The sequence below is a fragment of the Acidaminococcus sp. genome (assembly GCF_050873445.1).
Classification (GTDB): Bacteria; Bacillota; Negativicutes; order Acidaminococcales; family Acidaminococcaceae; genus Acidaminococcus.
The window spans coordinates 1-57671 of sequence record NZ_JBNMIU010000009.1 but is presented as its reverse complement, the minus strand read 5'-3'; the positions used below and the strand labels follow the sequence as shown (position 1 = coordinate 57671).

52 protein-coding genes and 1 tRNA gene (1 of these 53 running past the window's edge) are annotated in these 57671 nt (G+C 54.8%); 5 read left to right on the top strand and 48 right to left on the bottom strand.

What is annotated here, in order from left to right:
• From fusA to ACR0QW_RS02905, 12 genes are all read right to left on the bottom strand, one after another.
• On the bottom strand, nt 1–1424 hold the 5' portion of the coding sequence (gene fusA / locus ACR0QW_RS02960; RefSeq protein ID WP_432642238.1) for an elongation factor G. Its footprint begins 664 nt before the window's first position; only the first 1424 of its 2088 coding nucleotides appear in the window; the start codon lies at nt 1422–1424; the stop codon falls past the left edge of the window.
• 23 nt (nt 1425–1447) lie between these two features.
• Nucleotides 1448–1918, bottom strand: a complete 471-nt coding sequence (gene rpsG, locus ACR0QW_RS02955; RefSeq protein ID WP_071141976.1) for a 30S ribosomal protein S7 — start codon at nt 1916–1918, stop codon at nt 1448–1450.
• Between the two features lie 47 nt (nt 1919–1965).
• Complete coding sequence (gene rpsL / locus ACR0QW_RS02950) at nt 1966–2349, bottom strand: 30S ribosomal protein S12 (protein ID WP_012939266.1); 384 nt, start codon at nt 2347–2349, stop codon at nt 1966–1968.
• Nucleotides 2350–2415: 66 nt separating this feature from the next.
• On the bottom strand, nt 2416–2670 hold the full coding sequence (locus tag ACR0QW_RS02945) for a L7Ae/L30e/S12e/Gadd45 family ribosomal protein (protein WP_432642237.1): 255 nt from the start codon (nt 2668–2670) through the stop codon (nt 2416–2418).
• Between the two features lie 344 nt (nt 2671–3014).
• Nucleotides 3015–3368 carry a cupin domain-containing protein gene (locus ACR0QW_RS02940; RefSeq protein ID WP_432642236.1) on the bottom strand — a complete coding sequence of 118 codons (354 nt, stop codon included), beginning with the start codon at nt 3366–3368 and terminating at the stop codon, nt 3015–3017.
• Nucleotides 3369–3439: 71 nt separating this feature from the next.
• A complete protein-coding gene (locus ACR0QW_RS02935; RefSeq protein ID WP_432642235.1) occupies nt 3440–3910 on the bottom strand; it encodes a threonine/serine exporter family protein in 471 nt (156 codons plus the stop codon).
• 9 nt (nt 3911–3919) lie between these two features.
• On the bottom strand, nt 3920–4687 hold the full coding sequence (locus ACR0QW_RS02930) for a threonine/serine ThrE exporter family protein (protein WP_432642234.1): 768 nt from the start codon (nt 4685–4687) through the stop codon (nt 3920–3922).
• A gap of 21 nt (nt 4688–4708) precedes the next feature.
• Nucleotides 4709–5398, bottom strand: coding sequence for a uracil-DNA glycosylase (locus ACR0QW_RS02925; RefSeq protein ID WP_432642233.1), 690 nt, complete (start codon nt 5396–5398; stop codon nt 4709–4711).
• Nucleotides 5395–7359 carry an ABC-F family ATP-binding cassette domain-containing protein gene (locus ACR0QW_RS02920; RefSeq protein WP_432642232.1) on the bottom strand — a complete coding sequence of 655 codons (1965 nt, stop codon included), beginning with the start codon at nt 7357–7359 and terminating at the stop codon, nt 5395–5397. Before ACR0QW_RS02920 ends, ACR0QW_RS02925 begins: the two co-directional genes overlap by 4 nt.
• A gap of 5 nt (nt 7360–7364) precedes the next feature.
• The gene (gene galE / locus ACR0QW_RS02915) at nt 7365–8354 is read right to left on the bottom strand and encodes a UDP-glucose 4-epimerase GalE (RefSeq protein WP_432642231.1); all 990 of its coding nucleotides are present in this window, start codon (nt 8352–8354) and stop codon (nt 7365–7367) included.
• A 15-nt stretch (nt 8355–8369) separates the two neighbouring features.
• On the bottom strand, nt 8370–9734 hold the full coding sequence (locus tag ACR0QW_RS02910; RefSeq protein ID WP_432642230.1) for a phosphomannomutase: 1365 nt from the start codon (nt 9732–9734) through the stop codon (nt 8370–8372).
• Nucleotides 9735–9754: 20 nt separating this feature from the next.
• Nucleotides 9755–10747, bottom strand: coding sequence for a hypothetical protein (locus ACR0QW_RS02905; protein WP_432642229.1), 993 nt, complete (start codon nt 10745–10747; stop codon nt 9755–9757).
• 156 nt (nt 10748–10903) lie between these two features.
• Between ACR0QW_RS02905 and ACR0QW_RS02900 the strand changes: the two genes are divergently transcribed.
• Nucleotides 10904–11464 carry a hypothetical protein gene (locus tag ACR0QW_RS02900; protein ID WP_432642228.1) on the top strand — a complete coding sequence of 187 codons (561 nt, stop codon included), beginning with the start codon at nt 10904–10906 and terminating at the stop codon, nt 11462–11464.
• Nucleotides 11465–11587: 123 nt separating this feature from the next.
• Here ACR0QW_RS02900 and ACR0QW_RS02895 read toward each other — a convergent pair whose 3' ends face one another.
• The 8 genes from ACR0QW_RS02895 to ACR0QW_RS02860 all read right to left on the bottom strand — a co-directional run bounded on the left by ACR0QW_RS02895 (nt 11588) and on the right by ACR0QW_RS02860 (nt 21745).
• A complete protein-coding gene (locus tag ACR0QW_RS02895) occupies nt 11588–12997 on the bottom strand; it encodes an MFS transporter (RefSeq protein ID WP_432642227.1) in 1410 nt (469 codons plus the stop codon).
• Complete coding sequence (locus ACR0QW_RS02890) at nt 12990–13466, bottom strand: MarR family winged helix-turn-helix transcriptional regulator (RefSeq protein WP_432642226.1); 477 nt, start codon at nt 13464–13466, stop codon at nt 12990–12992. The genes ACR0QW_RS02895 and ACR0QW_RS02890 overlap by 8 nt, the downstream gene beginning before the upstream one ends.
• 110 nt (nt 13467–13576) lie before the next feature.
• Nucleotides 13577–16120, bottom strand: a complete 2544-nt coding sequence (gene clpB, locus ACR0QW_RS02885) for an ATP-dependent chaperone ClpB (protein WP_432642225.1) — start codon at nt 16118–16120, stop codon at nt 13577–13579.
• Between the two features lie 185 nt (nt 16121–16305).
• Entirely contained in the window at nt 16306–17796 is a 1491-nt protein-coding gene (locus ACR0QW_RS02880) for an inorganic triphosphatase (RefSeq protein ID WP_432642224.1), read from the bottom strand.
• 126 nt (nt 17797–17922) lie between these two features.
• Nucleotides 17923–19362, bottom strand: a complete 1440-nt coding sequence (locus ACR0QW_RS02875; protein WP_432642223.1) for a YfcC family protein — start codon at nt 19360–19362, stop codon at nt 17923–17925.
• Between the two features lie 18 nt (nt 19363–19380).
• Nucleotides 19381–20535, bottom strand: coding sequence for a M20 family metallopeptidase (locus ACR0QW_RS02870; RefSeq protein WP_432642222.1), 1155 nt, complete (start codon nt 20533–20535; stop codon nt 19381–19383).
• Between the two features lie 168 nt (nt 20536–20703).
• Nucleotides 20704–21387, bottom strand: a complete 684-nt coding sequence (locus ACR0QW_RS02865; RefSeq protein WP_432642221.1) for an LrgB family protein — start codon at nt 21385–21387, stop codon at nt 20704–20706.
• Nucleotides 21380–21745: a CidA/LrgA family protein gene (locus ACR0QW_RS02860; RefSeq protein ID WP_432642220.1), complete on the bottom strand. Its 366-nt coding sequence runs from the start codon at nt 21743–21745 to the stop codon at nt 21380–21382. The genes ACR0QW_RS02865 and ACR0QW_RS02860 overlap by 8 nt, the downstream gene beginning before the upstream one ends.
• 291 nt (nt 21746–22036) lie before the next feature.
• On the opposite strand from ACR0QW_RS02860, the gene ACR0QW_RS02855 reads away from it, so the two are divergent.
• Nucleotides 22037–23440 carry an aspartate ammonia-lyase gene (locus tag ACR0QW_RS02855; protein ID WP_432642219.1) on the top strand — a complete coding sequence of 468 codons (1404 nt, stop codon included), beginning with the start codon at nt 22037–22039 and terminating at the stop codon, nt 23438–23440.
• 78 nt (nt 23441–23518) lie between these two features.
• Here the strand turns inward: ACR0QW_RS02855 and ACR0QW_RS02850 are convergent.
• From ACR0QW_RS02850 to ACR0QW_RS02750, 21 genes are all read right to left on the bottom strand, one after another.
• Nucleotides 23519–23595, bottom strand: a tRNA-Arg gene (locus tag ACR0QW_RS02850).
• A 140-nt stretch (nt 23596–23735) separates the two neighbouring features.
• A complete protein-coding gene (locus ACR0QW_RS02845) occupies nt 23736–24344 on the bottom strand; it encodes a porin family protein (RefSeq protein ID WP_432642218.1) in 609 nt (202 codons plus the stop codon).
• A gap of 77 nt (nt 24345–24421) precedes the next feature.
• Nucleotides 24422–25762: a branched-chain amino acid transport system II carrier protein gene (gene brnQ, locus ACR0QW_RS02840; RefSeq protein ID WP_432642217.1), complete on the bottom strand. Its 1341-nt coding sequence runs from the start codon at nt 25760–25762 to the stop codon at nt 24422–24424.
• A 9-nt stretch (nt 25763–25771) separates the two neighbouring features.
• The gene (locus ACR0QW_RS02835; protein WP_432642216.1) at nt 25772–26527 is read right to left on the bottom strand and encodes an SDR family NAD(P)-dependent oxidoreductase; all 756 of its coding nucleotides are present in this window, start codon (nt 26525–26527) and stop codon (nt 25772–25774) included.
• Nucleotides 26528–26636: 109 nt separating this feature from the next.
• A complete protein-coding gene (locus ACR0QW_RS02830) occupies nt 26637–26834 on the bottom strand; it encodes a cold shock domain-containing protein (protein ID WP_009015310.1) in 198 nt (65 codons plus the stop codon).
• A gap of 245 nt (nt 26835–27079) precedes the next feature.
• Entirely contained in the window at nt 27080–29422 is a 2343-nt protein-coding gene (locus ACR0QW_RS02825; RefSeq protein WP_432642215.1) for a YadA-like family protein, read from the bottom strand.
• 269 nt (nt 29423–29691) lie between these two features.
• Nucleotides 29692–29970 (bottom strand): GIY-YIG nuclease family protein, encoded by a 279-nt coding sequence (locus ACR0QW_RS02820; RefSeq protein ID WP_432642214.1) that lies wholly within the window; start codon nt 29968–29970, stop codon nt 29692–29694.
• Nucleotides 29967–30434 carry a peptidylprolyl isomerase gene (locus tag ACR0QW_RS02815; protein WP_432642213.1) on the bottom strand — a complete coding sequence of 156 codons (468 nt, stop codon included), beginning with the start codon at nt 30432–30434 and terminating at the stop codon, nt 29967–29969. Before ACR0QW_RS02815 ends, ACR0QW_RS02820 begins: the two co-directional genes overlap by 4 nt.
• Nucleotides 30435–30445: 11 nt before the next feature.
• Nucleotides 30446–31456, bottom strand: coding sequence for a hypothetical protein (locus ACR0QW_RS02810; protein WP_432642212.1), 1011 nt, complete (start codon nt 31454–31456; stop codon nt 30446–30448).
• A gap of 89 nt (nt 31457–31545) precedes the next feature.
• Complete coding sequence (locus ACR0QW_RS02805; protein WP_432642211.1) at nt 31546–32124, bottom strand: nitroreductase family protein; 579 nt, start codon at nt 32122–32124, stop codon at nt 31546–31548.
• A 23-nt stretch (nt 32125–32147) separates the two neighbouring features.
• Nucleotides 32148–32702, bottom strand: coding sequence for a hypothetical protein (locus ACR0QW_RS02800; RefSeq protein WP_432642210.1), 555 nt, complete (start codon nt 32700–32702; stop codon nt 32148–32150).
• Between the two features lie 92 nt (nt 32703–32794).
• Nucleotides 32795–34156, bottom strand: coding sequence for a PLP-dependent aminotransferase family protein (locus ACR0QW_RS02795; RefSeq protein WP_432642209.1), 1362 nt, complete (start codon nt 34154–34156; stop codon nt 32795–32797).
• Nucleotides 34157–34270: 114 nt separating this feature from the next.
• The gene (locus tag ACR0QW_RS02790; protein WP_071142005.1) at nt 34271–34906 is read right to left on the bottom strand and encodes a V-type ATP synthase subunit D; all 636 of its coding nucleotides are present in this window, start codon (nt 34904–34906) and stop codon (nt 34271–34273) included.
• Between the two features lie 3 nt (nt 34907–34909).
• Nucleotides 34910–36301 carry a V-type ATP synthase subunit B gene (locus tag ACR0QW_RS02785; protein WP_432642208.1) on the bottom strand — a complete coding sequence of 464 codons (1392 nt, stop codon included), beginning with the start codon at nt 36299–36301 and terminating at the stop codon, nt 34910–34912.
• Nucleotides 36294–38015 carry a V-type ATP synthase subunit A gene (locus tag ACR0QW_RS02780; protein WP_432642240.1) on the bottom strand — a complete coding sequence of 574 codons (1722 nt, stop codon included), beginning with the start codon at nt 38013–38015 and terminating at the stop codon, nt 36294–36296. Before ACR0QW_RS02780 ends, ACR0QW_RS02785 begins: the two co-directional genes overlap by 8 nt.
• Nucleotides 38016–38075: 60 nt before the next feature.
• Nucleotides 38076–38402, bottom strand: a complete 327-nt coding sequence (locus ACR0QW_RS02775) for a V-type ATP synthase subunit F (RefSeq protein WP_432642207.1) — start codon at nt 38400–38402, stop codon at nt 38076–38078.
• A gap of 26 nt (nt 38403–38428) precedes the next feature.
• Nucleotides 38429–39424, bottom strand: coding sequence for a V-type ATPase subunit (locus ACR0QW_RS02770; RefSeq protein ID WP_432642206.1), 996 nt, complete (start codon nt 39422–39424; stop codon nt 38429–38431).
• 1 nt (nt 39425) lies between these two features.
• Nucleotides 39426–40034, bottom strand: coding sequence for a V-type ATP synthase subunit E (locus tag ACR0QW_RS02765; RefSeq protein WP_432642205.1), 609 nt, complete (start codon nt 40032–40034; stop codon nt 39426–39428).
• A 15-nt stretch (nt 40035–40049) separates the two neighbouring features.
• The gene (locus tag ACR0QW_RS02760) at nt 40050–40526 is read right to left on the bottom strand and encodes a V-type ATP synthase subunit K (protein ID WP_012937581.1); all 477 of its coding nucleotides are present in this window, start codon (nt 40524–40526) and stop codon (nt 40050–40052) included.
• Between the two features lie 16 nt (nt 40527–40542).
• The gene (locus tag ACR0QW_RS02755) at nt 40543–42399 is read right to left on the bottom strand and encodes a V-type ATP synthase subunit I (RefSeq protein ID WP_432642204.1); all 1857 of its coding nucleotides are present in this window, start codon (nt 42397–42399) and stop codon (nt 40543–40545) included.
• Entirely contained in the window at nt 42393–42704 is a 312-nt protein-coding gene (locus ACR0QW_RS02750) for a hypothetical protein (protein WP_432642203.1), read from the bottom strand. The genes ACR0QW_RS02755 and ACR0QW_RS02750 overlap by 7 nt, the downstream gene beginning before the upstream one ends.
• Nucleotides 42705–43035: 331 nt before the next feature.
• Between ACR0QW_RS02750 and ACR0QW_RS02745 the strand changes: the two genes are divergently transcribed.
• A complete protein-coding gene (locus tag ACR0QW_RS02745; protein WP_432642202.1) occupies nt 43036–43968 on the top strand; it encodes a LysR family transcriptional regulator in 933 nt (310 codons plus the stop codon).
• Nucleotides 43969–44092: 124 nt separating this feature from the next.
• Here ACR0QW_RS02745 and ACR0QW_RS02740 read toward each other — a convergent pair whose 3' ends face one another.
• The 5 genes from ACR0QW_RS02740 to ACR0QW_RS02720 form a co-directional block, all read right to left on the bottom strand.
• Nucleotides 44093–46393 carry a hydratase gene (locus ACR0QW_RS02740; RefSeq protein WP_432642201.1) on the bottom strand — a complete coding sequence of 767 codons (2301 nt, stop codon included), beginning with the start codon at nt 46391–46393 and terminating at the stop codon, nt 44093–44095.
• A 203-nt stretch (nt 46394–46596) separates the two neighbouring features.
• Entirely contained in the window at nt 46597–47799 is a 1203-nt protein-coding gene (locus ACR0QW_RS02735) for an isocitrate/isopropylmalate family dehydrogenase (protein ID WP_432642200.1), read from the bottom strand.
• A 149-nt stretch (nt 47800–47948) separates the two neighbouring features.
• Nucleotides 47949–49370 carry an MmgE/PrpD family protein gene (locus tag ACR0QW_RS02730; protein WP_432642199.1) on the bottom strand — a complete coding sequence of 474 codons (1422 nt, stop codon included), beginning with the start codon at nt 49368–49370 and terminating at the stop codon, nt 47949–47951.
• A 10-nt stretch (nt 49371–49380) separates the two neighbouring features.
• On the bottom strand, nt 49381–51663 hold the full coding sequence (locus ACR0QW_RS02725) for a hydratase (protein WP_432642198.1): 2283 nt from the start codon (nt 51661–51663) through the stop codon (nt 49381–49383).
• Nucleotides 51664–51682: 19 nt separating this feature from the next.
• A complete protein-coding gene (locus ACR0QW_RS02720) occupies nt 51683–52807 on the bottom strand; it encodes a 2-methylaconitate cis-trans isomerase PrpF family protein (RefSeq protein WP_432642197.1) in 1125 nt (374 codons plus the stop codon).
• A gap of 133 nt (nt 52808–52940) precedes the next feature.
• On the opposite strand from ACR0QW_RS02720, the gene ACR0QW_RS02715 reads away from it, so the two are divergent.
• On the top strand, nt 52941–53804 hold the full coding sequence (locus ACR0QW_RS02715; protein ID WP_432642196.1) for a LysR family transcriptional regulator: 864 nt from the start codon (nt 52941–52943) through the stop codon (nt 53802–53804).
• On the opposite strand, the gene ACR0QW_RS02710 is transcribed toward ACR0QW_RS02715, so the two are convergent.
• Together ACR0QW_RS02710 and ACR0QW_RS02705 are read right to left on the bottom strand one after the other, a co-directional pair.
• A complete protein-coding gene (locus ACR0QW_RS02710; RefSeq protein WP_432642195.1) occupies nt 53799–54839 on the bottom strand; it encodes a lactonase family protein in 1041 nt (346 codons plus the stop codon). The genes ACR0QW_RS02715 and ACR0QW_RS02710 overlap by 6 nt on opposite strands.
• A 15-nt stretch (nt 54840–54854) precedes the next feature.
• Nucleotides 54855–56111 (bottom strand): SLC13 family permease, encoded by a 1257-nt coding sequence (locus ACR0QW_RS02705; protein ID WP_432642194.1) that lies wholly within the window; start codon nt 56109–56111, stop codon nt 54855–54857.
• 180 nt (nt 56112–56291) lie between these two features.
• Here ACR0QW_RS02705 and ACR0QW_RS02700 point away from each other — a divergent pair, with 180 nt between their 5' ends.
• Nucleotides 56292–57533, top strand: a complete 1242-nt coding sequence (locus ACR0QW_RS02700; RefSeq protein WP_432642193.1) for an aminopeptidase — start codon at nt 56292–56294, stop codon at nt 57531–57533.
• The last annotated feature ends 138 nt before the right edge of the window (nt 57534–57671 follow it).

Sequence of the window (57671 nt, the reverse complement as noted above, 5' to 3'; positions counted from 1 at the left end):
CCCACAGTGCAGTCTACGTGGAATTCTCTCTTCAGACGGTCAACGATGATGTCCAGGTGAAGTTCGCCCATCCCGGAGATGATGGTCTGCGAGGATTCCGGATCCGTGCGGACACGGAAGGTCGGGTCTTCTTCAGCCAGCTTGCTCAGGGCAATGCCCATCTTTTCCTGGTCAGCTTTGGTCTTCGGTTCGATGGCTACGGAAATAACCGGTTCAGGGAAGACCATGGATTCCAGGATGATCGGAGCTTTTTCATCGCACAGAGTATCACCGGTGCCGGTGTCTTTCAGACCCACAGCAGCAGCAATATCGCCGGCGTATACATCATTGATTTCCGTTCTGTGGTTGGAGTGCATCCGCAGGATACGGCCGATACGTTCTCTCTTTTCCTTGTTGGCGTTGTACACATAGGAGCCAGCGCTCAGGGTACCGGAGTATACCCGGAAGAAAGCCAGACGGCCGACATAGGGGTCGGTAGCGATCTTGAAGGCCAGTGCAGCGAACGGAGCTTTATCGTCGGAAGGACGTTCTTCTTCTTCGCCGGTCTCAGGGTTGGTCCCTTTGATAGCAGGTACATCCAGAGGAGAGGGCATGTAATCGATGATGGCATCCAGCAGAGGCTGTACGCCTTTGTTCTTGTAGGAAGAACCGCAGGTCACAGGGAAGAGTTTGCATTGGCAGGTCATCTTCCGGATTGCGCTCTTGATTTCTTCTTTGGTCAGGTCTTCGCCTTCCAGGTATTTTTCCATCAGGTTGTCATCGCTTTCCACGATGGCTTCCAGCAGGATCTGACGATATTTTTGAGCCTGTTCCACATATTCTTCAGGAATCGGTTCAAACTCTTCATCTTTACCCAGTTTATCGCCGTAGATGATGGCTTGCATCTCTACCAGGTCAACCAGACCAACGAAGCTGTCTTCCGCGCCCATAGGGATCTGGATAGCAACAGCGTTGGCACCCAGACGATCCTTCATCATTTGGATTACGTTGAAGAAGTCAGCGCCCGTGGTATCCATCTTGTTGACATAAGCGATACGGGGAACATTGTATTCTTCCGCCTGACGCCATACGGTTTCGGACTGGGGTTCAACGCCGCCCTTGGCGCTGAATACAGCCACAGAGCCATCCAGGACACGCAGGGAACGTTCAACTTCTACGGTGAAGTCAACGTGGCCCGGGGTGTCGATGATGTTAATGGAATGGCCTTTCCAATGGCAAGTCGTAGCAGCGGAAGTAATCGTAATACCACGTTCTTGTTCCTGAACCATCCAGTCCATGGTGGCAGCACCATCATGAACTTCACCGATCTTGTGAGTCTTGCCGGTGTAGAACAGGATCCGTTCCGTGGTCGTAGTCTTACCGGCATCGATGTGAGCCATGATGCCGATGTTTCTAATTTTCTTTAAGGGAAACTCTCTACCCACGAATTACTCCTCCTTAAGGAATCTTACCAGCGATAGTGAGCAAACGCTCTGTTTGCTTCAGCCATCTTGTGCGTATCTTCACGTTTCTTGACAGCAGCGCCAGTGTTGTTGGCAGCGTCCATCAGTTCGCCAGCTACGCGTTCATACATGGTCTTTTCACCGCGCAGGCGGGAATAGTTGACCAGCCACCGGATACCCAGCGTGGTTTTCCGGTCAGCTCTTACTTCGACAGGGACCTGGTAGTTGGCACCGCCAACCCGGCGAGCTTTAACTTCCAGAACGGGCATTACGTTCTTCATGGCAGCATCGAACACTTCCATGGGATCCTTCCCAGTCTTGGAATGGATCAGATCGAATGCATCATATACGATACGCTCAGCAACACCTTTTTTGCCGTCGAGCATAATTTTGTTGATGAATCTGGTTAACAGTTTGGAACCATATACTGGATCCGGTAATACGTCTCTTTTGGTTACAGGACCTTTTCTCGGCATCTGTATTCCTCCTTCGTTATTTTCTCATTCTACAGCTGGCAGTCTAATTATTTCTTAGCTGCTTTCGGGCGTTTAGCGCCGTATTTGGAACGGCCTTGGTTGCGGTCAGCAACACCGGCGGTATCCAATGCACCGCGAATGATGTGATAACGAACACCAGGAAGGTCCTTGACTCTTCCGCCTCTGATCAGGACAACACTGTGTTCCTGCAGGTTATGGCCAATACCAGGGATGTAAGCAGTTACTTCAATACCATTGGTCAGACGGACACGAGCAACCTTCCGCAGAGCAGAGTTAGGTTTCTTCGGAGTGGTGGTGTACACTCTCGTGCAGACACCGCGTTTTTGCGGTGAATTTTTCAATGCTGGCGCCGTGGATTTTTGAGTAATAACTTGTCTACCTTTACGAACCAATTGGTTGATTGTAGGCATTCCGGCACCTCCTTTCTCGAGAATAAGATTTAATGATTATGAAGATCTTCCGCAAAGCAGAAGATTCTACCGGATTTGAAGCACAGCAGCAACGGATGCTCCCACGTGGATGCCGCAGGCCTTGCCAAGTTCCTGCATGGTGGGGACCGTCTCCACGACGATGCCCTTGGCTCCGCACAGGTCCCTTACGGGGCCCGTCACGTGTTCATCTGCATCCAGGGCGATCAGGACTCCAACAGCCTGATCCCGGGCGATAGCCTTCTGGGATTGCTTCACACCGACTACAACCGGCGAACCGTTTTTTACGTCTGCGAGAAACATTTGACACCTCCAAAAGACATACTACCCCTCTGTGACACTGTGGTATTGTAACATCCTTGACACCCAATGTCAAGGTTTTTCTCAATATTTTTTGTGCTTTAGCCCACATTTTATGCGCTTCTTTCATTACACAGTTCCTAGTGTTTCTTTTTGATGTAAGCAATGGCGTTTTTCCTTGTGTTTCGGGCAGCAGCACTTCGGTAAAACAGCTGAGTTTTCTCGTTTTTGGCCTCAAATTGGTCTGGCTGGCTGTATAGAAATTTATTTTTTCACAAAGAATTTACAAATTGATTCAAAAAAAATAACAGGAACCGTCCAAAGAACAGTTCCTGTTTCATGGGATCTTACCGTTTATACCCTGGAGTATTGCTGATCAAGGCGATGAACACCAGATCTTCCTTTCCCGTATTCTTCAGTCCGTGGGTGCTGCCGTCAGTACAGAAGGTCACATCACCGGCCTTTACGGTCAGTTTCCTGTTTTCATCGGTGTATTCCCCTTCACCCTTCAGCAGATAATAGGTCTCGTTGTTTCCAAGATGCTGATGGATAGGCACAGCGCAGCCCGGATGCAAGGTAATCTGGGCAAACAGATCATTGGTGCCGTTGAAATACTTGGGATCCAGCAGGATTTCCTTTTCAATGGTGCCGGTCTCAGGATTCTCCACCGTCTGCTTTTCTTTCGTTGTGAAAACTGCCATGGCAATCTCCTCCTCTGTATTCTCTATGGGTATTATAGCCAAATTCCCCTCCCATTGCAAAAGAAAGGACCTCATTTGCCGCTTTTTTTCGCCATGAGCTGGCGGCTGGTCTTGTACACCTTGGCCAGGCCGGACACCAGCAGGATCCCCATGGCAATGGCCATGGCGTCCAGGGCTGCCGACACGAATGTATGCATCCCCATGCTGTAGGAATCCAGCATGGTATAGTTCATGGCCCGGTACAGGGGCAGTCCGGGTACAAGAGGGATGACTCCGGGAATGGAGAAGATGGGCACCGGCTGTTTATACCAGCGGGCAAAAATCTCGCTGCAGATGGAAAGGGCCACCGTACCTGCAAAGTTACTGAGCATGGAGCTGAGCCCGAACCCGCTCAGCAGGATGATATAGACCCCGAAGCCCACCATGCCTACAAAGCCGGCCTTATACAGGCAGCTTTTGGGACAGTTGAACAGTTTCCCGAACGCCACTGTGGCAAAGAAGGAAAACAGGGTTTTGATGAAAATGGTCGCAGCCAGTGGCATACAAGCCTCCTACATATACAGAATGCCCAGGACAGTGGCGATCCCCACAGCCACCCCCACCACCAGGAAAATAGCTTCCCCGGCCCGGCAGGTACCGCTGAGCAGATCGCCAGCCATGAAATCACGGATCCCGTTGGTAAAGGCCATGCCAGGCAGCCAGGGCATGGCACCGCCGGCAATGGCCAGTTCCATGACCATATCCGGGCATACTTTCCGGAACAGCACCACGGTCAGACAGATGATGGCTCCGGCCATGGTAGTGGCCCAGAAGTTGCTTGGCCGAAAGGGAGAAAGGGCCTTCACAAAGGCCATGGAAAACAGGGAACCCAGGAAGGCCGCCGCAAATTCCAGCACACCGCCTCCCAGTACCACAGCGAAGAAGCCTCCGGCCAGCCCCGACCAGAAGATGTCCTCCCGGGCCGGGCGGGGTTTGCGCATGGTCTTTTCCGCAAGCATGGCCATGGTGTCCTGGAAACTCTTATTCCAGTGGGGCATCTGGAAGCTCATGGAGTTGACCTCACTGATCAGCGTCAGATCCGTGCCCCGTTCTGTCACCCGGTACATGAGGCTGGCTCCCTCCATCGTCTCCTCTCCGATCATGATCAGAGAGGGCGTGCAGAAAGAAGCAATGGTGTGCATGCCGCCCTCGTGGCAGATCCGCAGCATGGTATCCTCCACCCGGTAGGTCTCCGCCCCGCTGACCAGCAGGATCTTGCCCGCAGTCAAGGCGATTTTCAACACCTGCTCCTTGCTCATGGAAGCTAAGGTACTTTTCATGGCATACTCCTTTGCCCATTCTTATTCGCTGAACAGCCGGTCCACAGCCTCCCGGAACCGGTTGGCTCCCCCCATGGAAGGATGGGGCACCGCCGCACAGGGCACCCCGTATTTTTCCAGGGTACCAGCGCTTTTCCGCCCGATGGCGATGACTTTCATTCCAGGCAGCAGTGCCAGCAGGTCCCAGGCAAACCGGATACCTATATCCAGTTCCGGCCCGGTGGGAGTCCTGTTGGTCAAAATGCCGGAGGATTTATGGGGATGGAAGGGGAAGATATTCCACAGCACGGTCTGAAAGGGAGCCAGTCCCTGCTTGGCCAGTTCTCCCCACATGATGGTAGCCGTAGGTTCGTTGAACCCCTCTTCCCGCTGTTTCCGGTTCAGCAGCGGGCTTTCCGGATTACTAGTCCGCCGGTAGTCCCAGCCTTCGCCCAGCACCACTTCCGGGCGTACTGTGGCATGGTGGCCCAGCAGGATCCGCTCGCTGGTCATGGCCATACCGGAAAAATGACCGCCCTGGTAGCCCAGACCCTCGGCAATGAACAGGAAACGGGCACCTTTCCGCAGTTCCAGGTAGCGGCGGAGATTGGCTGACCGGATCACCGGCGCCTGGGGTCCGATATCACACTGGGGATCATAGTCTCCCCAGGGATTGAAGCAGTTCTCCCCGTGGAAGTGCTGCAATTTCTGTAAAAATTCTTCAATCGTCATTCCAAAGACTCCATCAGTTTCTCCCACTTTTCCATGAGCCCGTCCAGGATCTTCTCCTGTTCCGCATACTCATTGGCCAGGCGAGTACTGGTTGCCAGATCCTGCTGGTTGGCCGGGTCGGCGATCTGATTGCTGAGCACCTTCTGCAGTGCTTCGTACTCCCGGATCTTCAGTTCCACCTGGGGCAGCAGTTTCTGAGCCTCGCCGGGACTGTAAGGTTTCTTCTCCGGCTTTTTCTCCGCCTGTCCGGGAGCAGCCGTTTTCTTGGTTTCCGGAGCAGGCGCTGCTTGTTCTGCATTTTCAGGTTCTGCCTTCTCCCTGTTCTTTTTCGCTGCAGGTACCGCCACTGCAGCCCCAGCCTGCCGTTTCTGCCGTTCTGCCAGGTAGAAATCGTAGTTGCCCTTGTAATCAGCCACATGACCCTGTTCCACTGCCCAGATCCGTTCAGCCACCTCATTGACCAGGTACCGGTCATGGCTGACCAGCAGCACGGTGCCGTCAAAGGTTTCCAGGGCCGCTTCCACCGCCTCCTTGGCAGCGATATCCAGATGGTTGGTAGGTTCGTCCAGGAGCAGGCAGTTTGCCCCGTCCAGGACCAGTTTCAACAGTACCAGACGGGCTTTCTGGCCCCCGGACAGGGTGCCGATCACCTTGAACACATCTTCTCCATGGAACATCATGCTCCCCAAAAGGCGCCGCGTCTGCTCGTCAGTGAGCCCGTACTCCGTCAGGAAGTTCTCCATGATGGTCTGCTTCTCATCCAGCCGTTCGTAACTCTGGGAGAAGTAACCGATTTTCACCCGGTTGCCGATGCGGGCATCCCCCTTCAGGGGCGGCAGTTCCTGGAGGATGGTCTTCAGCAAGGTGGATTTGCCGCAGCCATTGGGGCCGATGATGGCCACCTTCTCACCCCGGCGCAGGGTCAGATCCACATCCTGCAGCAGTGTCGTCCCGGGGTAGCCCACATCCAGGTGTTCCAGCATAATCACCTTTTCTGCGCATTCGGTGGCATGGGGCAGGCGCAGTTCGAACTCTTCCTCCTGCACCGGTGCATCGATCCGTTCCAGCCGGTCCAGCTGGGACTGGCGTCCCCGGGCCATCTTGCTCTTGATGCCCGCTTTGAACCGGCGGATATAGGCCTCCTGCCGGGCGATGTATTCCTGCTGGGCCTCGTAGGCCCGGGTCTGGGTCAGTACCTGCACTTCCTTCTGTTCCAGGTAGCGGGAATAATTTCCCTTGAACCGATGGATGGTACCTTCTTCCATTTCCAGGATGTCATCCACCACATTGTCCAAAAATGCCCGGTCGTGAGAAATCACCAGCACACCGCCCCGGAATTCCCGCAGGTATTTTTCCAGCCATTCGCTCATGACGATGTCCAGGTGGTTGGTGGGTTCGTCCAGGATCAGCAGATCCGGAGAATTCACCAGGGCCGCCGCCAGCTGCAGCCGTGTCTTCTGCCCTCCGGACAGCTTATCTGCCCGGTTCTCCCAGGTTTCCTCCGGATAGCCCAGACCAATGAGCACCCGTTTGATATTGCTTTCGTAATGGTATCCGTCCAGATGGGCATAACGGCTCTCCGTACGGGCATACTGATCCAGGATCCCCTGGAGCTCGTCTCCCCTGGCTTTGCCGCTTGCTTCTTCCAGTTTCTGCATCTTGTCCCGCAGGTTCAGGATATCCGGGCAGGCATGCTGCATGAACTGCCAGATGGTCTCCTCCCGGAAATCATCGAAGCCCTGTTCCACATAGCCCAGTCGCAGCTCTCCGGCGAACTTCACCGTACCTCCGTCCGCAAAGTCCGGATCCAGCAGGCAACGTAGCAGGGTGGTCTTGCCGGAGCCGTTGACCCCTACCAGGCCCACTTTTTCACCCTGCCGGATGGTAAAACTTACATTTTGAAAAATATCGTGGACGCCGAAACTTTTTTTCAAGCCGTCCACGGTAACTAAAATATCCATACTGCTTATTTTTCGTATCCTTCGGGATGACCCTCATGCCACCGCCAGGCCGTAGCCACGATCTCTTCGATGTTGCTGTGGCGGGGTTCCCAATGGAGCTCCTTCTTGATTTTTTCCGAAGAAGCGATCAGTTTGGCCGGATCCCCGGCTCTTCTGGCTTCTTCCTTCACCGCAAAGCTGCGGCCGGTGACCTTTTTCACCGTTTCAATGATTTCCCGCACAGAGAAACCGTTTTCCGTCCCCAGGTTATACACCCGGCTGCTGCCGCCCTCTTTCAGGTGGTTCATGGCCAGTACATGGGCACTGGCCAGGTCTTTTACGTGGATGTAGTCCCGCAGGCAGGTGCCATCCGGGGTAGGATAATCCGTCCCGAAAATGGACACGCTGTCCCGCCGGCCCAGAGCCGCCTGGATAATCAGGGGGATCAGATGGGTCTCCGGCCGGTGGTCTTCCCCGATGTTCCCCAGCAGGGAAGCACCAGCGGCATTGAAGTAGCGCAGGGCCACATAGCGCAGGCCATAGGCCCTGCTGTAGTCTTCCATCATCCTTTCAATCATCAGCTTGGTCCGGCCGTACACATTGGTGGGACACAGGGGCATGTCTTCCGTAATGGGGACTTGTTCCGGTTCCCCATATACAGCAGCCGTGGAGGAGAACACCAGCTGGTCCACGCCGGCTTCCCGCATGGCATCCAGGAGCCCCAGGGTCCCGGCCACGTTGTTGTAGTAGTATTTTCCCGGGTTCGTCATGGATTCGCCTACCTGACTGCTGGCCGCAAAATGGAGCACCCCATCAATTTCATATTCCCCCAGCACATGTTTCAAAAAATTGAAATCATGGATATCCCCTTCGATCAGCTGTACTTTTTCCGACACCGCATCCACATGACCGGTGCTGAAGTTATCGTACACAATGGGCGTATACCCGTTGGCCGTCAGTTCTTCCACCACATGGGAGCCGATGTACCCGGCTCCCCCTGTTACCAGTACGTTCATTCCCAAAAACTCCTCCTATGCTCTTTCTCCGCCGATCAGTTCCAGCATTTCCCGGATTTTCTGCTTCAGCAGATCCCTATCGCCCCGGGTTTCGATGTTCAGACGCACCACCGGTTCCGTATTGGATTTCCGCAGGTTGAAGCGCCATTCGGTGTAGACCACGCTCAGCCCGTCCATCCGGTCCTGGATCCCGGATCTGAAAAATTTGGACAGCCGTTCCAGGATTTCGTCCGCATCCTTCACCTTCAGATTGATTTCCCCGCTGCAGGGATATTCAGCGATCCGGGCATCCACCATCTGGCTGAGTGTCATACCGGAAGTGGAAATCAGGGAGATCATCAGCAGCCAGGGAATCATCCCGCTGTCGCAGTAGGAGAAGTCACGGAAATAATGGTGGGCACTCATTTCGCCCCCGTAAATCACGTTGTTCCTCCGCATGCACTCCTTGATAAAAGCATGACCGCTCTTGCAGCGCACCGGTTCTCCGTCATAGCGGGCGATGATGTCTTCCGTATTCCAGGTCAGGCGGGGATCATACAGGATTTTGCTGCCCGGATGCTTCTTCAGGAAGTACTGGGCAAACAGGCCCACCAGATAGTACCCTTCAATGAACCGGCCGTTCTCGTCGAAGAAAAAGCAGCGGTCAAAATCCCCGTCCCAGGCAATGCCCAGATCGGCGCCCACCTTTTTCACAGCTTCAGACGTGGCTGCCCGATTGCCCGGCAGCAGCGGGTTGGGCACCCCGTTGGGAAAATTCCCGTCCGGGGTCTCGTTCAGCATGAAGAACTGACAGGGCAGATGTCTGGCCAGCTCCCGCACAATAGGACCGGCGCCGCCATTGCCCGGGTTGGCCACGATTTTCAGAGGCAGCAGGCTCTTCACATTGATATAGGAAAGCAAATGTTCCACATAACTGGGGACAATGTTGATTTCTTCATAGCCGCCCCGTTTGTCCGCTTTGGGCACCCGGGTCTCGAAATCGTCGGCCGTCACCATTTCCGCCAGCTCCTGCAGACCCGTATCCGCCGAAATAGGCCGGGCTTCCGAACGTACCAGCTTCATGCCGTTATAGTCCTTGGGATTGTGGCTGGCAGTGATCATCATACCCCCATCTGTCTTCAGATGGGCAGTGGCAAAATAAATCATTTCCGTGCCGCACTGGCCCAGATCCAGTACCTGAGCACCGGCGTCCCGCATGCCGTCCACAGCAGCCTTGCTCAGGGCCGGTCCGCTGAGGCGGATATCGTGACCCACCACCAGCTTCCTGGCTTTCAGGTACCAGACCAGAGAACGCCCCAGACGGTACGCCAGGTCTTCGTTCACTTCCTCCGGTACGATGCCCCGGATGTCATAGGCCTTAAATGCTTTTGTGCTGATCACGATACTCTCTCCTCACCCTTTTATTTTTCATCCAGCAATGCCAGATTTTCAGACGGCAGCAAATCCTGGGCCTTGCTCAGAGGAACCCGCAGGCCACTCCGGTTCAGGATGGCCATGCTGCCATTCTTTAACACGATATCGGTCCGGGCCAGTTCCCGCAGGACGAACCCGATGGCCACCAGGAAGTTCAGCCGGTCCTTTTCCTCCAGAGTAAACAGACTATAGTCGTTCTTGGTGGTAAGCAGGTGCTGCAGATACTGGATCTGTTCCCGCTGCTCGTTCTTCAGAAGTTCCATGGTCTTGCGCACATGGGCCACTACTTCCAGCAGGCGCTGCCCCCGGGCTTCCGCATCGGCCAGCAGCAGGGACTGGGTATCCGTATCCGTCTTGAAATGGACCGCCTGGTCCTTGGTCATCTTCGACCCGTCCTTATCGGAAAAATAGCCGGGCCGCAGGACCTTGGGGAAGCACATGATGGATTCCAGGACGCTCATTTCATCCAGGACCGTCACTTCCGAAGTATACAGGGGCTGATCCATGATCCTTTCCATAACCAGCTTGGCCTCATCCCGTTCCAGCTCCGACTGGCTGTAGGAACTGGCCGCCCCGCCCTGGAGGGCCAGCACCGTCAGCATGCCGGTACCTTCTGTATCCAGTTTTTTATTCTGGATCCGTTCCACCACCTGGCGGATCCGTTTCAGTTTCCGCACATCCTGGGGCAGCATATGGAGATTTTTGTGGCTCTTATACGTATAATGTCCGGGCAAATTGTCGATTTTCTCCAAAATGGCGAAGACCTTGTCATAACAGCCCCATACATGGAGTTTCAGATGGCCCAGGTTCTCCACTTCCGGAGTCAACTGTTCCAGGACCTTATAGAACTTGAACCGCTCTTCATTGTACCGTTCAATGGCATTTTTCACCATGTTCTCTGCGCTGGTAGCGCTCTTGTATAATTTCAGGCCGGCTGCACCAATCCCGGCAGCCGCCCATACAACAAGCGGTATTGGCATGACAAAAGCCTCCTTCCTGCACTGTATCTGCTATGGATACGCCTAGCTCTACAAATTATAGCCCGATTCCAGACGATAGTCAAAACGAAAACCCGTTGAAACACATCCTTTTCCGTTGTAAAATGAAAAGATAGAATGCATAGAGGAGGAACACCCATGAAAAAATTCCTGGCATTGGCCACCCTGCTGGTGACGCTGCTGGCTCTGCCCCTGACGGCGGGTGCTGCACGCAGCGGCTGGAAGAGCAATACCTTTCCTTTTAAACACTTGAAAGTCGTTTATCTGAAAAACTTGAGCCGTCAGGATGCGGACTTCCAGAAAGCCCATCCTTCCTTCGTCCGGGACGACGATGCCGTCCGCAAGACCTTCCTGACCCTGCAGCAGGATTTGAAGAAGAAAGGCGTCACCCTGTACAACAATCCGGTCATGCTGCCCGATAAACAGCTGCGCAACACCATCACCCTGCAGGTGCAGTTGAACCGTGTGGGAGCAGAACCTGCCACTCCAGGCGCTGAAGTCACCACCGACAGGAAGGGAAAAAAGCTGACCAGTGCCGGTACCTCCTATGCCAGCCTGAGTTTCCTGGCGACCAAGAACGGTGAGACCATCTACCAGCTCACCGATGACCGCACCAGCAGCGAATATTCATCCGATACCCTGCTGGCCGGTATCATCCGGGAAGCCGCCACTGAGCTGACAAAAAACGCAAAGAAATAAAGAAAAGACAGGAGCTGTGAATCATCCTTCGCAGCTCCTGTCTTTTTGCCAGCATCAGCTGGCCTCCATCGACTAGTGACGAAGGGCTAGTGACGGATGACGACACCTTTGATCAGGCCGCCCTCACCGGCGGCCCTTTTTTAATGCCCAGAATATGCAGATTCCCTGGCACAGGGCCAGCACCAGCAAAAGAATAAAGGCATGGGCCGTACCCAGACCGGTACCCGTGGACAGATCCGGTCCGGCCTGCTGACCGGCGGCTACCAGAGCCGCCGCCATGGCTGTACCCACCGCACCGGCCAGCTGCTGCAGCGTATTGCACACCGCATTGCCGTCCGGCTGGATGGCCGCCGGCAGCTGCCCCATGGCGTAAGTCAGGATATTTCCGGCGGAAAGGCCCTGCCCCACGGTAAAGATCACATAAACCAGGGTCAGTCCCAAAATCCCGACCGTTCCCAGCACCAGGTTGTACCCCACCTGGCTCAGCAGAAGACACAGGCTGCCCACAAGAAGAGGCTTCGCTGCCCCCAGCCGGTCATAGAGCCGTCCGCTCACCGGAGCCAGAGCCGCTCCCACCAGGCAGCCAGGCAGCAGGATGCATCCGGCGGAAAAGGGATCCGCCCGGAGCACCAGCTGGGCATAGTTGGGCAGCAAAAAGCCGATACCCAGGCACAGGAACTGGACCAGCAGGAGCCCCAGTACCGCTCCGTCAAAAGACACCGACCGGAACACGTCCAAGTTCAGGAGAGGTGCTTTTCCCCGCTGCAGCAGCCGGTTCTCCTGCCGCAGAAAAATCTCTACCGCCAGGAGTCCCAACGCCGCCAGCCCCAGACAGGGCAGAACCGGCAGACTGGAAGCATAGCTGCACAGCAGCAGCAGACAGGAAAAGGCCACAGCCAGACAGCCCAGCCCGAAGGAATCAAAGGCCCGGGGCCCGTAAGGCGACGACTGCCGGATGGCATAGAGCCCGGCCCCCAGGGAAAACAGCAGTCCGGGTACCAGGGCCACGAAAATCATGCGCCAGCCGAACTGGCCTACGATAAAGCCTCCCAGGGATGGCCCCACTGCCGGGGCCAGGGCGCACACCAGCATGGCTGCCCCCATCATGGTACCGATTTTATTGAGAGGAGCCTGGTCCAGCACCAAGTTGAACATAAGCGGCAGGCCGATGCCTGTACCCGCCCCCTGGAACAGCCGCCCCAGCAGAAGCATGGGAAAACTTCCGGCCACCGCATCCAATACCGTCCCGCTCAAAAACAGCAGGTTCCCGACTACAAACAGTTTCTTCAGGGGAAAGCGATGCTTCAAAAAGCTGGAAGTGGGGATCACCGTGGCCAGCACCAGCAGATAGCCAGTGGTCAGCCACTGCACCGTGGAAGTCCCCACGGAAAATTCCCGCATCAGCGTAGGAAAGGTCACGTTCATGGCCGTTTCAATCACCACGCCCGTAAAGGAAAGCAGGCCGGCCGCTACGATGGAAAGGAACAGTTTGGCATCCGCCCGGCGGACAAATTCTTTGGGTTCTTTATTCATGGTATATCTCCTTTTCTGTTTCCGCAAAGCAGTCTTCCACACGGTCCATCACCTGAGCTACCTGATGGATCACCCGGATAGCCACCTCCACATCGGCCAGTTCCAGGCCTTCCAGTTCTCCATTGAGCCACTGATGGAACTGCCGCACATACCGTTCATAGAAGGCTTCTCCAGCCTGGGTCAGAGCCACCATATAGACCCTTCGGTCCTCCGGCAGCTGGTGCAGTTTTGCATACCCCATCTCCACCAATTCGTGGATCAGCCGGGTGATGCTGGGCTGGGTAATGCCCATGGCCCGGCCCACATCACCAGTGCGCACCTGGACTTTTTTCTCAGCCAGCTGGTGGATGGTGTCCACTACCCGCACATGGCCCGATTTCATGCCCCGGGGCAGACGGGGCTGCTTTTCAACAATGCCTTTTGCTTCCTGGCAAGCCAACAGGAAGCGTTTCGTCAATGCCAGTTCCATGATCTACTCCTTTATTTACCTCAAGTAATTACCAAAGGTAAATAATACGCCGTTTTCCCGTAAAAAACAAGGGGCACCGCTTATGCGATACCCCCTGTACAGGTCACTGTTTACTTTTTCACCACATCGATGCTGCCGTCTTTCAGCACTGCTTCGATGTGATCTCCGCTCTGGATTTCGCCTCTGACGATCTTGTTGCTCACCACAGTTTCCACCGTATGGACAATCAGTCTTTTCAGCGGACGGGCACCAAAGGCAGGATCGAACCCGGCCTTGGCCAGATAGGCCACAGCTTCGTCAGTAGCAGTCAGCGTCAGTTCCTGCTGGCTGTGCAGACGATCACCCAGGTGTTTCAGGATCAGTTTGACGATATCCTTCAGCTGTTCTTCCTGCAGCGGTCTGAAGACCACGATGTCATCCACACGGTTCAGGAATTCAGGACGGAAGAATTTCATCAGCATGCTGCGGACTTCTTCTTTGCTGATGCTGCCCTTCTTCTCCATGATTTCATGGGAACCCAGGTTACTGGTCATGATAATCAGAGTGTTCTTGAAGTCCACCATCCGGCCCTGGCCATCGGTCAGACGGCCATCATCCAGCACCTGCAGAAGCACGTTGAATACATCCGGATGGGCCTTTTCGATTTCATCGAACAGGATCACGGAATACGGATGACGCCGTACTGCTTCCGTCAGCTGGCCGCCTTCTTCATACCCGACATAGCCGGGAGGCGCACCGATCAGACGAGAAACCGTATGTTTCTCCATGTATTCACTCATATCGATACGGATAATGCTCTTTTCATCATTGAACAGCACTTCGGCCAGCGTCTTGGCCAGTTCGGTCTTGCCCACACCGGTAGGCCCCAGGAAAATGAAGGAACCGATGGGCTTATTGGGATCCTTGATGCCTGCCCGAGCCCGGATCACAGCCTCACTGACAGCTTCTACAGCCTCATCCTGGCCGATAACTCTCTTGTGGAGGATTTCCGGCAGGTGAGCCAGTTTTTTCTTTTCGCCCTCCATCAGACGGTTCACAGGAATACCCGTCCAGGTGCTGACCACCTTGGCGATATCATCCTCATCCACCTCTTCCTTCAGCAGGCGCTTGTCAGACTGCTCGGCCTTCTCCAGGGCAGCTAGCTGCTTCTGCAGTTCCGGCAGTTTGCCGTACTTCAGTTCTGCCAGCTTGTTCAGATCGTAGGTCCGTTCAGCCTCTTCCATCTCTTTCTTCACATTGTCAATTTCCTTTTTCACCTGACGGACTTTGGCAATGCCGCCTTTTTCTTCCTTCCACTGAGCCATGAGTTTGTCATTCTCGGCCTTCAGCGTAGTCAGTTCTTCCTTGATTTTCTCCAGCCGAGCCAGGGAAGCCTCATCGTCTTCCTTGGACAGGGCCTGTTCCTCGATCTGCAGCTGCAGCATCCGACGGCGGCTTTCATCCAGTTCCGTAGGCATGGAGTCGATTTCCACCCGCAGACGGGCAGCTGCCTCATCCACCAGATCGATGGCCTTATCCGGCAGGAACCGGTCATTGATATACCGATTGGACAGGGTAGCAGCAGCCACCAGGGCCGAATCCTTGATCCGGACGCCATGATGCACTTCGTACCGTTCTTTCAGGCCTCTCAGGATGGAGATGGTATCCTCCACACTGGGTTCCTTCACCAGTACGGGCTGGAAACGACGTTCCAGAGCGGAATCTTTTTCAATATACTTCCGGTATTCCTTCAGGGTCGTGGCACCGATGCAGCGCAGTTCCCCTCTGGCCAGCATGGGTTTCAGGATATTCCCGGCATCCATGGAGCCTTCGGAAGCACCGGCACCCACCACCGTGTGCAGTTCATCGATGAACATGATGATCTGGCCGGCGGAATCGGATACGATTTTCAGGACTTTCTTCAACCGTTCTTCGAATTCCCCTCTATATTTGGCACCAGCCACCAGAGAAGCCAGATCCAGGGCATACAGGGTCTTATTTTTCAGAGATTCCGGCACATCACCAGCTACGATCCGGCGGGCCAGTCCTTCCACGATGGCAGTCTTGCCGACACCGGGTTCACCGATCAGCACCGGGTTGTTCTTCTTCCGGCGAGACAGGATTTCAATGGTCCGACGGATTTCATCATCACGGCCGATGACCGGATCCAGTTTGCCATCCCTGGCTTTCTGGGTCAGATCCTGGCCGAATTTCTCCAGAGTCTTGCGGTTTTCGTCCGCATCCCCATTGTTTTCGTATTTATCGATAAGACCGCGGATGGCACTACGGGTAATCCCATACTTTTTACACAAGTTCACCACTTCGGTATCCCCATCCTCACACAGGGCAGCCAGCAGATGAGAGGCCGTCACCTGGTTCTGCCCTGCAGCCTTTTCTGCCAGAGCGAACACCCGGGCCAGGCCTGTGCTCATCCCCAATTGATCCGTACCTTTCACCGAGGGCATCTGTTTGACCAGATGGTCCACTTCCCGACTGAACTGGGTCTCATCCACATTCAGGCTTTTCAGTACGAACTTGAAGAACCCATCCGGCTGACCGCACATAGCGGACAGCAGATGGACCGTAGTCAGTTCCGGGTTATAATTCATGACGGCTTGCTGCTGGGCAGCTTCCAATAAACTTCTCACTTCATCACTCAAGCGTTCTGCCTGCATAACAAACACCTCCAACTCCATTTCCCTATCAAATGGATGCAATTGTTTCGTTTCAGAGCCTGTAAACAATAAGGCCCGGGAAGCCTTTTCCACTTCCCGGGTTTTATTCTACACGTTAAAAGTCAAAAAGTCAAATGATTTTTTCGATTTTTTGACTTTTCCCTGATTTTTTCTCAAAAACAGGTTCATGCCTTGTGTTTGACCATTTCCTTATAAAAGTCTTTTCCCGCTTTCCAGGCCCGTTTCCGGCGTTTTTCCGTGCGCAGCCCCTCCTGGCCGCACAGAGCTGCCAGAGCCAGGCTCAAAGGCCGGTCATCCACCTGTTCCGCCCCTTCTTCCAGAGTTCTGGTCCGTGCGTAACTGAGGCAGTGCTTCCACCACTGATCCTCATAGACCCGGCCCCGTTTCTGCAGCCGTTTTCCGCCCAGGCCCCAAGTCAAGGCCAGCAGGCCTTCCAGTTTCTCCATTTGTTCTTTCCGGTCCCAGGGATTGGTTTTACCCCCATCGGCCAGCAGCTGTTCCTCCTGCAGCCAGACATTCCACTGACGCTGGAGCAGGGTGCCCAGATCAGCAATTCCTGCTTTTGCATGGGCCAGGGTACACAGGTACAGCAGCTGCCACAGGACCGCCCGCACTTCTTTCCCGCAGGCCTCCGCTGCTTTTCGGGCTGCAGCTGCCCACTGGTCATCCAGCCATTTCCGTCCTGGTCCCAGAGGCAGCAGTTCCTCTGGAAAAGGTTTGGACTTCCCATCGGAAAGCCCTGTCAGATAAGCCAGGGGGGCCAGCTGTTCCTGAAGTCCGGTCAGAAGTTTTTTCCCTTTTTTCCAGGTTCTCAGAGACAGGAAGTCCTGTCCCACCAGCCACAGGCCTCTCAGCTGCCGCAGTGTATACAGCATACCCTGGACATCCAATTCTTCATCCACCTGCAGTGCCAGTTTGTCCAACGCCGTTCCAGCTGCTTTCCGGGCCAGGCTGCGCCACAGGATTACCGGATCCGCGTCTTTCGTCCAGGAGGGAATGTCCGCTCTTTCTTTGGTTTTGGGCGTGTTTTTTTCCAGCAGGGCCAGTCCCCGGCTGAACTTGCTCCGTTCCTCCGGCAGCAGGGGAATCTCCAGGGACAGTCCTGCCGTAAAACGCAGAAGTTCCCGTTCCTGTCCCTTCTTCAGTTCCAGTTCGATTTCCCCGATCAGGGCTTCTTTGCCCCCGGCTTTGATAGTCCCCGTATCCACAGCCGCTTCCACCACCGTCACGGCAGAAAGCTGCAGCAGGGCTACCTTCCGGGTAAATTCCACCGTGCACAGCGGCAGCAGCTCATCTTCCTGGAGCAGGGCCTGCAGTTTCTGATCCACCTGAGGATCAAAGCCCCGAAGCACTGGCTGATCCTGTTTTAGAGGCACAGTATATTCCGCCCGCCGGGAAAATCCATTTACGGTTTCGCCCCGGCTCTTGATGGTGGCTTCAAAGGTCCTGCCGTCGGTCCGGCGGATCCGGTAGGCCATCCCCGTCCGGGACAATTTCCGATCCCGGGTATCCAGATACTGGTTCCACAGCTTCAGGGTATGCTGGCTGCCTGCCACTATTTTTTTCTTCACCAGAGGCAGCTGGAAGAACTTCTTCCGGGCTTCTTTCGTAGAAGTCAGTTTGATTTCTTTTTCCTGTCCATTGGCCATTGCCATCACGCTCCCCTATGTTATCTTTTCATTGTAGCACAGACAGGAGACAAGCAGGATTCTCCATTTGGCTATACCCCGGGAAATTCATGGAATCAAAAAAGCTGCCGCCCGCAGGCGACAGCTTTTGACTCAAAACGGTCCGATTTTGGTGATCGTAGCGTACCACATCACTACGAATGCGAAAATCCATTCCAGGCCCAGCAGCGGGAAGGCGAATTTCCACCAGCGCCGCAGCGGAATCCCGGCCACGGTCAGCACCGTCATGGTGGTGCCGCTGGCAGGGGTCACCATGTTGGTGAAAGCATCCCCCATCTGGAAGGCCAGTACCGCAGACTGCCGGGTAATTCCCACCAGGTCAGCCAGCGGCGCCATAATGGGCATGGTGATGGCAGCCTGTCCGGACCCGGACGGCACCACCATGTTGAACACATCTTGTACAATGAACATGCCGAAGCCCAGAAGGGACTGCGGGAACAGGTTCAGGCCACCGGCCAGATAATGGATGATGGTATCCAGGATCTTGCTGTCGCCCATAAGCAGCGTCACCCCTTTGCACAGGGAAACCATCATGCAGGGCATGGCCATATTCTTCACGCCGCCGATGAAGGTATTGGCGAATTCATTGATGCTCAGCCGTCCCACAATGCCGGCGAATACGGCCATCATCAGGAACAGGGCAGCCAGTTCATCCATATAGAAGCCATATTTGATGACCCCAACCAGGATGACAGCGATGGTAACCACGAAGCCGCCCATAATCACTTTCTGGCGGCCGGTCATGTACTTGTCCTTCCCTTCGTAAGCAGTCAGATCCATGTTTTCCTTAATGATCTGGTCATAATCATAGGTATAGCTTTTCTCAGGGTTCTTCTTGATCTTCCGGGCATACCACAAGGTATAGATGACGTTGATCACAATCAGAGCCGCCAGCATCACCACACGCAGCTGGATGCCGGAAAACATGGGCAGCCCGGCAATGCTCTGGGCCACGCCCACGGTAAAAGCATTGGTCACCCCGGCGCCGTACCCGCCGCTGACAGCCGCCAGGGGCATAGCCACAGCCACAATGGAGTCGAAACCCAGAGCGTAGCTCACGGCCATGATCAGAGGCACAAAGGCAATATACTCTTCACTGCACCCGGCAAAGGAGCTGAGGCAGGTCATGATGGTAAGCAGCACGGGGATCATGAGCATCTCCCGTCCCTTCACCTTGGTCACCACATGGCCCAGGGCCCCTTCGATGGCACCGGTGGCCGCCATTACGTTCAAGGCTCCGCCGATGATCATCAAAAAGCCCACGATACTGCTGGCGCTCTTCACGCCGCGAGGCACTGCCTTGAACACATCAAAGAAACCAGCCGGATGCCTGGCGATAAAGTGGAAGGTATTGGGATCCACCACCATCCGTCCGCTGGAAGCATCCTTCACCCGGTCAAACACGCCGGCCGGGACGATGTAAGTAGCGATGGCCGTTAAGATCAAGATGAAGAAAATGATGATGATCGGACTGGGTACCGATACTTTTTTGTTCACCGGCTTCTGCACGGTGTCTTGCTTTGTTTCCGTCATAACAACTCCTCTTTGCCGTTACAGGCGACAGACAGCCACTGCCAGAAGCAGTGTCCGTTCAAACATGGTTTCCACATTGGCGTATTCGTGCATCGTATGGGCGCCGTCCCCCTGGACCCCTACGGAATCCAGGATGGGGATTCCCGCCTGGGCCATGAAAGAAGCATCGGAACAGCCGCCGGGATGGGCAGCCCCAAAGGCCGGAATCCCGAAGTCCGCCGCTACCTGATTCACCAGGGTGAGCAGTTTATCGTTGCCTTCAGTCCGTTCGAACACAGGCATGAAGGCCGGGAATTCCACCTCCGTAGTGGTACCGGGTACATGGTTCTCAGCGCAGATGGCCCGGATGGTCTTCTGCAGCTTTTCCTTGTCTTCATTGTAGTCGTAGCGGCAGTCCACTTCGATGCGGCAGGTGTCGGCCACCGCATTGGAGACGGTCCCTCCGGAGATGATGTCCGTACTCACGATCCGTCCTTTTTCCAGGTCCGTCAAGGCCCGCAGGGCAATGACCTTGTGGGCCATTTCCTCGATGGCGTTGGCGGAAATGGCGTAGGCGTTTCCCACATGGCCAGCTTTGCCGTGGACGGTGATCCACACATCCATGCAGCCCTTCCGGCCCACGGTGAGACAGTTGTCCATACGGCCTGTCTCAAAGTTAAAGGCGCACAGGCAGCCTTTGGACTCTTCCACCAGCATATCGGCTACCCGGGACCCCTGGTGGGTGATCTCTTCATCCGGCACGAAAACCAGCTTCAGCGGATGCTGGTCATAACCGGCTTCCGTCAGGATCTTGGCCAGGTACACAGCCATGACGATGCCGCCCTTCATATCACAGACCCCAGGTCCATAGGCTTTGCCGTCCTTCAGGGTAAAGGCCTTCTCCGGGTAGCTGCCGTTAGGGAACACCGTATCCAGATGCCCGCTGAACAGGATGGGCTTGCCGGGACGATCTTTGCCCACCCAGGCTCGGAGCAGGGGAACGGCGCCGGTATCCAGCAGTTCCGTTTCCATCCCTTCTTTTTCAAGCCGGGCAGCCACTTTTTCCATCAAGGCCTGCATCCGTTCCTTTTCCTTGCTGCCGGCCTGGAAATCGATCAGCTCCTTCCAGAAAGCCAGCATATCCTGGCGATATTTTTCCACCAGGGCTTTCAGTTGTGCTTCTTTTTGATCCATGAATTTTCTCCTTATGATTCCATGCAAATCACGAATTATGCACTGTCATTGTATAATTATGTTTATTTTATCGAAAATCCCAGCAGATAGCAATAAAAAAGCAGGGGATGCGGAAAATATTTTCCACATCCCGTCACTCATCGCTGCCCACTGATCACGACGCATCTTTTACATAAAGAGCAAGGCCAGCCCCGTAGTGATGATCCCGCAGACGCACAGGGAAATGGAGCTCATGGCCCCCTGGATTTTGCCGATCTCCAGTGCCTTGCTGGTACCCACTGCGTGGCTGCAGGCGCCAATGGCCACCCCCTCGGCCACCGGATCCTTGATATGGAACAATTTGGCCAGATACGGAGCGATCACCGCCCCCTCGATGCCCGTAATCACCACAGCCCCGGCCGTAATGCCCGGGATGCCGCCGCCATTTTCCGAAATCCCCAGGGCGATGGCCGTAGTCACGCTCTTGGGCAGCATGGAAGCTGAAAATACCGAATTGGTCCTGAACAGATGGCACAAGGTCAGTGCCGCCACGATACTGACCAGACTGCCCATGATGCAGCCCAGCAGCACCGGCAGAAAGTTTTCCTGCAGCACCTTCCGCTGCTGATAGATATTCAGGGCCAGTACCGCCGTGGCCGGTCCCAGCAGCATGGTAATGACGGATCCTCCTACATTGAAATGCTTCAGGGGAACGCCCAGTACTGTCAGAATCAGCACAATCATCAGAGAAGAAGTAAGCACCGGGTTGCACAGCAGCCAGCCGGTCTTTTTCTGGAGTTTCACCCCCAGTACCCAGCAGACAAAGATCAGCGTCAGGCCAAAGAACGGTGTACGGGTAAAAGCGTCAGGCATGATGGGCTCCTTTCCTCCGAAAATACAGGCACAGCTGGACCGTCCAACCGGCCACGAAATAGACCAGCGGCGTAGTCACCAGGGTAATCACCAGGAACGGCACCAGATAATTTGTCAAGGTTTCCACATATTCCATAGTCCCCACTACCGCCGGCACGAAAAAAATTCCCATATTCCGGATGAAGAAACCGCCTGCATCCTTCACCTGCTCCGGCCGCAGCCATTTCCGATAGAACAGAAAAGTCAGCACCAGCAGGCTGATCACACTGTACGGCACCATGAAGGGCAGCAGGGCCGCGATCCCGATACCAATCAGACAAACGCCAAAAATCAGCGCCAATTCCATGACAATGTTCATGACTCCCCCTAAAACCTTATCTTTCTTTGAAAATCCAACAGAGACGCACAATAGTTTTAGTATATAGTATATCCTCTCGGAAAGGAAGGAGAAATGTGATAAAAATGGCATATTTTCATGGATTTAGGCAAAATTTGTCTTTAAATCCAGTTAGGTAAAATAAACAAACGTCCCGTTTCAGTCTCCGGATTGTTCGTTATTTATTGAACTTTATGCATAATTTACTATTGATTGTTCGTAAAAATGTGCTATAATACGGACCATAAAAGAAAAATTAGGAGGATTATGGCAATGAGTCAGCAAAAAGTCGAACGTTTGGAAAGCGATTCTATCGGTAAGAAATACGTCCCTGCGGACGCCTACTATGGTGTGCAAACCCTGCGCGCCTATGAAAATTTCCACATTACCGGTCAATCCACCCATCCGACGATGATCAAAAGCCTGGCCCTGATCAAAAAAGCCTGTGCGATGGCCAATCGTCGGGCTGGCACATTGCAGCCTGCCAAGGCGGACGCCATCATGGCCGCTTGTGACAAAGTACTGGCAGGTGAACATCAGGACCAGTTCATCCTGGACCCCATCCAGGGCGGCGCCGGTACCTCACTCAATATGAATGCCAACGAAGTGATTGCCAATATCGCCATCGAACTGCTGGGCGGCGAAAAAGGAGACTATACCCTGGTCCATCCCAACGATGACGTAAACCGGGGGCAGTCCACCAATGACGTAATCCCCACCGCCGGCAAACTGACAGCCCTGTTCCTGCTCCAGGACCTGTACAGGAGCCTGCAGGCCTTGAAAGAAGCCTTTGCCCAGAAAGGTGTGGAGTTCGATTCCGTGCTGAAGATGGGCCGCACCCAGCTGCAGGACGCTGTCCCCATCCGGCTGGGCCAGGAATTCAAAGCCTATGCCACTGCCCTGGAGCGTGGTTTGAGACGGATCCGGTCCGCTGCTGCTGAAATGACTTCCATCAATATGGGTGGTACTGCCATTGGCACCGGAGTGAATGCCGCCGCTTCCTACTCCCGGCATATTGCGGATGATCTTTCCCAGCTGACCGGGTTTTCCTTTACACAGGCTGCGGATCTGATTGACGCCACCCAGAACATTGACAGTTTCGCCGCTGTTTCCGGCAGCCTGAAGGACTGTGCCGTTGCCCTGTCCAAGATCTCCAACGACCTGCGTCTCATGTCCTCCGGTCCCCGGACCGGATTGGAGGAGATCAACCTTCCGGCCAGGCAGAACGGTTCTTCCATCATGCCCGGCAAGGTAAACCCGGTAATCCCGGAAGTGGTCAGCCAGGTAGCCTTCCGCATCGTGGGCAATGACACCTGCATCGCCATGGCCGTAGAAGCCGGCCAGCTGGAACTGAACGCCTTCGAGCCAGTGGTCTTCTACTCCCTGTTCCAGAGCATCGACACCCTGCGGGAAGCCGCCGATACCCTGCGCATCAACTGTGTGGAAGGCATCACCGCCAACCGGGAGCATTGTCAGCACCTGCTGAAGCTGAGCGCCGGCATCGTAACGGCATTGAGTCCCTACATCGGCTACGCCAAAGCTGCCAAGCTGGCCAAAGAATCCCTGGCCAAGAACATCCCCGTGGTGAAGCTGGCCCGGCAGCGCCATTACCTGTCCGACAAACAGCTTGAATCTGTGCTGGATCCGTACAAGATGACCACGCCTGCAGTACGATAAAGATACCAGCTGATGCAACAAAAAAATAAAAGAACTGTGGAGAATTCATTTTCTTCACAGTTCTTTTTCATTCCCATATGGTGCGATTGGCGCGAGTCGAACGCGCGACCCTCTGCTTAGGAGGCAGATGCTCTATCCAACTGAGCTACAACCGCATAACAAAGTTATTATAACAACTCTGGCAGCTGTGAGCAAGAGGGGATTCTTCAAAGCTTTTGCGGCGTATCCCCTCCGGGAAGCCACTGACGGCTGACACAAAAGGGCACTGCAAGAATTCCACAGTGCCCTTTTCGATTTAGAATTTGTAGGAAACCCCCACGTTCACTTCGTGAGTCTTGGCATCGATATCGCCCTTGAAATCTTTGTACTTGCTGTCGTTGTAGGATACGTTGGCTTCCCAGTTGTCCGTGAAAGCATACCCTACGCCCAGTTCGTACTGGGTGATGTTGTTGCCGGTACCGAACTTGGCCCAGCCGGTAGTCTTTTCCGTGATGGGCAGCCGGCCAATGGCCCCCACCTGATACCCGCTGTTATTGTCATGGTACCCATGCTGTTTGATCCGGTTCCGCACATATCCGCCATAACCGTACAGGTACGGGTTGAACTGGTAGATCAGGCTTACCTGATGGGACTGCACGGAAGCATCTTCGTTGCCTTCGTGGGCAGAATACTGATAATCCAGGCCCAGGTTATCGGCAATCCCTACGGTGCCGCCCACCCGATACCGGGAATCACCATCATAATTGGTGGTATGCCCACCCTGTTTCCATTTCAGAGAAGTGCCCACTGTGACGTTGGCATCGATCTTTGCAGCGCCAGGAGCAATCTTGGCCAGGGGAGAAGCACAGGCCACGGTCAAAGGCAGCAGGCTCAGCACTGCAGTGGCCATCATCATTTTTTTCATGGGAAATCCCTCCTTCAATGGATTCGAATACTCATCATCTATTCATTATACACGTTTTCATCAATTTTCGCAAAATTTCATGCTTTTTGCCCCGAAAACTTCACAACTGCCACTGCTGCCACCAGGGCTGCCAGCGTCGGCAGCAGCCAGCTCATGCCTAGGCTGAACAGGGGCAGCTGGCGGTAAAGCCCAAGCAGGCCCTGGACAGCTCCCAGGCTCTGTACCCCTTTGGGCAGGGCGCTGAGCATATCACCGAAAGCCGCAATCCCGGCCAGCAGCATGGGCCACCGGTACAGCCGCCGGTCTTTTCCGAACAGGGCACAGGCAAAGGAGCTCAGGATCAAAGTGATGGCCATGGGATACAGGAACATCAGGATGGGCACTGCCAGCACGATGATCTGGGTCAGACCTACATTGCCGATCAGGAAGGATACTCCGGCAAAGACCACGCAGTAAGGTTTATACTCCAGGCTGCCGGGAAACAGTCCCAGGAACGTGTTGGAACAGGACGTAATCAGGCCGATGGCCGTCTTCAGGCAGGCAAAAGTGACGATGGCCGCCAGCAGCACGCCCCCCACAGGACCGAAATAGGCCTGGGTGATCTGGGCCAGGGCAATGCCCCCGTTGGCGCTGACAGGCAGCTGACCCGCGCTGGAAGTCCCCAGCCAGGTGATCAGGGTATAAAGCAGAGCCATAAGGAACACCACGATGATCCCCACCTTCAGCAGATCTTTCGTAATGTTCCCGGTATCGGTGATACCCAGATTTTTCAGGGTATCGATCACCACCACGGAAAATGCCAGCATGGCCAGCACATCCATGGTGTTATACCCTTCCTTGAATCCGGTAAGGAACGCATGCGCCACATAGTCCCCCTGGGGCAGGGCGGCACTGATGCTGCCCATGGGGGAAATCAGGGCCGCAGCCATCAGGATGGCCAAAAAGGCCAGAAAAATGGGATTTAAGCCCTTGCCAATGTACACGATCAGTTTGGATGGCTTCAGGGAAAACAGCAGCGCTACAGCCATGAATACAAAGGTGAATGCGGCCAGCAGCAGGGGCTGGTCACCCACAAAAGGTGCAATCCCGATCTGGTACGATACAGTGGCCGTACGAGGCAGAGCAAAAGCCGGCCCGATGGTCAGGTACAGCAGCACCGTAAAGATCCGGGCAAAGGCAGGATGCACATTTCCCGCCAGTTCTTCCAGGCTGGAACTGCCCGACAATCCGAAGGCAATCAGGGCCAGGAACGGCAGGAAGACACCGGTGGAGATGAAGCCAAAGTTGGCACCCCAGAAATGGGAACCGGCCAGCTGGCCCATATGCACCGGAAAGATCAGGTTTCCGGCACCGAACAGCATCCCAAACAGCATGGAGCCGATAAAGATATATTCTGCATGGGTCAATTTTTTATTCATGGCAACTCCTTATTTCGCCGTAAGCCCACCGTCCACAGAAACGATGGAGCCGGTCATGAACCCGTTCAGGGGCGAAAGGATGGAACAGATCACATGGGCCACTTCCTCTGGTTTGCCGATGCGGCCCAGGGGATAGACGGATGCCATACTCTCCAGGGAATAGCCGCCTTCCTCCAGCTGTTTCTGCACCAGGGGCGTATCCACATCCCCGGGGCACACGCAGTTCACTCTGACCCAAGGCGCCAGGTCCAGAGCCAGTGCCCGGGTGAAGGATACCACAGCGCCCTTGGCAGCGGCGTACAGGCTGCAGCCGTAATTTCCTTCCAGGGCAGCGTCGGAGGCAATATTGACGATGGAAGGACCTTCATCAGCAAAATGGGGCAGCAGCTGCTGGGTCAGAAAGAACGTGTCCTTCACATTCCCGTCCATAAGGCTGATGTAGTCGGCTTCGGAAACATCCTGCAGCGGTTTTTCCTGGTACAGCCCCGCACTGTTCACCAGAAAATCCAGTTTCTTCCCGTCTTTCCCCACAGTTTCCGCCACTTTCCGGCATCCTTCCAGGGTACTCAGGTCGGCCTGGATATAAGCCGCTTCTCCGGATTCTCCCTGCAGCTCATCCAGGGCCTTCTGCCCCTTTGCCGCATCCCGTCCCACCAGGTAGACAAAGGCTCCTTCCCGGACCAGATTGCGGGCTGCTGCCAGGCCGATACCCGACGTTCCCCCGCTGATGACACCTCGTTTATTTTCCATGCCATACTTGATCATAACTCCCACTCCTTTGTACAATGCTGTAACTTTCCTTCCAGCAAAAAAGAGGATACCGCCGAAGCGATATCCCCTCTGTGCAGCTGGTTGCTCGATGCAGATCTATATCTTACAGTTTCACAACGTTAGCAGCTTGTTCACCACGGTTGCCTTCGACAACGTCGAATTCTACAGCCTGGCCTTCTTCCAGAGTTTTGAAGCCTTCACCCTGGATTGCGGAGAAATGAACGAATACATCGCCGCCATCTTCGCGTTCAATGAAACCATAACCCTTTTCAGCATTAAACCATTTAACTTTGCCAGTCATCTTACATTGGCCTCCTAAAAATTATTGCGAAAAACGATCCAACTATATGTGATACCTGTATGAGTTCAACATTCAGTAAGTCCGTGTTTTCTGTGTTCCATTCTAGCATACCGGGGGGAGATTTACAAGCAGAAGAATTGTCAGAAGAGCCTTTTACCTTGAACTTTTGCGGAAAAATACCGTTACGGCTCAGTTCAGCCGGATAAAATCCCGCTGAACTGAAATCATAAGGCCAGCGGCCATGGTCAATTCTTCTCCACCCTGGCCATGAGCACATTCATCTTCTCTTCAATCCTCTGGATTTCTTTCTTCTGTTCTCCGATGGTGGCCTGAAGGTCGGCAATTTCATCTTTCTGTCTGGTAATCAGCTGGACCATGTCTGCCTTGGAATATCCCGCATAGACACTGCTTCGTCCCAGTTTGACACTGAAGCCTGCATTGAACATGTTCCGATTGTCTCCCATCGTCCAGCCCACGTTGAACTGGGTCCTCTCATTGGGACGGTAGAAAAGTCCCAGTGCACCGGCACTCGCATTCTTGTAACTGCCAACGCCAACAGCGATGTCCCATTTGTCTTTCGGATCATAGTCCAGCGGATGGAGCGCCGCCAGAGCGGCTGCGCCGGCGCCGACTTTATTGATCCGGTCATCCATCTCGCCTACGCGATTGTTCAAATCATAAACCGAATCACCCAGAGACGTGATGCCGTCTGCATTCCGTTTCACCTGCATATCCAGTGCAGTCAGGTTTTCGCCCGCTGTGTTCGATTTCTTCACATAGCTCCCATCGGCAGATACACGGGTTTCATTGTATACCGTACTGCCGATGATCAGGCCGTTATTGTTTTCTTCCACTTTTCCATCGGCCTTCACGCTGATTTTGTATTCAATCCCGCCAAGCTTATTTGCTCCTGTACCTTCCTGAATGGTCACATGGTCACCTGCTGCGACTGTGTTCCTGGTGTCCTTTGCCACTCCACTGCCGCTGGACACAAGGTCTTCCATATTGATCCTTCCGTTAATGGTCTTTCCCGTACTGTCGGTTAATGTCAAATTTAACTCTTTATTACTTTTATCATATTTTCCTGAAATTGCATCTATTTTCGTATCAGTGCCTGAATCACCTTCGTCTTTATTGATTCTTTCATTAATAACCTTTCTCGCATCAGCCGATTCTTTCATTGCTCTTTTCAGCTGAGCCACATTGACAGCATCGGTATCTTCCGTTCCTGCCGCCACGTTGGTAATCTGTCTGGTCACTCCTTTCGCATAGTTCCCTACAGAAAATTCACCTCCCGTAGGTTTCCAGACAGCAGAAGTAGCTGTAGAAGGATTATCTGTATCCGGATCCCAGCCCACTACATTTGCAGTCCCTCTATCTGCCGCACTAAGTGAACCAAGGGCGATCCCATTATTGACAGATGCTGTAGCTCCAGCCCCCAGAGCAATGCTCTGAACACCCTCTGCTGCAGATGAAAGTCCCATTGCAATACTTTTAGCACCGGCAGCTCTGTATTTATAACCTACAGAAATCGCACATACGTCTTCTGCATTAGAACCATAACCCATGGAAATTGTATAGTCGGATTTTGCATTCGTGTTAGCACCAACAGCAATCGCGTAACTACCATCAACGGTGGTCTGTGCCCACTTTCCAGCACCACCAATAGCGACTGCACCTTCCCCTTTTACAGTCAGCCAATTCCCTAATGCCAATCCCCATTGTTTGCCGTCTATGGTATTTCCATGTCCTAAGGAGGTACCCAAATCACCTGCAGTAGAGCTTGTCCCCACAACTATACTACCACCGTTTGACGTATTATTCATCCCTACAACAACATTTGCATCATCACCATGATCACTCAATTTAGTATATGTCCACTCAGTGCCATGTCGTTCCGTTGTATAGCCAACCACGTTTCCCACACCGAGAACAGTATTTTGATCCCCAGCAACTTTGGTTTCACGATGGTCATAATTATCATAATCAGTTCCAAAAACAGCATTGTGAATACCCTTAACTTCTAAATTAGTCCCTACAACTACGCTATCATTGGCTCCGTTTAGATTTCTTTCCAAACTATTATTCTTACCAATCACCGTACTATTAATACCAGAGCTGCTTGAACCGATGCCAATCACCATGCTGTCCGTTCCTGTGGCTCCATCATTGGCATAATTCTTATCTGTCGTTTTGCCACCCTTGATAGAAACAAAGTGAAGATCATCCTCTGCGGTTGTATTTTCACTGGCAGCAGCTGTACTGGCCGTCTTTGTGCCAGAACTTGCCGATATTTGATCTGCAGAGGCTCCCGCAGCATTGGTACCGGTTTTCGATTCATCCGGATCAGTATCCCCTTTGTACCTGAATATCTGCACCGCAGCTTCACTATCATGGTTGTCTGCTGACATTTCATTGGCATAAACAGAAACGGCACTGGTCTGGATACTCGCCAATACCAATGCCGATAATGTCAGGTGTCTGATCATCCTGTGATTCACTTTTGAAGAATGGTGTTTTGCCATATCAGAAAGAGCCATGCCTTCCTGCTTCACATGCTTCCAAATCGATTGTGATATACCGGTCATAAGAACCTTCTTCCTTCGCCCTCGCGAAATGATACATTTAACATAGATAACTACTATAGTTTGTTCTATCTTAAAATCAATTATAGTCCCCCCCCCGATTTTTCAAGTACTTTCCGTAAGGTCTATAAGAAACATTGGGAGCTTGCGGGCATTCTGTTCAAGAGGTTCTTTGTTTTATGTATAAAAAAAGAACGTGAGAAAATTTTACTCACGTCCATCTGCAGTGGATAATTTGAAATGGGTACACCTGCATTAGGCAAAGAGCTTTGTCATGAAATTTCAATCTTTTTCAGAAGTTTTCGAGAAAATCGCCGGACCAGCTCTTCTTTTTGTTTTTTTGCCAGGTGTTTCAGGGCATACTCCCGCTGCATCGCCGCACTCTTGTCGGGCAGTTCCTCGTAGTAGACCATGTCCACCGCCTTGAAGGCCCGGGTGTATTTGGCCCCGGACCCGCTGCGGTGCATAGCCAGCCTGTGGACCAGGTCATTGGTCCAGCCGGTATAGAGGGCGCCGTTGGCACAGCGCACCATATATACATAAGCGCTCATTCTTCGAGGATTTCCACTTTTTCCATGACCACGTCTTGCAGAGGCCGGTCAGCGAAGTCCGTAGGCGTGGAACCGATCTTGTGGACCACATCCATGCCTTCGGTGATCTTGCCAAAGATAGCATGATGGCCGTCCAGCCAGGGAGTGGGCACCAGCGTAATGAAGAACTGGCTGCCGCCGGTGTTGGGCCCTGCATTGGCCATGGACAGGATGCCTTCACTGTCATGGGCCAGCCCGGGGCCGAATTCATCATCGATGGAATAACCAGGACCGCCCATGCCCGTACCGGTGGGATCGCCGCCCTGGATCATGAAATCATCGATGACCCGATGGAAGAGTACGCCGTCATAAAAGCCTTTTTTCACCAGGCTGATGAAATTGGCGGCTGTTTTCGGAGCCTTATCCTCGAACAGTTCGGCGGTAAAGTCGCCCAGATTTGTATGGAAATGTGCTTTTTTGTTCATTGTTTCCTCCTCTAAAATTCCTTAATGACCAGATCGGACAGGTCCAGCGGCGTCCAGCCGCCGGGACTGGGATCCCGCACCGAAACCAGAGCAATGAGCTGGCCCTGTTCGTTGATATAGAAATTGTCCGGCTGGAGACGGCCACCCCGCCCCAGTGCTTCCAGGCGCGCCTGTATAATCTCTTTCTGCCCCGTTCCCAGGAAATAGCTCAGGTTCAGTCGGCTGCCGGTGGTCAGGTCAAACACCAGAGCGTACTGCAGGTCGATTTTTTCTGCCTGCATCAGCGTGGGATCCGCTCCGCCCAGCAGGGGCGACACATAAGCATACTTCTTCAGCCGGGCCCAGCTGGCCAGGTTATTCACCTCGCTGACCGGGACCATCCGGTACCGGATAGGGGGCGCCGTAAAGACGATGCTCAGCAGGTTGTTCCGGTTGTACGTCACCTGGCACTGGAGAGAACTGCCCACGGGGCCGGTCATGTACCGGAACACTCCGATATAGTTTCCCAGTTCCTGGTTGATCCGGTCCTGGGCCTGGGGTGATATTTCTCCCGTTACCTGGGGATAGGTGGTCTGGTAGTCATCCCTGGAAATTTTCAGGGCATCCCGTTTTTCCTTGGGAGAAGCACCCGGCCTGGCCGGTACCGCATACCAGCCGGTAATCCCGTCCCGGGTGGCCACCTTGGCCCATTCCAGACCGTTGATTTCCCGCTTGCCGAAAATCATGCCCAGGGCTCCTTCCGGAGCCGGCCGCAGGATCGTCTCCGGTTTTTCTTCCGGCAGATTCCGCAGATAGCCACCGACGAACTGGATCCGCTCCATGGAATGCTGCCGGGTGACGAATTCAACCCGGGCTCCCTGGATTCCTTCGCCAGGCGCGATGGCCTTGGTTTCCTGTCCCCGGCTTTCCTGGCTCTCTGCCTTCCGGGGCAGTTCCCCTGCCGGTTCCGGCTGTGCCTGTTTCTGACAGCCGCTGAGCAGCAGGCACAAACACAGGAGCCAGGCAGCCCTGCACTTCTTCATATCCGGTTCTCCTGCAGCCAGGGAGCCGCAAAAGGCAGTATCTTCTGCTCTCCTGCAATGGCCATATCATATACCATAGCAATACTCCCTTACTTTTCGGTCAGGACTGCCTCCAAGGACAGTTTGGGGACGTAATAATCCCGTTTTTCATCCACATAATAGGCCAGTGGCTTCTCCTCTTCCGCCGGTACCAGGGTACTCTTATGGCTGGGATGTCCCAGCGCCAGCACCACGTTTACTTCCAGCCCTTCCGGCAGCCCCAGCAGCGCAGCGATTTTCGCCCGGTCCACAGCTGCCAGGATGGCACTGCCCACTCCCTGCTGCCAGGCAGTGATGGCCATGGCATCCAGGGCAATGCCCAGGTCGATGTTGCTGATGATGGGATTGGCATCCTTGGGTTTGGCCACCACCACAAAGGCCGTGGGCTGTTCCCCTTCCCTGGGAGTACCGATTTCCTTCGGCAGGGCCGCCGCCCAATGCAGCAGCGGCTGCATGGCTTTCACGTTCTCCGGGGTGGTCACGGACACATACCGCAGCACCTGACCGTTCCGGCCGCAGCTGCGCTGCCGGGCCACATCCACCAGTCCCCGGACCAGTGCGGCCGGAACCGGTTCCTGGGTAAAACGCCGGTACGTCCGACAATCCCTATATAATTCAGCAAGTTCCATTTCTTTCTCTCCTTTGATTTGTTCTATTCCACGCCCACGGTATACCCATTCTCACCGTCCGCCTGAATGGTCAGCACATGGGGTGCCTGTTCCAGGAACAGCACAGCTTCCTGCTGGCGGATCTGCAGCGGACTGTTGAATACATCCGTGGGAGCAAAGCCGGCCACCGGCAGATTCCGGATCACACCCAGGGAATCTTCGCCGATGACGGCCACATCGTTCAAATGGGTCCGGCCCGTGCCCTTATGGCCGTAGCTCAGCACCAGGATATCCTGTTTGCCAGGGCGGAAGTCCAGTTTGTACAGAGCATACTCCACGCCCTTCTGAAAGGTGGCCAGGCCTACACTGTCCTCTACCTGCCAGCCCAGCACCAGTACCTTTTCGCCCGTTGCCGGGCCGGTCAGGCCGGCACTGATCTTTTGAGGATTCCCCCTGGTGAATTCCACCGTCAGGGGAGGCTGCAGCTGTCCGTTGCTGCTCAAATTGTACCGGGGCGCAAAATACTGGGCAGCGTCTGCTGCCTGTACGCCCAAGCCCAGCAGCAGTGCAACGAGGGCTATGCCTCTCAGGATCTTCATAGCAACACCTCCTGCGATGGATTGGATCCGAAATTCCCTTATCTTTGTATTATACCGTAGGAAACAAGGAAAACACAATTGGCATTTCAGGTTCAGTCGGCTTCCAGGGCTGTTTTCAGGGCTTTGACCCCGTTCTGGATCTTCTCTTCGGCAATCCCTGCGAAAGAAAGCAGGAATTCCGGCCATTTTCCAGGAGCAGCCCCCTTGACCGGGATAATTTTTACCCCGCCTGTCAGAGCCTTTCGGGTCAGTTCCTCTGCCGTCCCCGCCAGATGCAGAGCAATGTGCAGATGGAGCCCGGAGCCATAGCTCAGCAGCTCCACCTTACTGCCAAACACCTGCAGCAGGGCTGCCTGCAGCTGCTGGCTCTTGTTCCGGTACGAGGTTCGCAGTTTCCGGATGTGCCGGGTGAGATGGCCTTCCTCGATGTAGGCGGCCAGGGCCAGCTGTTCCACCGTGGAAGAAGTCTGGTTGTACTGATTCGCTATGGCCCGGTAGGCAGGCAGCAGCTTTTCCGGCAGCACCAGATAGCTGATGCGCAGAGAAGGCAGCAGGGTCCGGGAAAAAGAACCCAGATAGATGATCTGCTCCCGGTTGCCGAAGCTGTGAAGGGCTGGCGTGGGCTGATGCAGATAGCGGAACTCCCCGTTGTAATCGTCCTCCAGCAGGTATACCCGTTCCAGCTGGGTGGCCACGATCAGATTGTTCCGTTCCCGTTCCGTCAGTGCCCTGCCTTTATACGGATTGGTAGGGGAAATCATGAGCAGCCCGGGCCAGTCGGCCTTGGGATCCCCCGGTTCAAAGCGCCGAATCCCCCAGCCCATCAGACGGAAAATCTGCTCCGCCTGGGGGAACCCGGGAGCTTCCAGCCCCACCGTCTTTTCGGGCAGAGGCAGGAGCGGCAGCAGGACCATCAGCAGGGTCTGGAGCCCGGCTCCCACCAGGATCTGTTCCGGCCGGCATACCACGCCACGAGAGGCATAGCTGTACCGTGCCAGCACCTGGCGCAGCTCCGGCTCCCCCTGCGGATCCCCATACCCGGCGATGGAAGAAGGATTGCGCAGCACCGCATTCAGGCAGCGCCGCCAGAGCACCGTGTCAAAGGTGGAAGTATCAATGTAATTGTTGGAAAAATTATAGAGTACAGCGGCCCGTTTTTCTTCGGGCTGTTCCGGAACAGTTTCCGTTCCGTGCTCTTCCCGGGGCACGTAATCTGCCACCTGGTAGCCCCGGTTGGGCAGGTTATGGACCACGCCCTGATCAATAAGGATCTGATAGGCAGCTTCCACTGTGGTCCGGCTCAGTTTCAGGTTCCGGGTCAGCTGGCGGATGGAAGGCAGGAATTCCCCACTGACCAGATGTCCCTGAGCAATCTCCTGCCGAAAATAATGGGCCAGCTGCTTATACAGGGGTCCCTGCTGGGATTGCGCCCGGAAGGTAAAGATAGTTGCCATAACCGTGCTCCTTTTTTCATGATTTTATAAAGAAAATATCATCACGGTCATTATACCATAAAAGGGAGTGTGAAAAATCCACACTCCCTTTGCCGTTGCCAATAAGACTGTCAGTTACGCCTGTTTCGCCATGATTTCCTTGGCTTTCATCAGACGCACCGTACTGGCTCTTTCGTTTTCGCTGAGCTTCATGGTGATATATTTGATGCTTTCCTGCATTTCCGGGATCATGACATATTCCAGCGCATTGACCCGCCGACGGGTCTTTTCGATTTCATCCGCCAGCATGTTGCAAGTTTTCTCCACCTGGGCCAGTTCCAGCAGATCCGGCAGACAGGTAGTCAGTTCCGTCACGGCTGTATCCAGTTCCCCGGTGGTGAACACGAAGGAATAAGGTACCTGGGCGGCATCATCCGCCGTGGCCCCGGTATAGGTCAGCGTGGGTACATCTACGCTCATCACGTTCTTGCTGCCCACTTCGAACTCGGCACTCCGGGCCGGATAAAGCAGTGCTTCGTCCATGGTCAAAGACCCCATATGGGCCCGGGCCACCACAAAATGGTGGGACACATTCTGCAGGGCTTTTTCCATCTTCACCCGCAGCTCGTGGTTCCGGCGGATATAGATCATGAACTGCCGGACCATTTCATCCCGTTTGTCTTTCAGCAGTTTATGTCCCCGGACGGCAGTAGCCAGCCGGCGTTTCAGCCGGGTCAGTTCCATCCGGGTCGGGTTTACGTTCGTAGCCATGGGTTATTCCCCCTCGCTGCCGTCCGCCGGTTTATAGTATTTATCCAGATATTCATCCCGGATCCGTTTCAGTTCGCTGCGCGGCAAAATGCCCAGCAGCTTCCAGCCCAGATCCAGTGTTTCCTCGATGGACCGGTTGGTCCGATACCCCTGAGAAACATATTCCCGCTCGAAGGCATCGGCGAATTTGGCATACAGTTTATCCACTTTGCTCAGGGCCGAATCCCCCAGGATAGTAGCCAGTTCCTTGGCCTGCTTCCCGCGGGAATAGGCGGCGAACAGCTGGTTCATGGTATCAGCATGGTCTTCCCGGGTCTTGCCCTTGCCCACGCCCTTATCCTTCAGACGGGACAGGGAAGGCAGCACATCGATGGGCGGTGTCAGCCCCTTTCGGTACAGTTCCCGGCTCAAGATGATCTGGCCTTCCGTAATGTACCCGGTCAGGTCGGGGATGGGATGGGTCTTGTCATCTTCGGGCATGGACAGGATGGGGATCATGGTGATGGATCCCTTCTTGCCCCGGATCCGGCCGGCCCGTTCATACATGGTAGCCAGGTCCGTATACAAATAGCCCGGATAACCACGGCGGCCCGGCACTTCCTTACGGGCAGCGGACACTTCCCGCAGGGCATCGGCGTAGTTGGTAATATCGGTAATAATGACCAGCACATGCATATCCAGTTCGAAAGCCAGGTATTCAGCAGCGGTGATGGCCATACGAGGCGTTGCGATCCGTTCTACAGCCGGGTCGTTGGCCAGGTTGATGAACATGACGGCACGGCTCAGGGCACCGGTGCGGTTGAAGTCCTGCATGAAGAAGTTGGCTTCTTCAAAGGTGATACCCACAGCAGCAAATACCACGGCAAACTTTTCGTTGGTCCCCAGTACCTTGGCCTGCCGGGCAATCTGGGCAGCCAGCTGGGCATGAGGCAGGCCGGAGCCGGAGAACACCGGCAGCTTCTGGCCCCGGACCAGAGTATTCAAGCCGTCGATGGCGCTGATCCCGGTCTGGATGAATTCCGAAGGATATTCCCGGGCAGCCGGGTTCATGGGTTCCCCATTGATATCCTTGTATTCTTCCGGGATGATGGCAGGGCCCCCGTCAATGGGTTTGCCCATGCCGTCGAACACGCGGCCCAGCATGGAGGGGGCCACCCCCAGCTGGATGCCGTGGCCCAGGAAACGGGCCTTGGCAGTGGAGGGCTGCAGGCCCTGGGAATCTTCGAACAGCTGCACCATGGCTTTGTCCCCGTCCACCATCAGGACCTTGCCGTTCCGGACTTCCCCGTTGGCCTGATGGATTTCCACCAGTTCATCGTAGGTGGCGCCCTTGACCTGATCCACCAGCATCAGAGGACCTACCACCTCGCGGATGGTCTTGTAATCCTTACGCATCTTGCTCACCCTCTTCCGTCAGTTCTGCAAAGGCCTGTTCCAGTTCCTGGTTCAGCTGGGCGAACTTTTCCTTCCGTTCACTTTCCGGAATGTACTTGGCACGGCCGATCTGCTCCCGAATAGGCATTTCGATCAGCTTGTCCAGCTTCACATGCTTGGTCATGGCATCCAGTGCCTTTTCATACCAGGTGATGATCAGCTTCAGCATATCGTACTGCTTTTCCAGGGAAGTATAGGTATCCACTTCATGGAAGGAGTTCTGGTGCAGGAAGTCTTCCCGGATGGACCGGGCACATTCCATGGTAATCCGATCCTTGAAGCCCAGCGCATCGATGCCCACCAGACGGACGATTTCATTCAGGCTGGATTCCTCCTGGAGGATTTCCATGGTGGTCCCTACCAGTTTAGACCAATCGGGTGCCACTTTTTCATCGTAGTATTTCCGCAGCCGGTCAGAATACAGGGAATAGCTCTGCAGCCAGTCGATGGCCGGGAAATGGCGGGCATAGGCAAGGGCGGAGGACAGGCACCAGAACACCTTGACGATCCGCAGGGTTGCCTGGGAAACCGGTTCGGAAATATCACCGCCGGGAGGCGATACAGCCCCGATGGCGGAAACGGCACCGACCCGCTGGTCTTTGCCCAGGCATTCCACTTCACCGGCCCGTTCGTAGTATTCAGCCAGACGGGAGGACAGGTACGCCGGGTACCCTTCTTCGCCGGGCATTTCTTCCAGACGGGAGGACATTTCACGCAGTGCTTCGGCCCACCGGGACGTGGAGTCAGCCATGATAGCCACTTTGTAGCCCATATCCCGATAATATTCAGCGATGGTGATGCCCGTATAAATGGATGCTTCACGGGCAGCCACCGGCATATCGGAGGTATTGGCGATCAGCACCGTCCGCTTCATCAGCGGCAGGCCGGTGCGGGGATCCTTCAGAGCCGGGAATTCGTTCAGTACATCCGTCATCTCGTTGCCCCGTTCGCCGCAGCCTACGTAGACGATGATGTCTGCGTCAGCCCACTTGGCCAGCTGATGCTGGATGACGGTCTTGCCGCTGCCGAAAGGTCCGGGCACGGCGGCCACGCCCCCTTTGGCAATAGGGAACAGGGTATCGATGACCCGCTGCCCGGTGACCATGGGTTCCTCCGGCGGCAGCTTGGTCTTATAGGGCCGTGCCACACGCACCGGCCATTGCTGCAGCATGGGATATTCCTTCACTTCGCCCTTGCTGTCTTTTAACTTGTACACCGGATCCAGGATGGTGGCTTCCCCTTCATAGACCCATTCCACGGTACCGCTCTTGCCGGGAGGCACCATGATTTTGTGCAGTACGGCCGGAGTTTCCTGAACCGTACCGATGACATCGCCGCCGCTGACGGCGTCGCCCACTTTGGCTGTGGGCACGAACTGCCATTTCTTTTCCCGGTCCAGCTTGGGCACTTCCACACCCCGACTGATCCGATCGCCGGCCAGTTCATAGATTTTTTCCAGAGGACGCTGGATCCCGTCGAAGATACTTTCAATCAAACCGGGAGCCAGTTCCACACTCATGGGAGCCCCGGTGGATTCCACCGGTTCCCCCGGGCCCAGGCCGGCCGTTTCTTCGTAGACCTGGATGGAAGCTTTATCGTCACGAAGCTCGATGACTTCACCGATCAGACGCTTGTCACTGACGCGGACCATATCATGGAGCTGCACGTCCTGCATCCCTTCGGCGACAATCAGCGGACCGGATACTTTTACAATCTTTCCACTCACGATTGTTCCCTACCCTTCCTTGAATAGAATATCGGCGCCCACTGCTTTTTCCACGTTTTCCTGAACACGCTTCAAGCCCAGTCCCAGGGATTTGCTCCCGGCAGGGATGGGAATGATAGCGGGAAAGGTAGCGGTAGCATATTCATCGATCACTGCCTGGGCCTTCTGGGCAGCGGTTTCCGTGATGTAGATCACGGCATAGCCCGCATCGGCCAGGTGGTGGATCCTGCGCTCTATCTGTTCTTTTTCTTCCTCGTAGAATACATCGAACCCTACGGCTTTGAAGATCATCACGGAGCTGGGATCACCGATTACTGCAATTTTTTTCTTTTCCATGTTGCTGCCTCCCATGCTTCCTGTGATCAGGCGTAGACTTCCGGCAGCTGGGGTTCGAATCCGCCCTGGATGGCCCCGAAGATCATCCGCAGGGCTTCCGCCTCGGTTTCCCGGGCTTCCAGATAGCCTACAATGGGACCCAGGGAATGGGTATCCCATTTGGCCCGGCGCAGGATCAGGCTCAAGCCTTCCTTCATCCGTTTGGGAATGACGGCCAGCTCGTTTGTCTGTGCAAATTCATTGATGGCCTGGACCAGTTCCGCCCCGTGGCTTCCCCGGTTCAGACGCGCTCCCAGCTGTTCCGGCGGTACGTCCAGGCTCTCTTCGAACACCGTACGAGGGATTTCCCCGCAGTCCACCAGGACCAGCCGCAGCTGAGACAGCTCCCAGTGCAGGTTCTGGGCCCTGATTAGGCTGATGGTGTTCTGATAGTCAGCCCACAGGGAGAAGTAATTCCGGATGAACCCGTTCTCTTTTTTCCGGTCCAGCACCTCTTTGGCCTGACGGAACATTGCTTCGTCCAGCAGAGCACTGAGCCGGAAGGGATCTGCCTCCCGGGTCAAATCCGCCTCGATTTCATCCAGCGTCTTACAGTAGACAGGCGGCAGATCCTCATAGTATTTGGTCTGGACCATATCCTTCAGCAGGGACAGGTCAAAATTGCCCCCTTCCCGCAGGATGTTATCAGTGCTGGTTCCCAGCATCCGGTCCTTCAGCAGGGCTTTCAGGTTGTGGGTATCCACCGGAAGCAGGAACAGACCGGTCAGCTCTGCATCCGGAGTCAGTTCCCGGATCCGTTTCCGGGTCAGCTGGAGCTGATCCCGGATGATGAAGTCGATTTCTCCCAGGGTGATTTCCTGTTCCGTGGCCATATTCTCTCCGTAGCCGGTCTCCAGCAGCAACTTCATGGCTTCTTTCGTAGTAGAAGCCTCCGCAATGCGCCGGAGCTGGGCTGCGGTAAGCAAATGGGTGGACAGGACGCTGATGCGACCCAGGGCATATTCATAACTGGGCTGGGGCATATCATTTCACCTCCGCGCCAAACAGAAGCTCTGCTACGCGATATTCCTCCCCGGTCCGTACCTCTTCCAGCAGCGTGGCAAAAGAGCCATCGTAATCACAGGTTTCCCCCTGGATCAGCACACCGTCGGAGAAATCCGCCGCCGTGTCGGACAGGGTCATTTGACCTTTCTTGCCTGCCTGTTCCAGGGCGGCATTGAGCTGTTCCAGGAAGCCGTCTTCATACCGCTTCCGATCCTTGGCCGGTACCACCAGGGTTTCCTGACCGCTCAGATCCGCACTCAGGATAATCTGGCCGATCAGGGTCTTCCACTGGGCTTCCGGCAAAGCTGCCAGCTGGCTGGCCGCCTGGTCAAAGGCCTCCTGAAGCACCTTCCGCTTGCTGGCCAGGTTTTCTTTCCGGCTCTGCAGTTCCGCAATCAGCTGCAGCCGTCCCACAGCCTCCCTGGCGTCCACCTGGGATCTGGCCTGGATTTCCCGGACTTCTTCCTGGGCCTTGGCCAGGATCCGGTCTTTTTCCTTCCGGGCTTTATCCCGGGCTGCTGCCTGGATGGCGGCCGCGTCCTGCGTGGCTTCCTCTTCTATTTTTTGAATGATTTTATCGCCAGACACGACAATCACCCTTTCTTATAATTTAATCCCATTCACCATGATGAAGGAAATCAACAGGCTCAGTACGGCATAGGTTTCGACCATGGCCGTCAGGATGATGCCCTTACCGGTTTCTTCCGGACGTTTGGCCGTCAGGTAAATACCGGAGGCAGCCACCTTGCCCTGATAAATGGCGGACAGCAGTCCGCCGATGCCCATGGGCAGAGCAGCGAACAAGTATGCCAGGCCCTGGAAGGTAGTCAGGTCCTTCACATTGCCGTCAATGACCCCCAGATTCAGGATGATGATGAAGGCAATCAGCAGGCCATAGATACCCTGGGTACCGGGCAATGCCTGCAGTACCAGTACATTACCGAATTTATCCGGATCTTCACTGACCACACCGGAAGCGGCCTGCCCGGCGATCCCAACGCCGATGGCACTGCCAACCCCTGCCAGAGCTGCTGCCGTTGCCGCACCGCCAAATGCCAGAGCTGTTCCTAAAGTAATCATAATGATTTCTCCTCCCTTATTTCGTTATATCCGTATACTTGGTCCGGAGTGCCAAGGGCAGGAATGCCCGGCCACCGGCTTCATAGAACTTGCCGAAGAACTCGATGTACTGCAGACGGCTGCTGTGCACGAAAGCACCCAGCACGTTGATGACAATGTTGAAATAGTGGCCGGCCAGCAGTACCAGGATGGCTGCCACGATGCCCACAGGACCTGCACTCCACAGCATCTGAGCCACGGTATTGATGACCATGGCGATGACGCCGGTGGCCAGTCCAAGAGCGAAGATCCTGGAATAGCTCAGGAGATCACTCAGGTAGCCGCTGATGTTGTACAGGCTGAGCAGGCCGCCCAGCAGACGGCTGACAATGCCCTTCTTTTCTCTTCCACCGAACAGGATGATGATGCCCGCACCCAGCCAGGCCAGGTACTTGCCAATGGGCCCCGGCACCAGAGCCATCAGGAAGAATCCCAGGAACATTATGAGCCAGCTGATCTGGTCACAGACCGCACCCATCACATCCCCATCCCGCAGCAGCATGTAGACTTTCACCAGCATGCCGGCCACCAGATGGATGGCTCCCAGACCAAAGCACAGAGCCAGCATCTTCAAAGGTTCCTTCATGGGTACGAACAGCAGCGGTTTCCATTCCAGACCGAACCAGCCGCCGAACATGGCTCCCCACAGTACTGTGGAGATACTGCCAAAAAAGATGACCATTGCCAGCTGCCGGGCAAAACCTGCAGGTTTGAATTTCTTCAGTGCGAAATAAAGCATCACCGTCAGGACCAGCCCATAACCCGCATCGGACAGCATCATCCCAAAGAAGATAAAGTGGAAAGGTGCCATGATCAGATCCGGGTCTATGGACCCTGCCTTGGGCAGGGAATACAGTTCTACCACACTTTCGTAAGGTTCCACCAGTCTGCTGTTTTCCAATACGGTAGGCGGGATTTCACCTTCTGCCGGATCGGTAAAAGTGAGCTGATAGGCATCCGTGACGCTTCGGATGACTTTTTCCACCTGCCGGGCCCGGTCTTTGCGCACCCAGCCCTGGATCTTAAAGGCACTCACCGTTTCCACACCCCCGTTCTGGAGGCGTTCATGGGTGGTGCTCAGCTGATCGTAATACAATTCCACCTGCTGCTTCTGAGGCAGGATGTCCCTGGTTTCCTGCTGCAGGCGGATGATCTTTTTCTCCCGTTCTTTGGCTTCCTGGAGAAGCTCCTGCTGCACCTGGGCAGCCGTCCCGCTGCGCTTGGGCAGCACCGCCTCGCTGAAGTCATGTTCCTTCAGGAGGTGCTTCACAGCTTCTTCGTCCCGATTATAGGTCAAAATGACCAGAGCTCGGCCATCCTGGCCGTCCCCGTACGTCTTCCAGTCGGCCAGCAGATTCTGCATGCCCTCCTGGAACGCCGGCAATTCTTTTTCCGGAAGGAAGCCCACATGGCAGTGAGTGGTTTCCGTGAAACTCAGCTGTTCCAGCGGGATATCCAGCTGTAGCCAGGGTTCCAGGCTTTCGGCCTGGGTCCGGAGGGCTGCCGCTTCGCTTTCCAGAGAAGCAATCTTGCCGGCAGTAGTGTCCAGCTGTTCCGTCAGTCTTTTCCCCTCTCCGGTTTCCTTCAGGAAATCCGGATAGGAGACCTGTTCCTTCTGGGAAAACAGGGAATTCTTAGCTCCGTTCTGTACCAGGAACTGGAGTACCGCACCGGTCTTATCCAGTTGGGCACTGACGGCTTCGGCCCCGGGCAGGGTCTTGCTCCCCTCTTCCGGTTCCAGCATGACGCTGCCGTCTTTCTGCAGGGCCAGCAGCAGGGCATCGCGATCGGCTTTCAAGGCGTAAAGCGTTAGTTTTTGCATTGGGACTAACATTCGATCACGACCTTCTTCATAATGTACTGCACGGCCTGGTCCAGATTCTTCCGGGCTGCATCCGCCCGGGCTCCATCCTTGGCCCGGTTTGCTTCCACCAGAGCGTCAGCTTCCTTCCTGGCCTGGGCTTCCGCCTGGGCGACAGCCGCAGCTGCCTGTTTCCGGGCTTCCGCAATCAGGGCTTCCGCTTCCTGATGGGCTTCCGCCTGGGCATCCCGCACCGTGTTCCGGGCATCCAGGGCAGCCTGTTTCTTCAGAGCATCCGCCTTCTGCTCGGCATTTTTGATGTCTTCCAGCATAGACATGATCTCACCACCTTTTTCCCATCCAGGGCCTTTCGGAAAAGATTCCCTGTGCAAATTTACAAAATCAATGAAATCGCAGATACAATGTAAGTATTCCACAAGAGCATGAAAAATCCTGCTGGCATGCTTACATAAAATCATTATACTATACTGTACCCGTTCCTGTAACATTAATTTTACTGTTTTTTACAATATTTTTACACTTTGTTCTGTTATACAATTATTTTTCATTTTGTGATACAATAATTATTCAATGGTTAGTGATCAGTGGCTGAGGTTAGTAGCTAAGGACAAAGACGCAAGCCTGCTGTCACCTGCAAAGGAGGCTTCCATGGATTTTCGTGAATTGCAATATGTGGTCACGGTGGCCGATCGCCGAAACGTGACTCAGGCCGCCAAACAATTGTATATTTCCCAGCCCTCCCTGAGCTACGCCCTGGGCCAGATTGAAAAGGAGATGGGTGTGAAGCTGTTCGACCGGTCCCAACAGCCCCTGGCCCTCACTGATGCCGGCCGGATCTATGTGAAAGTCGCCCGGGAGATCCTCCAGAAGCGGACCGAACTGAAGAACCGGCTGGCTGATCTGAAAGACGGCCGGGGCGCCCAGATCAGCCTGGGGATCCCGGCGGAACGTGCTGGATTCATGCTGCCGCCCATCATCAACCGGTTTCGGGCCAGATTCCCCGATTCCGAATTTGCCATCCAGGAAGCCGGTACCCGGAAACTGCTGGAGCTGCTCCAAAACAACCGGGTCACGTTCCTGATCTGCCCTCTGGACGCCCGGGAAATCCCGGTCTCCATGACTTCAGAGCTGATTTACATGGAAACCATCCAGCTTGTGGCCGCCCCGGATGCTTTCACCGATGATATGTTCCTGGACAAGAGCCGTCGGCTGGTAGATCTGAAGAAGCTGGCCCACATGCCCTTCATCGGTATCAAGAAGGCCCACTCCATCAACTGGAAAGTCCAGGAAATCTTCCGGACCTACGACATCGCCCCCCAGACCCTCATGGAAGTGGAAAGCAGTTCCACCGCTGCCCAGCTGGGAGCCTGTGGCCTGGGCTTCACCCTGGTGCCCCGCCGCGCCCGGAAGATCCTGGGCCCGGATGCCGACAAATATTGCTACGATTATTCCCCCACCACCCCCGTCCAGTGGGAAATCAATGCCATCTATAAAAAAGGAGCCTATCTGAACAGGGCTGAGCGATATTTCCTGGATCTGCTGAAAGAATATTTTCAGAAAGAAACCACTGTCCAGTTATAGGCATACGAAAAAAGCCTTTGCACCGAACTTCGATGCAAAGGCTTTTTCCGTGTTGGTTTCAATCTATGGTTTGGGAAAATCGGGGTCGGGCCGAGAGGGCGGCTCTCCCCCGGAGGTACGCTGTTTACAGCCCTTTCTTGGCCCGGTTGAAATTGATCAGGCATCCGGCCTTGATGATGGCTCTTTCTTCCTCATTCAGCGGTTTGATATACAGTGTCAGAGGGATGGCGGCACCCGTCTTCACCACATAGGCTTTGATGTCCTGCATATCCCCTTCCAGGGCCTTCCGGACTTCCGGAACGTAGATGTAGTCACCCACTTCAAAGTCCTTGGGTTCCCCTTTCAGGTGGAAGGGCAGCATGCCCCAGTTGATCACATTGCTGCGATACCGCTTGGTGGCATAGTCCTGGGTGATATTGGCCAGGGCCCCGATGACCCGCTGGCAGCTGGCAGCCTGTTCCCGTGCGGAACCATCGCCAGGTTTGTTGGCGTAGATGGTGGAGCCGATTTCCGTGTTGGCCATGCTGGCATTGCCGGGCAGGTTCTTCAGTTCGTCGAACACAGCCTTCAGATCGGCATCGTCAGCCGTTACATCCCTGCCGTCTTCCCGGGCCACTTCCACTTCTTTCACGGCCTTTGTACGACCCACATATTCCGGATCCCGGCGGCTCAAGGTGAATTCTGCCAGGCCCAGGGGATTGGACCGATAAGAAGACGTTTCCCCAGAGGGGATCAGTTCATCGGTGGTGGTCACCGGATCCAGGATCTTGGAGCACACTTTCAGCAGGATGTTCTCACCCAGCTGAGGCAGCGTCGGCCAGTCTTTGATGTTGGGTCCGTAAATCAGCGGCTTTTCCGTATCCGCTTTGCCGAAGCCATAGTATACACGGGCTTTGTATGGACTTTCATCGAAGTGGTATTCCGGCACATCGCCGAAAGCATCCGCATATTCTTCAGCAGAAGTCAGTTTTCCGCCGTTGGCAGCCGTGGCAGCAATGCTGCGGGCATCCATCAGTGCTACAGCGGCCATCTGTCCCTGGCCCGGTTTGGAGCCTTCCCGGTTGGGGAAGTTCCGGGTGGTGTGACGGATGGACAGGCCATTGTTGTTAGGGGTATCGCCGGCACCGAAGCACGGGCCGCAGAAGGCCGTCTTCACAACGGCACCGGAAGCCATCAGCTCGGTCAGGCAGCCTTTGCGCATCAGGTCCATGTACACAGGCATGGAGGAAGGATACACATTCAGGGTGAATTCTCCGGCGCCGATGAACTTGCCTTTCAGCAGGTTGGCAGCTTCCACCACGTTGGTGTAGTTCCCGCCGGCACAACCGCCGATGACGCCCTGCTGCACCTGCAGTTTGCCGTCTTTGGTGATTTTGTCACGCAGGGTAAAGGCAGCCCGGCCCTGAGCCACTTTGGCAGCGGCCTTTTCTGTTTCAGCCAGGATATCATCCAGGTTCCCGTTCAGTTCGTCGATTTCATAGGCGTTGGACGGATGGAAGGGCAGTGCGATCATGGGTTTGACAGTGGACAGGTCGATGGACACCACTCCGTCATAGTAAGCCACATCTGCCGGGTTCAGTTCTTTATAGTCGGCTTCCCGGTTGTGCTCCTTCAGGAACTTGCGGGTATCCTCATCCGTCCGCCAGATGGAAGACAGACAGGTAGTTTCCGTGGTCATCACGTCCACGCCGTTCCGGTAGTCAGTGGTCATGCTGGCTACGCCGGGGCCTACGAATTCCATGACCTTATTCTTCACATAGCCGTTCTTATACACTGCACCGCAGATGGCGATGGCAATATCATGGGGGCCTACCCAGGGTTTTGGAGCCCCGGTCAGATACACGGCTACCACGCCAGGATACGGGTTATCCCAGGTATCTCCCAGGATCTGCTTGTCCAGTTCGCCGCCGCCTTCGCCCACGGCCATGGTACCCAGGGCGCCATACCGGGTATGGGAATCGGAACCCAGGATCATCTTTCCGCAGCCGGCGTACATTTCACGCATGTACTGATGGATGACAGCCACATGGGGCGGTACGTAGATGCCGCCGTATTTCTGGGCAGCGCTCAGTCCGAACAGATGGTCATCCTCGTTGATGGTGCCGCCTACAGCGCACAGGGAATTGTGACAGCAAGTCAGGATGTAGGGCATGGGGAATTTATCCATGCCGGAAGCCTTGGCCGTTTGGATGATGCCCACATAGGTAATGTCATGGCTGGTCAGATCATCGAAGCGGATTTTCAGATCATCCATGGTATCGTTCAAGTTGTGTTTTTTCAGGATGCCATAGGCGATGGTACCTTTTTTTGCTTCTTCTTTAGAGACCTTGCGGCCCAATTTTTGTTCGACGGCAGCTGCTTCCTCTTCCGGAATCATTTCGGTTCCATGGAGCAGATAGCCTCCGTTCTTGTACAGTTCGATCATAGTGTTCCCTCTCTCTTTCACAGTTGATTTTCCCGTACGGCTCCGGGCTCTTGCCGAAGCTTTCCTTGTATTCTCTCTTTCGGTGGTTCCATTATAAGAAATTTGTCAGGCAATTCCCAATACTTGTGTTCCCATAAAAGGTATTGGATGGATTCTATGGGGATGCAGAAGGCGGAACGCCTCCTGCAGTTCCTGCTTTCCTATTATTCCATATCCTTCAGTGTATCCAGCAGGTAATCGGTGAATTCTTCTGCAGTGGCGCCGTCTTTGTCCGTGGTGATGACCACTTTCTTTTCTGTGCGGGTGCAGATATCCAGGGCCTTCACCAGTTTTTCCTTTTTGCCGGCATAACCGATATGGCTGACCATTTCACCCATGGCCCGGATCAGGCTGCAGGGATCAGCATACTGGGCCCGGTGATGCTGCACCAGGAAGTTCCCCACCCCGTGGATGGCTTCGAACAGAGCGTACTGGTCTCCGATATTGGAGGAGCTGGCCGTGCCCAGGCCACCCTGGTATTCAGCCGCCACGTCAGTGACAATATCCCCGTAAAGGTTGGGCAGCAGGAACACCTGCATCCCTTTGGTGAATTCCTGATCCGTGATCTTGGCGGCCATGGAATCCACCAGCTCTTCCCGGACGGTGATGCCCGGATATTCTTTTTCCACCGCATGGGCCATTTTCAGGAAATTGCCATCCACCAGTTTCACGATATTGGCCTTGGTGACCACAGTCACATTGGTCTTGCCGTTGTTTTTGGCAAATTCGAAAGCGGCCCGGCAGATCCGTTCTGCACCGGGGCGGGTCAGCACTTTGAAGTCCACAGCCAGATCATCATTCACCTGGATGCCCTTGTTGCCCCAGATGTATTCCCCTTCGATGTTTTCTCTAAAGAAGGTCCAATCGATACCCTTTTCAGGGATCCGCACCGGCCGTACGGCGGCGTACAGCTGCAGGGCCCGGCGCAGCAGGCTGTTGGCACTGACCATATTGGGCCAGGGATCGCCGGCCCGGGGCGTTACAAAGGGTCCCTTCACCAGTACATCGCAGGCTTTGCAGGCCTCCAGGACTTCCGGCGGCAGACTTTCATTTTTTTTGGCCCGCTCTTCGATGGTCATACCCGGGATGGTCCGGAATTCCACCTTGCCTTCAGCGATTTCTTCAGCCAGCAGGTACTTGCCCACCCGCAGGGCCTGTTCCATGATGTAAGGGCCGATGCCGTCCCCGGGCAGGATGCCCACGGTGATGTGACTCAATTTCTTGAAGTCCTTCCGGGCCGGGGCATTCTTGATAGTCTCGATCCGTTGAAAGTCCTCCCGGATCAGGGCGCCGAAGCGTTCCATGGCTTTGCGGATCACTTCTTCCTGTGCCTGTTCGTCATATTCCTTCTGGTTCATCAGTTCCATGATGCAGTCTCCTTTTCTCTCAAGCCGGTCTGTGCCGTGCCTATGTTCCTGTTGCTTTCCATGGTTCCAGTCTATCCGATTGTTCAGACGATTTCCAATACTTGTACTCCCATGAGGATTATTGGAAAGATTCTATGGGAGCACATGCCCTATACCTCCGGCAGCTTTTCTGCTTCCGACAGGGCCAGCAGTCTCCATGCCACCCTGGCAGCCTGTTGAGAATACACATTGGCCAGCAGCCCCTCCGCCTTCTGCAGCGCCGCTTCCTGGCTGAAGGATTTCCGGCAGGAGCCGGTGGGGTCTTCGACGAACTGCTCCAGGACCCGTCCATCCTTCAGATGTACCTTCACCCGGCAGCTCCAGTGCCCCGGATAGGCCGCCGTCAGATCAGCCGCCTCCCGCACCCGTATCCTCCCCAGCAGGGTCTGGACAGCCGGATCTGTCACCGTTTCCAGAGTAAACAGGCTCTGGTCCACCTTGCCATACAGCAAAGCTCCCGCCAGGGTAAAGGGCAGGGAGAACCTGGCATCCAGAGGATTCTGGGGATGCAGGCACCCGGCACTGACCGCACATTGCTGATACCCAATTTTGTAGGTTTCCGCCTCCAGGCCCACCACCTGATCCACAATCTGCTGCTTCGCATTTTCCAGAGACATGATCCCTGCACCCAAAATGGCATTGCGCAGAGACAGGGCCCCGTCGATGCCTGCATGGGCACTGCGGCAGCAGGGATACGGTTTCATATCCATGTTCAGGATTTCCCAGCGGATTCCCAGGCCTTCCGTCAATTTTTCCAGGTGGCCGCCGTCACTCATGGCCCGAAGCAGTCCCCCATCTTCCGTTTCCAGTACATGGACCGGCCCCCGCATCCCCCATTTCGCCAAATAAGTACAGCGCAGGCCTGTCATAGCTGCCTGCCCCGGATTCAACACCTTTGAGTTAGTACCATCTCTCAGGAACGCCCACACCCCGGTAGTCTGAGAGCCGGCCAGACTCAGGGCCGAAGCTGTGGTTTCTTCATCAAGTCCCAGTAGATGGGCACAGGCCGCCGCCACCCCAAAGGTGCCACATGTGGCCGTAGCATGCCAGCCCCGTTTCCGATGGGCCGCCACGCCGAAGGCCATACCCACCCGGTGAGCCACTTCATACCCGGCCACCAGGGCTGTCAAGAATTCCTTCCCGCTGCTTCCCAGCGCATGCCCCAGGCACCAGGCTGCCGGGATCATGCTGGAGGAGATGTGGGTCTTGGACCCGGGATGCACATCATCCAGTTCCAGGGTGTGGGCCAGCATAGCATCCAGCATCGCCGCATCGGTCACAGACCATTTTTTCTCCAGGGGCTGTCCGAAAAGAGCCACCCCCGTACGCCGTTCTTCCGGGTCCAGGTCCCGGAGGGCCTGTTTCATGTTTTCTACCAGAGAGTCACCTACAGCCCCCACAGCTGCACTGATCAGATCAAGAGTCCGATAGACTGCCGCCTGTTGGACCGCTTCAGGGAGCGTATCCCAAGAAAGGCTGGCCGCAAAAGCAGCCAGCTTTCCCAGAGGTGCCTCCTGCACCATTTGTTCCATTTTCCGTGCCTCAGCTTTCTTTGAACAGGTTGATCATGGAACCGGCCAGCAGGGTCTTCCGTTCTGTGTCATTCAGGATCTTCAGATCCAGATGCAGAGTCCGGGTACTGCCATCGGTGCCGATTACCACAGCATCGATGCCGCCTTTGTTTTCAGCAACGATTTCACGGATATTCGGCAGCCATACCCATTCGCCCACTTTCAGGTCGATATGATCGTCCGGGTTGGTGAAGGGCAGCATGCCCCAGTTCACACAGTTGCTGCGATACCGTTTGGTAGCATATTCGATGCAGATGTTGGCCAGGCCGCCCAGCACTTTCTGGCAGGAAGCCGCATATTCACGGGCAGAACCATCCCCCGGCCGTTTGGCGTACAGCACAGAGCCGAGGCCAGTGGTAGCGAGCAGAGTGTCCAGCTCTCTGTCTACATCGACGCCCACATTCTTCAAAGGAGCATAGAATTCCGCTGCCATCTTCCGGTCACCGGCCAGGCGGGCCTTTTCACAGACCTGGGCCGCTTTGGCACGTCCCACGTATTGCGGATCCTTCCGCAACAGGGTGAATTCGGAGATCTTGTAGGGATTAGACCGATAGGAAGCCGTTTCCCCGGAAGGGATCAGTTCGTCGGTGGTAGTCACCTCGTCCCGGATGACGGAAGCCACCTGGAGCAGCAGGTTGTCGGTCAGTTGTCCCATGGCCGGCCAGTCTTTGATAAAGGGCCCATAGACGATTTCTGTATCCGGCTGGGGTTTGCCGAAACCGTTGTAGACCACGTTGTCATAGATTTTCCTGTTGAAAGTGAACGCTGGAATATCCGCCGGTTTGAATACATCCTTGATTTCCTCGGCGGAAGTCAGGTACCCGCCGTGAAAAGCCGTAGCCGCAATGCTCTTGGAATCCATCAGGGCTGCGGAAGCCACCTGGCCCATATTGGGTTTGGACCCTTCCCGGTTGGGATAGTTCCGGGTGGAATGGCGCAGTACAAAGGCATTGTTTTCCGGACAGTCGCTGGCCCCGAAACAGGGTCCGCAGAAAGCAGTCTTCACCCGTACCCCTTCGGTCATCAGGTCATTGACGATGCCATCCTTGTTCAGTTCGGTGAGCACTGGCTGGGAAGCAGGGTAGATATTTAGGGGGAACATGCCCAGGCCCCGGTTCTCAGCTTTGGCCACCTGATCCACATAGGCGATGTTTTCGAAGGAACCAGCCGCGCAGCCGGCGATGGCAGCCTGATCCACCAGGATGCGGCCGTTCTTCTGGATCTTGCTCAGCATATCCGGATGGATGTCCGGATTATTCTCGAAGACAGTTCTGGCATTGTCTTCCACATATTCCATATATTTTTCCGGATTGGCAATCACGTCCCTCAGGGGGAATGCGTTGGACGGATGGTAAGGAAGAGCAATCATGGGTTCCACCGTATCCAGATCGATATGGATCAGACGGTCGTAATAGGCCCTGTCCCCCGGTACCAGATGCTTGTAATCCTGCTCCCGTCCATGGATTCTGTAGTCTTCCCGCACCTTGTCATCGGTTTCCCAGATGGAGGTCAGACAGGCGGATTCCGTGGTCATGGTATCGATGCCATTCCGGGTATCCATGGACAGAGAGGCGATGCCGGGCCCAAAGAACTCCAGGATCCGATTCTTCACGAAACCGTTCTTGAAGGTAGCACCGATCAGAGTCAGGGCCACGTCCATGGGACCCACCCAGGGTTTGATGGAGCCTGTCAGATACACACCTGTTACTTCCGGATATTTCAGTTCGTAAGTCTTACCCAGCATGGCTTTGGCCACTTCCGGGCCCCCTTCGCCGATAGCCAGGCAGCCCTGGCTGCCGTACCGGGTGTGGGAGTCGGACACGATGGCCATGCTGCCGCCCTTCACGATCATTTCCCGCATGTAAGAATGGATGACAGCTTCATGGGGCGGCACAAAGATGCCGCCATATTTTTTGCAGATGGTCTCCGCATATTTGTGCACGTCGGAGTTGATGGTGCCGCCTACGGCGCACAGGCAGTTATGACAGTTGGTGAATACGGTGGGCACCGGAAATTTCTTCAGCCCGGAAGCGCAGGCTGTCTGCATGATGCCCACATAGGTGTTGTCATAGACACCGATGGCATCGAATTTCAGCTGCAGATTGGCCGGATCGCCGCTGGTGTTGTGATTTTCGATGATCTGATAGGCAATGGTATGCTTCCTGCCTTCTGCCGCATCCAGTTCCGGATGATCCTTGACCGGTACAGGGTTGCCATTTGCCAAATAATATCCCTCTGCAAAACATTCAATCATGATTCAATCTCCTCTGCTTTTATCGAATGTATACGTAACCGTCCATAATGCGCCGGGCTGTCCGTACCACACCTCCCTGGAGGACTTTTTCACCGTCCAGCTTCATCATCACATCAGTGACCCCGCTGGAATGGCCCAGCCGGACACAGTCGCTGTCATGCTGCCCGATGATATCACTGACGATGGTACCAGGAATTTTGGCCGCAGCGCCGGTAGCCACAGCCACCGTCATGGGATAGGCCTTGTGCAGAGAGCCTACGGAAACGGCCCGGACGCACAGGTCCATATCCTCTTGCTTTACGATTTTTCCATCCATGTTCTTATAGTCCTGAGCCGGACTGATGATGGCCACCTTAGGTGCGGAGGTAGATTCCGTCCGAGCCTTCATGAAGTCATCCACAAAGCCGAATTTCTGGGCAGTGATGCCCCGGATCCGCTCGATGTGTTCCATCACATCCCTGTTCTGGTTCAGTTCGGTCAGTTCCGTCCCCGTAATGCCCAGGTCGGAAGCTTTGATGAACACCACAGGATTGGAACAGTCGATCATGGTGACTTCCGCTTTGCCGTACCCCGGTACATCGATGGTTTCTTTCTTCAGTCCGGTAGGGAACAGTTTGCCGGTCTTAGCACCGGCCGGATCTTCGAAGTACATATCAATGCGGGAACCGGTTCCCGGTACGCCCTGGATGCTGGCATCCCCGTTGACACAGGCCATGCCGTCCTGCACCCGCACATGTTCCTCGATGACCTTCCTGGTGTTCACGTTGTAGACACGCACTTTCGTAATGCCCTCCATCGGCTTTACCAGACCTTCGTCGATGGCATAAGGGCCCACAGCGGAGGAAATGTTTCCGCAGTTGGCGGAATCATCCACCCGGGGGATCACGATATCTACCTGAAAGAAATGATAATCCACATCGATGCCGGGGCGGTCGGACTTGCTGATTACCGCCACCTTGGACGTAGAACTGACAGTCCCACCCATGCCGTCGATCTGTTTCACATCCGGGGTCCCCATGACCTTCAGGAAAATATCTTTCCATTCCTTTTCGTCCGCCGGCAGATCTTCCTTATGGAAGAACACCGCCTTGCTGGTGCCGCCGCGCATATACACACAGGGAAATTTCCGTTGTTTCTGGTTCATTCTGATTGCCTCCTTTAAACTTCCATCCGTTTCTCTTTTGATGGTTCCAGTATAACGCTTCTCAGTTATTATGAAAAATGATAGAATATGGTAATAAGTCATTCCTATTTAGAATAGAAAGGATGGGACTGCCGTGGATGAACGGGATATCCAGATTTTCCAGACCCTGATGGAAACGAAGAATGTAACAAAAACAGCCCAGACCCTGTACATGACCCAGAGTGCCATCACAAAACGGCTGCACAAACTGGAGGAAGAACTGGGAGCGCCGCTCTTCCTGCGCTCAGTGAAAGGGCTGATCCCGGCGCCTTCCGCTGATGCCATTGCAGTGGAAATGGGACAGCTCCAGACCACTCTGCAGCGGCTGAAAAGCCTGTCCCAGTATGCCCAGGGCCACATTGCCGGCCATCTGAAGCTGGGAGTATCAGTAAATTACGCCCGCTATACCCTGCCAGACCTGCTGAAGCAGTATATGACCGATTATCCGGAGGTGCAGATTTCCGTCACCACCGGCCAGAGCCTGGACCTGTTCACCCGACTCCAGGAAGGAAAACTTTCCATGGCTGTACTCCGGGGCCATTTTCCCTGGTCCGGCCAGAGCCGACTCCTTTCCAAAGAAAAAGTCTATGCAGTCACCAGCCGGGACAACGAAGGAATCCCCTTTTCCCGACTGCCCTACATCCACCGGACCTCGGACAAACCCTTTATGGCCCGGATCCAGCGCTGGAAGCTGGAGCAGCACATCACTGACTCCCCTTCTTCCATCCAGGTGAACGACATTGCCACCTGCCTGTCCATGATTACCAGCTGCATCGGCTGGTCCGTGCTGCCGGAGATCTGCCTGAAAGGCAGGGAAGACCTGGTGAAAAAGCCTCTGACCTTCCGGGATGGGACCCCCTTCACCCGTTCCACCTTTGTGTTCTACCAGGAAGAATACGCCCATCTGCCACAGGTAAGGATTTTTCTGGAGAGGCTGGAAAAGGCAAATTCTTTATAGCTTCCACACCACGCACACAGGCGAATTCTCCCGGATTTGCTCAGGTTCCTGGATTAAACTGCCATCTGCCTGGACGGTAAACCGAGTCAGCGTATGGCTCAATTCGTTGGCAGCAACCAGAGTCCCGCCCCCCGGTTCCACATCGATGAACCGGGGTTGTTTCCCTTCCGTGGAGATGTTTTGCCGATAACTCAGCCGGCCGGTCACCGGATCAATAGCAAATATCGTCACCGTATCCTGGGTCCGATTGGAAACATAAACACATTTTCCCTCCGGGCCCATAACCATACCGCTGGCCCAGCCCGGTCCGAAATAATCCTCGGGCAGCGTAGAGAGGATTTGCTGAGGTTCCAGCTGTCCCGTTGCTTCATCAAAATGGAAGAAAATAGCCGTACTGTCCTTTTCATTCACCAGGTACACCCATTTCCCATTGGGATGGATAGCCACATGGCGGGGTTCTGCCCCTTTCCGGGCTGTCCACACAAATGCTTCTTCCAGAGCGTTATCCACCGGATCAATGGCATATACCTCCACCTTGCCGATGCCATGGTCCCTGCCCTGACAGGGTACCAAAAGCCATTTTCCATCGGGATGGAGACAAACTTGATGAGGATGGGAAATATACCCGTGGGCTTCCTGCCCGGGTACGAACACCACCTGCTGTACAGGGCCCAGGCGGCCGTCTGTTTCCAATGCCAGCCGGGTAATACAACCTGTTTCCAAATTGCCCACATACAGGTTCCGTCCGTTGGGGCTTATCACAAGATGCACTGGATTTGTGCCATAAGTGGATGCACTGTTCATTTCCCGCAGCATGCCGTTTTCCGCCACCGCAAATGCCGTCACGGTGCTGAAATCCCCGTGGACCGCATAGAGCCGATTCTGGGCTTCATTAAAACAAAGGTAGGACGGATTTTCCCCGCACGAAACCACCTGGACTTCCTTCCATACACCTTTCTGCAGTTGGTACACCGTAATGCCCCGACCGATGGCTTTTCTTTCTTTTGTCGTTCTGGACCCTACATATGCAAACATATTATCCCTCCCAGATTAATGTAAAAAGCTGAGTCCGCCCACCAGGGTGAATACAAAGATGATGGCTACACACAGAGCCGAGACCCCGAACAATTTGGCAAACAAGGACGAATCGCTGTCCGTCTGCTTCCCTTTCTTTTCCTGAGAACAGCTGGCCATGACCAGGGAACCCCCAGTGGACATGGGGCTGATTCCCGCCACTGTAGCCGAACACACAATGGCCGCCACCATCTGGAGCTGAGAAGTACCTCCCACATTGACTGCCACCTGGGGCACCGTAGGAATCAGTGTGGGAAATACTACGCCGTTGGCACTGGAGAACCAGCTCATGATGCCGCCGGTAAAACCCATCAAGGCCGGTGCTGTAGCCGGACTCATAAAAAAGGCCAGGCCCCGGGCCAGCAGATCAATACCGCCCAACAGCTTCACGGCGTTCATCAGTACACTGATGCCACAGATCAGAATCAATGTATTCCAGGGCAAGCTCTTCACAGCCTTCTTTTCATCTACCTTTCCGGTAAACAGCAGGATAAAGGCCAGAGTGAAGCATACGAAACCTACATCCTGGGAAAAACCTACTACGGAAACAAACAGAGCCACAATCAGCAGCAGGCTCAGCTTTTGGCTGGAATCGAACCGGATGGGGTCTTCCGCTGCCTGGACTGGCTGTCCCCGCAGTTTCCAACCTTTGAATACTATATAAACCACCAGGGCGCACAGGGCATTGGCCACTGTTACCCCGGCAAAGATTGCCATGCCGGGCATGGCCAGCCGCATCTGTCCCAACAGATCACCCACGATAATTCCTGTCAAGGCAATGGGTGACGCCGTACCTCCTACGGCGCCCAAAATGGCCATGGCTCCCAGAAGGATGGGGCTGGCATCCAGGTGGAAAGCCAGAGGAACAGCGAACAGCACCATGACCGTCTGCACACTAATGGCCCCGGGTCCGATAGCGCTCAGGACAAAACTTACCACATAGACTACGATGGGAACCAGGAACACTTTCGTGCCGCAGAGCCGGGTCAGCTTCTTAGATGCCTTATCCAGAGTCCCATTCTCCTGGAGCAGTGCAAAAAAGAACATGGTTCCCAATAAGGTCAGGAACAGTTTCCCCGGAAATCCTGCGTACATCTTTTTCAAGGGCAGATTCCCCATTTTCCCCAGGAGCAGAACCGCACCCAGACTGATGAGCCCCACATTGGATTTCTTTACGAAACCCAATGCGATGGCTCCAAACAAGAACAGCAATGCAACAAACGACATGGACATAATGCATCTCTCCTTTCAGATAATTCCGAATCTATTTCTGACTCCATTATAGAGAACAGAATATATTCTGAAAAATGACGAATAAGAAGCCAAATGCATTCCCCAGGGGAATTGCTGCGTTTCCACCTGGAAGGATTTCCTGTATAATGGAAACAAATGCAATTCAAAGGAGAGATTCCCATGACCATACAAGAAACCCTTGCCCGCCAGCTTCCCCTGTATGCCCGAGTGTTGCTGAAAAAAGGCATCAACCTGCAGAAAGGCCAGATCCTGGTGATCAATGCGTCGGTGGAAGCCAGCCCGTTCGCCTCTTTGCTGGCGGAAGAAGCGTATAGAGGCGGAGCCGCCCAGGTGGTGTTCAACTGGTACTGCAACGCCACCACCCGGCTGCGTTACCAATATGAAACCCAGGACAAATTCGAAACTGTACCCCAGTGGCGCAGCGAATTCAACCTGTATTATTATCGGAAAGGCGCTGCCTTCCTGAGCCTGATCTCCGCCGACCCCTACAGCATGCAGGACATCGACCGGAAGAAGATCTTCGCCTGGCAGAAAGCTTTCCACCAGGCCGTGAAGGAGTATTCTGATGGCATGATGGCTTCCCGCACCAACTGGCTGGTGGCTGCCGTACCCAGCCCTGTGTGGGCGAAACTGCTCTATCCGGAGCTGCCGGAACAGGAAGGGCTGGACAAACTATGGCTCCAGATCCTGGACGTTTCCCACTGTCTGGGTACAAATCCCCTGGCCGATTGGGACCAGCATCTGGAAAATCTGAAGCAGCGGCGGCAGTGGCTGACCTCCCAGCAGTTCACTGCCCTGGAATATACCAGCCCCAAAGGGACGAAGCTCACCGTAGGCCTGCCGGAGCATCACCTCTGGCAGGGCGGCGCCGAAAGCACCACCCGCGGATTCCTTTTCAATGCCAATATCCCCACGGAAGAAGTGTATTCCGCTCCCCAGGCAGACCGGGTAGACGGCGTAGTCCGGAGTACCAAACCCCTGGTCTACAACGGAAACCTGATCAAAGATTTCCAGCTCACTTTCAAAAGCGGAAGGGTAATAGCTGTACAGGCGGCAAAAGGCGAGGCTGTCCTCAAAGACCTGATCCAGATGGACGAGGGAGCCTGCCGCCTGGGCGAAGTGGCTCTGGTACCCTACCATTCCCCCATTTCCCTGACCAGTCAGATTTTCTACGAAACCCTGTTCGACGAGAATGCCGCCTGCCACCTGGCTCTGGGGGATTCCTACCCCACCTGCCTGGAAAACGGTCCGGAACTCAGTGATGAAGAACTGAAAAAAGCCGGTCTCAACGATTCCATGATCCACGTGGATTTCATGGTAGGCAGTCCGGATCTGAACATCACCGGAATAAAGAAAGATGGGACAAGAGTCCCTGTGTTCATAAACGGAGATTGGGCGTGAATCAAAACTACCCGTATAACGGGTAGTTTGCTCTGCGGCTATAAGCCGCGTTACCTGCCTCGGCCTTAAGGCCCTAGATTTAAAGGCTACCAACCGCACTACATTTCCTGGCAGCCCCTCACTCGAGGGGCTTATTTT

Excerpts from the sequence above, each read along its gene's own strand:
- rpsG (WP_071141976.1), bottom strand. The coding sequence starts at position 1,918 with ATGCCGAGAAAAGGTCCTGTAACCAAAAGAGACGTATTACCGGATCCA.
- rpsL (WP_012939266.1), bottom strand. The coding sequence starts at position 2,349 with ATGCCTACAATCAACCAATTGGTTCGTAAAGGTAGACAAGTTATTACT.
- ACR0QW_RS02945 (WP_432642237.1), bottom strand. The coding sequence starts at position 2,670 with ATGTTTCTCGCAGACGTAAAAAACGGTTCGCCGGTTGTAGTCGGTGTG.
- ACR0QW_RS02940 (WP_432642236.1), bottom strand. The coding sequence starts at position 3,368 with ATGGCAGTTTTCACAACGAAAGAAAAGCAGACGGTGGAGAATCCTGAG.
- ACR0QW_RS02935 (WP_432642235.1), bottom strand. The coding sequence starts at position 3,910 with ATGCCACTGGCTGCGACCATTTTCATCAAAACCCTGTTTTCCTTCTTT.
- ACR0QW_RS02930 (WP_432642234.1), bottom strand. The coding sequence starts at position 4,687 with ATGAAAAGTACCTTAGCTTCCATGAGCAAGGAGCAGGTGTTGAAAATC.
- ACR0QW_RS02925 (WP_432642233.1), bottom strand. The coding sequence starts at position 5,398 with ATGACGATTGAAGAATTTTTACAGAAATTGCAGCACTTCCACGGGGAG.
- ACR0QW_RS02920 (WP_432642232.1), bottom strand. The coding sequence starts at position 7,359 with ATGGATATTTTAGTTACCGTGGACGGCTTGAAAAAAAGTTTCGGCGTC.
- galE (WP_432642231.1), bottom strand. The coding sequence starts at position 8,354 with ATGAACGTACTGGTAACAGGGGGAGCCGGGTACATCGGCTCCCATGTG.
- ACR0QW_RS02905 (WP_432642229.1), bottom strand. The coding sequence starts at position 10,747 with ATGCCAATACCGCTTGTTGTATGGGCGGCTGCCGGGATTGGTGCAGCC.
- ACR0QW_RS02900 (WP_432642228.1), top strand. The coding sequence starts at position 10,904 with ATGAAAAAATTCCTGGCATTGGCCACCCTGCTGGTGACGCTGCTGGCT.
- ACR0QW_RS02895 (WP_432642227.1), bottom strand. The coding sequence starts at position 12,997 with ATGAATAAAGAACCCAAAGAATTTGTCCGCCGGGCGGATGCCAAACTG.
- ACR0QW_RS02890 (WP_432642226.1), bottom strand. The coding sequence starts at position 13,466 with ATGGAACTGGCATTGACGAAACGCTTCCTGTTGGCTTGCCAGGAAGCA.
- clpB (WP_432642225.1), bottom strand. The coding sequence starts at position 16,120 with ATGCAGGCAGAACGCTTGAGTGATGAAGTGAGAAGTTTATTGGAAGCT.
- ACR0QW_RS02880 (WP_432642224.1), bottom strand. The coding sequence starts at position 17,796 with ATGGCAATGGCCAATGGACAGGAAAAAGAAATCAAACTGACTTCTACG.
- ACR0QW_RS02875 (WP_432642223.1), bottom strand. The coding sequence starts at position 19,362 with ATGACGGAAACAAAGCAAGACACCGTGCAGAAGCCGGTGAACAAAAAA.
- ACR0QW_RS02870 (WP_432642222.1), bottom strand. The coding sequence starts at position 20,535 with ATGGATCAAAAAGAAGCACAACTGAAAGCCCTGGTGGAAAAATATCGC.
- ACR0QW_RS02865 (WP_432642221.1), bottom strand. The coding sequence starts at position 21,387 with ATGCCTGACGCTTTTACCCGTACACCGTTCTTTGGCCTGACGCTGATC.
- ACR0QW_RS02860 (WP_432642220.1), bottom strand. The coding sequence starts at position 21,745 with ATGAACATTGTCATGGAATTGGCGCTGATTTTTGGCGTTTGTCTGATT.
- ACR0QW_RS02855 (WP_432642219.1), top strand. The coding sequence starts at position 22,037 with ATGAGTCAGCAAAAAGTCGAACGTTTGGAAAGCGATTCTATCGGTAAG.
- ACR0QW_RS02845 (WP_432642218.1), bottom strand. The coding sequence starts at position 24,344 with ATGAAAAAAATGATGATGGCCACTGCAGTGCTGAGCCTGCTGCCTTTG.
- brnQ (WP_432642217.1), bottom strand. The coding sequence starts at position 25,762 with ATGAATAAAAAATTGACCCATGCAGAATATATCTTTATCGGCTCCATG.
- ACR0QW_RS02835 (WP_432642216.1), bottom strand. The coding sequence starts at position 26,527 with ATGATCAAGTATGGCATGGAAAATAAACGAGGTGTCATCAGCGGGGGA.
- ACR0QW_RS02830 (WP_009015310.1), bottom strand. The coding sequence starts at position 26,834 with ATGACTGGCAAAGTTAAATGGTTTAATGCTGAAAAGGGTTATGGTTTC.
- ACR0QW_RS02825 (WP_432642215.1), bottom strand. The coding sequence starts at position 29,422 with ATGACCGGTATATCACAATCGATTTGGAAGCATGTGAAGCAGGAAGGC.
- ACR0QW_RS02820 (WP_432642214.1), bottom strand. The coding sequence starts at position 29,970 with ATGAGCGCTTATGTATATATGGTGCGCTGTGCCAACGGCGCCCTCTAT.
- ACR0QW_RS02815 (WP_432642213.1), bottom strand. The coding sequence starts at position 30,434 with ATGAACAAAAAAGCACATTTCCATACAAATCTGGGCGACTTTACCGCC.
- ACR0QW_RS02810 (WP_432642212.1), bottom strand. The coding sequence starts at position 31,456 with ATGAAGAAGTGCAGGGCTGCCTGGCTCCTGTGTTTGTGCCTGCTGCTC.
- ACR0QW_RS02805 (WP_432642211.1), bottom strand. The coding sequence starts at position 32,124 with ATGGAACTTGCTGAATTATATAGGGATTGTCGGACGTACCGGCGTTTT.
- ACR0QW_RS02800 (WP_432642210.1), bottom strand. The coding sequence starts at position 32,702 with ATGAAGATCCTGAGAGGCATAGCCCTCGTTGCACTGCTGCTGGGCTTG.
- ACR0QW_RS02795 (WP_432642209.1), bottom strand. The coding sequence starts at position 34,156 with ATGGCAACTATCTTTACCTTCCGGGCGCAATCCCAGCAGGGACCCCTG.
- ACR0QW_RS02790 (WP_071142005.1), bottom strand. The coding sequence starts at position 34,906 with ATGGCTACGAACGTAAACCCGACCCGGATGGAACTGACCCGGCTGAAA.
- ACR0QW_RS02785 (WP_432642208.1), bottom strand. The coding sequence starts at position 36,301 with ATGCGTAAGGATTACAAGACCATCCGCGAGGTGGTAGGTCCTCTGATG.
- ACR0QW_RS02780 (WP_432642240.1), bottom strand. The coding sequence starts at position 38,015 with ATGCAGGACGTGCAGCTCCATGATATGGTCCGCGTCAGTGACAAGCGT.
- ACR0QW_RS02775 (WP_432642207.1), bottom strand. The coding sequence starts at position 38,402 with ATGGAAAAGAAAAAAATTGCAGTAATCGGTGATCCCAGCTCCGTGATG.
- ACR0QW_RS02770 (WP_432642206.1), bottom strand. The coding sequence starts at position 39,424 with ATGCCCCAGCCCAGTTATGAATATGCCCTGGGTCGCATCAGCGTCCTG.
- ACR0QW_RS02760 (WP_012937581.1), bottom strand. The coding sequence starts at position 40,526 with ATGATTACTTTAGGAACAGCTCTGGCATTTGGCGGTGCGGCAACGGCA.
- ACR0QW_RS02755 (WP_432642204.1), bottom strand. The coding sequence starts at position 42,399 with ATGTTAGTCCCAATGCAAAAACTAACGCTTTACGCCTTGAAAGCCGAT.
- ACR0QW_RS02750 (WP_432642203.1), bottom strand. The coding sequence starts at position 42,704 with ATGTCTATGCTGGAAGACATCAAAAATGCCGAGCAGAAGGCGGATGCT.
- ACR0QW_RS02745 (WP_432642202.1), top strand. The coding sequence starts at position 43,036 with ATGGATTTTCGTGAATTGCAATATGTGGTCACGGTGGCCGATCGCCGA.
- ACR0QW_RS02740 (WP_432642201.1), bottom strand. The coding sequence starts at position 46,393 with ATGATCGAACTGTACAAGAACGGAGGCTATCTGCTCCATGGAACCGAA.
- ACR0QW_RS02735 (WP_432642200.1), bottom strand. The coding sequence starts at position 47,799 with ATGGAACTGATGAACCAGAAGGAATATGACGAACAGGCACAGGAAGAA.
- ACR0QW_RS02730 (WP_432642199.1), bottom strand. The coding sequence starts at position 49,370 with ATGGAACAAATGGTGCAGGAGGCACCTCTGGGAAAGCTGGCTGCTTTT.
- ACR0QW_RS02725 (WP_432642198.1), bottom strand. The coding sequence starts at position 51,663 with ATGATTGAATGTTTTGCAGAGGGATATTATTTGGCAAATGGCAACCCT.
- ACR0QW_RS02720 (WP_432642197.1), bottom strand. The coding sequence starts at position 52,807 with ATGAACCAGAAACAACGGAAATTTCCCTGTGTGTATATGCGCGGCGGC.
- ACR0QW_RS02710 (WP_432642195.1), bottom strand. The coding sequence starts at position 54,839 with ATGTTTGCATATGTAGGGTCCAGAACGACAAAAGAAAGAAAAGCCATC.
- ACR0QW_RS02705 (WP_432642194.1), bottom strand. The coding sequence starts at position 56,111 with ATGTCCATGTCGTTTGTTGCATTGCTGTTCTTGTTTGGAGCCATCGCA.
- ACR0QW_RS02700 (WP_432642193.1), top strand. The coding sequence starts at position 56,292 with ATGACCATACAAGAAACCCTTGCCCGCCAGCTTCCCCTGTATGCCCGA.